Below are 54,878 nucleotides of genomic sequence, written 5' to 3' on the forward strand. Positions count from 1 at the left end.
CAAGCCCGGAACGTGGGCGAACCAGGCCTCCAGCGATTGGCAATGCTGCGCCGCCAGGCGGATGCCGGCGCCCTGGGGACCGCGGAAGACGATGGGGATGGTCGGCTTGCCGCCCATCATGAAGCGGGCCTTGGCCGCATGGTTGACGATCGAATCCATCATCAGGGAGACGAAATCGAAAAGCTGGATCTCGACGATCGGCCGCAGGCCCGACATGGCGGCGCCGACGCCGCAGCCCGAGATCACGCCCTCGGCGATCGGCGTGTCGCGCACCCGCTCCGGGCCGAAGGCCTCCAGCAAGCCGCGGGTCAGGCCGAAGATGCCGCCGATCTGGCCGACGTCCTCGCCGAGGACGATCACGCCTTCGTCGCGCGCCATTTCCTGGTGCATGGCCTCGGTGATGGCCTGGGCGTAGGTGATGGCGCGGCTTCCGGCCGGCGGCTCGGGCTCGAAGGCCTCGCGGCGCGGCGCGGTCACCAGGGCCTGAGCCGTCTCCAGCTCGGGCTCCGGCAGGGCCGAGGCCCAGTCGATGGCATCCTCCACCTCGCGCTCCGCCTGGGCCGCCAGCCCGCCATAGGCGCGCTCGTCGAGCAGGCCCGCCTCGGCCGTGCGGTCACGCAGGCGGAGGATGGGATCAACGTGGCGCCACTGCTCCTCTTCCTCCTCCGTCCGGTAGCGCGGCAGGTTGGCGCGCATGGAGTGGTCGTCCCAGCGGTAGGTCAGGGCCTCGATCAGGGTCGGCCCCTCGCCGGCCCGCGCCCGCAGCGCGGCGCGCAGCACCGTGTCGTGGACGGCCGCGGCGTCGTTGCCGTCGATCCGGTGGCCGGGCAGGTCGTAGGCGGCGGCGCGGCGGGCGATTCCGCCGCCGGCAATGACGCCCGCGCTGGGGGTGGTCAGGCCGTAGAGGTTGTTCTCGCAGAAGAAGATCAGCGGCAGCTTCCAGATCGCCGCCAGGTTCATGGCCTCGTGGAAGATGCCCTCGCTGGCCGCGCCGTCGCCGAAGAAAGCGATGCCGACCGCGCCCGAGCCGCGCAGCCGCTCGGCCAGGGCGGCTCCGGTGCCGAGGCCCATGCCGGCGCCGACGATGCCGTTGGCGCCGAGGATGCGACGTTCGAAGTCGGCGATGTGCATAGAGCCGCCAAGGCCGTAGCAGTAGCCTTCGGCCTTGCCCATCAGCTCGGCCATCATCCGGCTCAGCTCCGCACCCTTGGCGATGGTGTGCCCGTGGCCGCGGTGATGGGTCAGGATGAAGTCATCGGGCTCCAGCGCCTTGCAGGCGCCGGCGGCAATGGCCTCCTGGCCGATCGAGGAATGCGCCGTACCCTTGATCCGGCCATCGAGGAAGAGCTCCTTGGCGCGTTGCTCGAAGCGGCGGATGCGCAGCATGGTGGTCAGCATGGCGACCAGGTCCTCGCCCTCCAGCGCGTTGGAGGGCTGGACCGGGTCGACCGTCTTGAGGATCTCGATCGTCGTCATCGCTCTCATCCGTAGACCAGCGCCGGCAGCCAAAGCGCGATCTGGGGGAAGACCACGACCAGGGCGAGGCCGATCAGCTGCAGCCCGATGAAGGGCCATTGCGCCCGGAAAATGTCATTCAAGGTGACCTCCGGCGGCGCGGCGCCCTTGAGATAGAAGCAGGCCGGGCCGAAGGGCGGCGTCAGATAGGCGATCTGCATCGAGAGATTGAAGACGATGCCGAACCAGATCGGGTCGTAGCCCAGGGCCTGAAGCGTCGGCAGGAAGATCGGCATGGTCAGGAAGAGGATGCCGATCCAGTCGATAAAGAAGCCGAGCAGGATGAAGACGCCGATCATCACCAGGAGGATCACTGCAGGCTCGCTGGAGATGCCGGCCAGCAGGGTCTTGGCGAAGGCGATCCCGCCAAGGACATTGTAGACGCCGATCAGGGCGTTGGTGCCGAAGACCAGCCAGAAGACCATGCCGCAGGTCTTCAAGGCCTGCACCAAGGCGCCGCGGATCATCTCCAGGCTGAACTCGCGCCGGACCCAGGCGGCCAGGATCGCACCGGCGACGCCCACGGCCGCCGACTCCGTGATCGAAGCGAAGCCGGCGTAGATCGAGACCAGCACGGCCGCCGCGACCCCAAGGGGCAGCGCGACCCCCTTCAGCAGGGCGAGCTTCTCGGCCAGCGACATCTGCCGATCCGCCTCGTCGACCGGCGGCCCCAGTGCCGGGTTCAGGCGGCAGCGCAGCAGGATGTAGGCGATGTAGAGACCGGCGAGCAGCAGCCCCGGCATGACGGTCGCGAGGAAGAGGTGCGAGATCGAGACCTCGGCGGAGATTCCATAGAAGATCAGGATGATGCTCGGCGGGATCATCGTGCCCAGTGACCCGCCCGCGGTGATGGTGCCGATCGCCAGCTTCTTGTCGTAGCCGAGCTTGAGCATCTGCGGCAGGGCAATCAGGCCCAGCAGCACGATCTCGCCGCCGATGATGCCCGTGGTCGCGCCCAGGATCACCGCAACCACCGTGGTGATCACCGCAACCCCGCCGCTGGTGTTTCCGGCCCATACGTGGAAGGCGCGGTAGAGGTCCCGCGCCACCCCCGAGCGCTCCATGACCGAGGCCATCAGCACGAACATCGGCACCGCGACCAGGGCGAAGGAGCTGACGAACTCGGCCGTCCGGCTGCCGATGATGAAGAGCCCGCCGGTCCCGAAGTGCGCAAAGGCCAGCACGACCGCGATCGCGCCGGAGACGAAGGCCAGCGGCACGCCGAGCATCAGCAGCCCGGCCATCGCGACGACGATCAGCAGGGACAGGCTGGCGATGTCCATCAGGGCTCACGGTCCGGCGCCTCGAGCTCAAGGCGGCCGCGCAGCAACCGCCAGGCCTGCAGGACGATGACGGCGAGGAAGAGGGCCGCACCCAGAAAGAGCGCGAACTTCACGATCGCGGGCGACACCGTGTTCCAGGAGGTCCCGGAACGCTCCGGCAGCCAAATGCCTTCCGCCGAGAAGCGGAACAGCGACTTCTGCGAGATCGACCACATGGCGAGCGCAAGGCCGCCCAGATAGACCGCGCCGCAGAGCAGGCTCAGCGCTTCCGCCAGACGCCGCCAGCGCGGCTTGGCCCGGTCGACCAGCAGACCGATCCGCATGTGCGAGCGCTCGACCATGCAGGTCACGCCGCCGAAGATGAAGGCGGCAGCCGCCAGGACGCCGGCGATCTCGTGGGCCCAGAAGGTCGGCGCGTTGAAGGCGTAGCGGGCGGCAACCTCGTAGACCATCATCCCGACGATCGCCAGGAAGCCCCAGGACAGGCCCCGGCCGATCCAAAGAAGAGCCCGATCGATCTGGCCCATGCCTCACTCCAGGATGGGGACCGCAGACGCGGCTTCGCGCCCCGGTAATGACAGCCAGGTGTGTGGCAAACTGCTGGTCCTCGCCTACAACAGCCCGAGCGACTTCATGTAGGCCTTGTGGCTGTCGACGATGGCCTGCGCGTCGGGTCCCTTGGCGCCCCAGTCGGCCCAGACCTTCAGCAGCATCTCGCGGAACTGGGCCGCGTCGTCGGCGCCGAACTCGATGAAGGTGACGCCGAGCTCGCCCTTGGCTTTCTTGATGGCCTCCTCGTCCTGCTTGGTCAGCCGCTGCTTCAAGGTCGCCGAGAGGCCGAGGCAGGCCTCCTCGAACTTTCCTTTGGACTCGTCGGAGAGCTTGTTCCACTTCGCCTTCGAAACCGACATCTCGGTCACCGGCATGGAATGCCGGGCGAGGATCGAGTACTTCGCCTTGGTGTGCATGCCGAAGGCGACGTTGAGGCCGACGCTCGCCAGGTCGCTGGCGTCGAGCACGCCGGTCTCCAGGGCGTTGATCGCTTCGGCCGGCGTCAGGTTGACCAGCGAGGCGCCGGCCCGGGTGAGCAGGTCGGAGGGCAGGCCGCCCGGGGCCCGGATCTTGACGCCCTTGAAGTCGCTGATCGTGTTTATCGGCACCGTCGAGGGGATCTGCTCCTGGGGCCAGTAGACGTTGCAGATCATGTGCAGGTCGTACTTGGCGTAGAGCTTGCGGCCGAGCTCCAGCCCGCCGCCCTTGGTGAACCACTGGTCGCGCGTCGCAGTGTCGGGATAGGCGGAGAGGGTGTCGCCCAGGACCGCCATGGCCGGGTCCTTGCCGGCGAAGAAGGTCGGCCCGGTGTACTGGCCGTCCAGAAGCCCGCTCTCGATCGCGTCCATGGTCTCGCGCGGACCGACCACGGCGCCGCTCGGAAAGACCTGGATGTCGACCTCGCCCTCGGTGGCGGCCTTCAGGTCGGCGGCCATCTCCTCGAAAGCCTTGGTGGTCGCCGCGTTGGCGCCCAGAAAGGTCTGCATCTTGAAGCTTTCCGCCGCCGCCGGGACGGCGAAGCAGACGGCCAGAGCGCCGAGCGCGGCGCCCTTCAGCAAGGAATTGACGTGCATTTCGGTGTCCTCCCCGATGGATGCGGTTTCTTGTCGTTGATGGCGTCTCTTCGCCGTCTTCAGGCCGCGACCCGGACCTTCTCCATGGCCAGGATGTCTCGGGTCTCCTCGACCGTGGCCGGCTCGCGGCCCAGACCGCGCGCGATTTCAACGACCTTGGCGATGACCTCGGCGTTGGTCGGCTGGCCGAGTTCGGTGAAGGGGTAGTCGCCCAGGCCGATCGAGATGTGGCCGCCGGCCTTGATGATCTTCTCAGCCAGGAGCAGCAGGTTGCCCTTGTAGTTGACCACGGTCCAAACGATCCGGCGGTCCTTGGGCAGGAAGGTGACGTGGGCGTCGAGCCCTTCCGGCGTGCCCGGGTGACCGGCCAGCATGATGCCGTCGGTCAGGCAGAAGCAGACGTAGGCCGGCTCGGGGATCACGCCCATCTTCATGAAGGCCTCGATCTGGCGCGTGAAGCTGATGTTCCAGGAAACAAGGTACTGCTTCAGACCGTGATGCTTGATGCGCTCGGCGAAGTGCATCAGCGTCTCGGTGGAGTTCTTGTAGATCAGGTCCGTGGTGTCGAACTTGACCTCCACGGGGTTCCACCAGTCGACGTTGACGCTGCCGACGTCCATCGGCGCGAAGTCGGGCGCCGTCGTGGCATCCTTCATCATCTCCTCGACCGCTGCGAAGCGGCCCAGGGCATCGGCGTCGTTCGCCACATAGCCGAGGGTCGGGTGCAGCAGCATCGGGCAGAGCGCGCGCACCCCGGCGTTGGTCTCCAGGTAGAAGTCCGCGCCGTGCTCGGGCGCGCCCTCGGCCGTGCGGCCGTGGTAGTGCAGGATCGCCGCGCCCTCGTCGTAGCAGGCCTTGGCGTCCCGGACGATCTCCTGGGGCAGGAAGGGCACGTTGGGGTTCTCGTCCCGCGGGGCGAGCTCGTTGACCCGAGCCTCGATGATGATCTTGTCCATGGCGACCTCCCTCGGCATCTATATCTTTTTTGAGTTTGGATATACGAACAACCGAGAAAAGGGAAGAAAATTATAACTTTTGAAGAATCGTCTTGACGGAACGCCTGGAATACCATAACTAAAGTTATATGAGCCGCCTGACCCGACAGCCACCGCCGGAGCCCCGGCCGCGCGCCGCCTCGCCACCGCCGCCTTCGATCCGAGGTTTGCTCGATCTGGTCGGCGGACACTTCCCGGGTCACACCATGCAGCGGGTCCGGACGCCGGAGGGGCAGTATCGCTACACCTACGTCAGCCCCGGGGTGAAGGAGACTTTCGGCCTCGATCCCGAGCTGCTTCTGGCGCAGGATGCCGTGCAGCACGACTGGCTCCATGACGAGGACCGTGCGCGTTTCCTGGAGACGCTGGAGCACTCGGCCGCGACCCTGGAGACCTTCGACATCGAGGTTCGGGTCAAGGTGCCGGACGGCCGCTTCAAGTGGGTCCGCTCCATAGGCCATCCCCGGCGCCTGGCCGACGGCACGGTGATCTGGGACGGGGTTGCTCTGGACGTGACCGATCGCCGCGAGGCCCTGGAGGCCCTGGAGCGCTCCTTGAACGCGGCCCGCAATCAGGAGACCTCGATCTCCCGCTTCGCCGCCATCGCCGCCCAGGACATCTCCGTCCCCTTCCGCCGGCTTCAGGACGAAATGGAAGCGCTCCTTGCGGCGCCGGACGCCGGGTCTCGAGAGAAGGTCGGCCAAGCGCTGAGCGATTTGGAGCGGACGATGCAGACCGCCTTCGGGTTGCTCGGCGTCGCTTGGCCGGGCGGCGAAGCTGCCGCGCCGGACCCGGGCGATGCCTCTCCGAGCCCGGTGGAGAGCCTGACCCGCCGGCAGCGCGAAATCCTATCGCTGGTCGGCGCCGGCCTGTCAAACCGGGACATCGCCGCGCGCACCGGCCTGACGGAAGGCACGGTCAAGCTCCACGTCTCCAACATCCTGAAGCGTCTGGGCGCCAGGAACCGGACGGAGGCGGCCCGCCTGATCGGCGGGCCCTGAGAAACCGGGTCAGCCGCTCTGATCGGGATCGCGCACGGTGGCCAAGCAGACCGTCATGAGCTGCAGGTAGTAGCCCCGGTCCTTAGGACCGCTGTCCTTCTCGGCCTGGGCGATGCGTTCGAAGAGATAGGCGGCCAGCGCATGCTCGTTGGTCGGATAGACGCCGGCGCCCATCAGGTCGCCGACCATGCCGGCGGCTGCCTCCGCCGCCTTCGCGCCTACCTTGCCGATACCGCCGATCGCCATCTCCGCCTCCTCTTCGCTGCACCGCCTAGATGTTGGACCGTCCTAGCGACGGATCAAGGCGCCCGGCGGCTCAGCCCAGATAGCGGGCCTGGAGGTGGGCCTTGAAGACCGCCGGGTCGAGCGGGCGGCCGGTGACCTCCGCCAGCAGCCCGTCGGTGGAGAGGCGTGCCGCGGCGCCGTGCACCTTCTCGCGCAACCAGCCGATCAGGGGTGCGAAGTCGCCGCGGCTCAGGGCCTCGGGGATCTCCGGCAGGGCTCGCCTGGCGGCGTCGAAGAACTGGGCGGCGGCCAGGGCGCCCAGGGTATAGGTCGGGAAGTAGCCGAAGGCGCCGTCGTACCAGTGGATGTCCTGCAGGCAGCCCAGGCGGTCGTCCGGCGGGCGGGCGCCGAGCAGGTCCTCCATGGCGTCGTTCCAGGCGCCGGGCAGATCGGCCGGTGTCAGGTCGCCGGCGACCAGGGCGCGCTCCAGGCGGAAGCGCAGGATGACGTGCAAGGGATAGGTCACCTCGTCGGCGTCGACCCGGATCAGGCCGCGCTCGACCCTGTGGGTGTGGCGGACCAGGTTCTCGGCCTCCCAGGCATGCCCCGAGGCGCCGAAGGCCTCGCGCACCAGCGGCGCCATGAAGGCGATGAAGGCGGGGCTGCGGGCGGCCTGCATCTCGATCAGCAGGGACTGGCTCTCGTGCAGGGCCATACCGCCGGCCTCGCCGACCGGCTGCAGCCGCCATTGCGGCGGCAGGCCGCGCTCGTACAGGGCGTGGCCGGTCTCGTGCAGCACCGCCATGAGGCCGGAGAGGAAGTCCGCCTCGTCATAGCGCGTGGTGATGCGCACGTCCTCGGGCACCCCGCCGCAGAAGGGATGGAAGGAGACATCCAGGCGGCCGTGATCGAAGTCGAAGCCGACCGCCTGCATCATCCGGCGGCCCAGCGCCTCCTGCCGCGCCTTCGGGAAGGGCCCGTCCAGGGGCAGCGGCGCCGGGGCCGCCGCCTGGCCCGCCAGGACCTCGTCCAGAAAGCCGGGCAGGAAACCCGCTAGGTCGTCGAAGACCGCCTCGATCCGCGCGACCGAGCTGCCGGGCTCGTACTCGTCCAGCAGCGCCGCATAGGGCGCGAGCTCCAGGGCCTCGGCCTTGGCCTGGGCGACCTGGCGGACCAGCCGAAGGACCTCCTCTAGCGCCGGCCGCACCGCCGCGTAGTCGGACGCGGGCCGGGCGCCGCGCCACAGCATCTCGCAGTGCCGGCAGGCCCTGCTGAAGGCCTCGACCAGGTCGGCCGGCAAGGCCGTGGCGTGGCGCCAGCGCCGGCGCATCTCCTTGAGGTTGGCGGCCTGCCAGGGATCAAGGCCGTCGTCCTCGGCGGCCTCCGCCGCGTCCAGCAACTCGGCGACCTCGGGTCCAGTCAGGAGCTCGTGCTGGGTCACCGCCAGGGCGGCCAGCTGCTCGCTGCGCGCGCCGGCGCCGCCCTCGGGCATCATGGTCGACATGTCCCAGTGCAAGACGCCCTCCGCCTCGCCCAGGGCCGAAAGGCGGCGGAAACGGTCTTCGAGCTGCTGATAGGCGGTCATTCCTGCTCCTGAAGCCAGGTTGCATCGCGGCGGCCCTTAACGGTCTCCAAAGGCCGCGGCGCGATTTTAGGTGTCCTGACGCCTGGGTCAAAACCCGGAGTAGCGCGCATGAAAACGCCCACCATCGAGCACCATGAGTTCCGGCCAGCCAAGGACGTCGCCGAGGAGACGGATGCCAAGTCCCTCTACACCCTGGCGCTCACGGTGCTGCCGATGGCCTTGTCGGGCTTGTTCACGGGCGATTGGAGCTGGCGCGGCATCGGCATCGGGATGGGCGCCGTGCTGGCCATGGTGCTGCTGCTCTGGCTGCTGTCGCGCGGCGATTTGCTGCGCCATCCCGAGCGGCGGGCGCTCCTGCGGATCGGACCGCAGGGCATCCGCAGCTGGTCCAAGCTGAGCGCCTATATCCCCTGGCACAGGATCATCGATGTCGAGCCGCTGAACTCGGATCCTCGGGCCTATGCCGACTTTGCGATCACGATCGAGGGGCCGAACCACTACTCCTATTCGGCCTTGGCCCGCTTCTTCGACAACGCCGTCCTGCGACCCATCGGCGGCCAGCCCCGTTTCACGATCTCCTTCGAGAACCTGGAAGTCGATTCCGGCGAGGTCGCCGCCCTGGTCGGGCGGATCGTCGAAGCCACGAAGGCTTAGCCTTCCGCGCGGCGGCGGTGGTAGAGGACGAAGATCACCACCAGGATCGCGGCCAGGGCGAACCAGGTGATGGCGTACTCCAGGTGGTTGTTCGGGACGTCGAGGCCGGGCTGCCGGCCCCGGAACTCGGTCTCGGGCAGGGCGCCAGGCAGCGCGACGGCGTAGAGCTCGGCCACCCGGATCTCCAGGCCGGCGGCCGCGGCCATCTCCCGGGTGTCGACGTAGTGCCAGACGTTCTTGGCCGGATCGTTGGCGGGCTTGAGCCAGGCGCTGCCGCGCCAGCCGTCGCGCAGCAGGATCGCCTCGAAGCTCTGCCGACCCGCGGGCACGGCGGCGGCGTCGGCCGCCGGCTCGGGCAGCCAGCCGAGCTCGACCAGGATCGTTCGCCCGTCGGTCAGGACGAAAGGGGCGTAGAAGTAGAAGCCGAGCCGCTTGTTCAGGTTCCGCGGGGCCGAGCGCAACAAACCCTCTGGCAGGAAGCGGCCGGCCAGGCCGACCCGGCGGTACTGCAGCTCCTCGGACCGGAAGACCGGCGGCAGCTCGAGCGCCGGCGCCGCGGCGCGCGCCCGCAGATCGGCGATCAGCTCGGTCTTCCAGGCCAGGCGCTCGACCTGCCAGAAGCCGAGGCCGAGCAGGACGAGCAGCGCCGCGCCCGCGACCAGGCTGGTGATGAGCGTCGGCCGGAAGCCGCTGCGGCCGGACCCGGGCATCAGTCGTCGTAGCTTTCCTTGCCGCCTTCGCTGGCCTTGAGGTCGAACTGGTAGGCGATCATCACGCCCTTCATGGGCCGCAGCATGGCCAAAGCGCCGCCCAGGATCACCAGGGTCCAAAGGATGGCGTGCAGCCAGAGCGGCGGCGAGAAGGCGCTCTCGACCCAGAGCGCCAGCGGCACCACCGCGGCGCCCAGGATGAAGATCATGAAGACCGCCGGGCCGTCGCCGCTGTCGGCCTTGCCGAGGTCGAGGCCGCAGCGGCCGCAGCGCGACGCCACCGTCAGGAATCCGGAGTACAGGGCGCCCTGGCCGCAGCGCGGACACTTGCAGCGCAGACCCGCGCTGAGGGGGGAGACCCTGGGGTAGTAGTCCGGACCCGACACTCCCGTCCCTAGATGCTGGCGAAGTAGACGAAGGTGAAGAGGAACAGCCAGACCACGTCGACGAAATGCCAGTACCAGGCCGCCGCCTCGAAGCCGAAGTGATGGTCCGGCTTGAAGTGCCCCAGGTAGGCCCGGAAGAAGCAGACGATCAGAAACAGGGTGCCGATGATCACGTGGGCGCCGTGGAACCCTGTCGCCATGAAGAAGGTCGAGGAATAGATCCCGCCCTGGCCGGGCTCGTTGCCCTCCGCCCAGGCGAAGGAGAAGCCGGCGTGGGAGTACTCGAAGGCCTGCAGGGCGGTGAAGGCGGCGCCCAGCAGGATGGTCAGCGCCAGGCCGATCAGGGTGCCGCGGCGGTCGCCCTCGCGCAGGGCGTGGTGCGCCCAGGTGACGGTGCAGCCCGAGAGCAGCAGGACCAGGGTGTTGAGGAAGGGCAGGCCGAAGGGCTCGAAGACCTCGACCCCGATCGGCGGCCACTGGTAGCCGGTCGCCGCCTTGGGAAAGAGCCAGGCGTCGAAGTAGGCCCAGAACCAGGCGACGAAGAACATCACCTCCGAGGCGATGAAGAGCGCCATGCCGTAGCGCATGCCGATCTGAACGATCGGCGTGTGATGGCCCTGGAAGGTCGCCTCCTTGATCACGTCGCGCCACCAGACGACCATCACAAAGGCGATGGCGAGCATGCCGACCGGCAGCAGCCAGACACCCATGTCGTGCATGTAGAGCACCATGCCAAGCGCGGCCAGGCCGCCGGCGATGGAGCCGACCAGCGGCCAGGGGCTGGGATCGACCAGGTGGTAGGGATGCTTGTGGCCGTGGTCTTCTGCGTGAGCCTCGCTCATGCCGTTCCCCTTGGTGCAGAGCCGCGCCGTTCCGAGCGGCGCTTCAGTTGACCCGATCGGTGCCGGAGGCCGGCGCCGCGCTGGAAAGCTGTCCGTCCTCGGCCGACCCGCCCTCTTCGGGCAGATCGTCCAAGGACCTCAGGAAGGTGTAGGACAGGGTAATGGTCCGGACGTCGGCCAGGTTAGGGTCGTCCTCGATGGCCGGGTCGACGAAGAAGCTGACCCCCATCTCCATCTCCTCGCCGGGCTGCAGGGTCTGCTCCTCGAAGCAGAAGCACTGCACCTTGTTGAAGTAGACGCCGGCCTTCTGCGGCGTAACGTTGAAGGTCGAGACCCCGGTCGTGGGTTCCGCGGCCAGGTTGCGCGCCTTGTAGAAGGCCAGGCCCGACTCGCCGACCCTGAGTTCGACCGCGCGCTGTACCGGCTGGAAGGCCCAGGGCAGGTCCGGATGGACGTCGGAGTTGAAGCGGATGGTGACGACCCGCTCGCCGATCTGCGCCGGCAGCGCCTCGGCCACGCGGGTTGTGCCGCCGAAGCCGGTGACTTGGCAGAACAGGCGGTAGAGCGGCACCGAGGCGAAGGACAGGCCGATCATGCCGGCGACCAGGCCGACCAGGACCAAGGCCGTGCGGCCGTTGCGCGACTCGGGGCGCCGGGGCTGCGGGGCCGCCATCAGGAGCCTCCCATCCGGACCAGCGAGACGACATAGACCAGAACCACGAAACCGGCCAGGGCCGCCAGCAGAACCAAGTTCTTGCCGCGCTGGCGCTTGCGAAGCTCGCTGCCCTGCTCCCGGTCACCGGTCATGACGCCAGGCCCGGCAACCCCACGGTCCGGTCGACCACCAGGACCGTGAAGATCAGGAAGAGGTAGAGCACCGAATAGCCGAACATCTGCCGCGCCCGGCGGTCGTCGTTGTGCTGCCAAACCCTGAGCGCGCTGACGATGAACAGCAGGCTAAGCGCCGTCGCGGTGATTCCGTAGACCAGGCCCGCGGTGCCCAGCAGCGCCGGCAGCACCGCGACCGGCAGCAAAAGCAGGGTGTAGATCAGCATCTGCCGGCAGGTCCGGTCGCGCCCGGCGACCACCGGCAGCATCGGGATGCCGGCGCGGGCGTAATCGCCGTTGCGGTAGAGGGCGAGGGCCCAGAAGTGCGGCGGCGTCCAGAGGAAGATCAGCAGGAAGAGCACCAGGGCTTCGATCCCGACGTCGCCGGTGACCGCGGCCCAGCCGATCACCGGCGGGAAGGCCCCAGCCGCGCCGCCGATGACGATGTTCTGCGGCGTGCGGCGCTTCAGCCAGATGGTGTAGACGAAGACGTAGAAGCCGTTGGCCAGGGCCAGCAGGACCGCCGCGGTCCAGTTGACCGCCAGCCCCATCATCATGACCGACAGGATCGAGAGGGCGACGCCAAAGCCCAGCGCGTCCTCCGGCGCCATGCGGCCCTGCGGCAGGGGCCGGGCCGAGGTCCGGGCCATGAGCGCGTCGATGTCGCGCTCGTACCACATGTTGATGGCGCCCGCGGCACCGGCGTTGACCGCGATGCAGAGCACCGCGACCGCGGCGATCACCGGATGGATCGCCCCCGGCGCGATCAGGAGCCCGGCCAGTCCGGAGAAGACGACCAGCGACATCACCCGCGGCTTGAGCAGGTCGATGAAATCGCCCACCGCCGTGCCGGAGGCCGCGAGGCGCGGCTCCGTCACAAGGCCGCCCATTGCCGTCTGGTCCGTCATCTCACCGCCTCGCCCCGTCCGACCCCGGTCCTAGCTGACCCGGGGTAGCTCGTCGTAGGTGTGGAAGGGCGGCGGTGAGGGCAGGGTCCACTCCAGGGTCGTCGCCCCCTCGCCCCAGGGGTTTTCCGCCGCCTGGCGCCGGCTGAACCAGATCACGTAGACCAACATCACGACAAAGAACACCGACGAAGCGAAGGACAGGTAGGAGCCTATCGAGGACACCCAGTTCCAGCCCGCATAGGCGTCGGGGTAGTCGATGTAGCGCCGCGGCATGCCCGCCGCCCCCAGGAAGTGCTGCGGGAAGAAGGTCAGGTTGACGCCGATGAAGGTGGTCCAGAAATGCAGCTTGCCGGCCCATTCCGGATACTGGTGGCCGGTCATCTTGCCGAGCCAGTAGTAAATCCCGGCGAAGATGCCGAAGACCGCGCCTAGCGACAGCACGTAGTGGAAGTGCGCAACCACGTAGTAGGTATCGTGGAAGGCATTGTCGATGCCGCCGTTGGCCAGCACCACCCCGGTGACGCCGCCGATGGTGAACAGGAAGATGAAGCCGATCGCCCAAAGCATCGGCGTGTCGAAGCGGATTGACCCGCCCCACATGGTCGCGATCCAGCTGAAGATCTTGATGCCGGTCGGCACCGCGATGACCATGGTCGCGAAGGTGAAGTAGGCCTTGGTGTCGACGTCCAGGCCGACGGTGTACATGTGATGCGCCCAGACCACGAAGCCGACCGCTGCGATCGCGATCATCGCCCAGGCCATGCCGAGGTAGCCGAAGATCGGCTTCTTCGAGAAGGTCGCCACGATCTGGCTGATGATGCCGAAGGCCGGCAGGATCATGATGTAGACCTCGGGGTGCCCGAAGAACCAGAAGAGGTGCTGGAACAGGATCGGGTCTCCGCCGCCGGCGGCCTCGAAGAAGGTGGTGCCGAAGTTGCGGTCGGTCAGCAGCATGGTGATGGCGCCCGCCAGGACCGGCAGCGACAGCAGCAGCAGGAAGGCGGTGATCAGGATCGACCAGACGAAGAGCGGCATCTTGAAGAGGCTCATGCCCGGCGCGCGCATGTTGAAGATCGTGGTGATGAAGTTAATGGCGCCCAGGATTGAGGAGGCGCCGGCCAAGTGCAAGGCGAAGATCGCCATATCGACCGAGGGACCGGAATGCCCGATGGTCGAGGACAGCGGAGGATAGACGGTCCAGCCGGTTCCGGCGCCGGTGTCGACGATGGCCGAGCCGAGCAGCAGCAGGAAGGCCGGCACGATCAGCCAGAACGACATGTTGTTCATGCGCGGGAAGGCCATGTCCGGGGCGCCGATCATCAGCGGCACGAACCAGTTCCCGAAGCCGCCGATCAGCGCCGGCATGACCACGAAGAACACCATGATCAGGCCGTGCGCGGTGATGAGCACGTTCCAGAACTGTCCGGGATCGTCCGACATCGTATGGAGGAACTGGATCCCGGGATCCTGCAGCTCCATCCGCATCAGGATCGAAGCGAGGCCGCCGATCAGGCCGGCGATCACGGCAAAAACGAGATAGAGCGTGCCGATGTCCTTATGGTTCGTCGAAAAGAACCAGCGGACGAAGAAGCCGGGCTTGTGGTCGTGATGATCGTGCGCTGCCGCGTGGGCCATGGTCGTCTCTCCTTCCCAGCCACTCAGTCCGTGGTCTTGTCGTCGTTCGCGTCCGCCAGGCGCAGGGGCGCCTCCGGCTCCTCGACCCGGGCGAACTCCACCTTGGCCTCCTCGACCCACTTGCCGAAGTCGTCCTTGGACACCGCCTCGATCATGATCGGCATGTAGGCGTGCCCAGTGCCGCAGAGTTCCGAGCACTGGCCGTAATAGGTGCCTTCCTTGGTGATCCGCACCCAGGTCTCGTTGATCCGGCCCGGAACGCCGTCCATCTTCAGGCCCATCGAGGGCACCGCAAAGTTGTGCAGCACGGTGCTGGCGGTCACCAGGATCCGGATGTTGGTGTCGACCGGCAGCACCAGGGCGTTGTCGGTGGACAACAGGCGCCGCTGCCCGTCTTCCAGGTCCTCGTCGGCGACCATGTAGGCGTCGAAGGTGAAGTTCCCGTGATCGGGGAACTCGTAGGACCAGTACCACTGGTGCCCGATCGCCTTGATCGTCATCTCGATCTCGCCGTCGGGGTTGCGGTCGGTCAGGTAGAGCAGCCGGAAGGAGGGGATCGCGATGATCACCAGGATGATCACCGGCACCACCGTCCAGACCACCTCGATCAGGGTGTTGTGCGTGGTCTTCGACGGGTTCGGATTGCGCTTCTCGCTGAAGCGCCACATCACGTAGAGCAGAAGACCGAGCACGAAGACCACAATGGCGGATATGATCCAGAGCAGCAGGTTGTTGAAGCTGTGGATCTCTTCCATCACCGGCGAGGCCGCCGGCTGGAAGCCCATCTGCCAGGGCTGCGGCTCGGCAGCGCCGGCCGTGCCGGCTGCCAGCAGGCCGAGCGCCGCCAGGGTCGCGAGAGACAGGAACCGTATCGTACGCGCCATCACTGCTTGCTTCCCAAAATCCAGGTTTTCATGAGGTGCCGCCACTGCCGACATGTCGCACCAACGCCAGCCGCCAGGCTCTGCACCGAAGGTCGTCAACCCGGCCGGACGCGCGGAACCTAACCCAAGTCCCCGGTCCTCACAAGTCCGCGAGCGGCGCTTCAGGCAAGGCTCGGACCCTCATTGATTTCTACGCCTTGGGCCTCGGGAAGGATGATCCCGCGGCCGCCTTCCTGCGCGATCGGCGGTGGCGCAGATGTCGCAGGAACCGCGGCTCGAGACCGGTTTCAAGATCGACCGCGGATGACCGCAAGAGCGCGCCGGCGTCGCTCCCTCGAACCGACGGCGTCTGGCCGAAATCGGCGAACTTGCGCGTCGTCGAAGGCGTCTTCGAGAAAATTCTAGAAAACAAAGGGTTAGTGTGACCGCGTGGCCGTGGCGCAACAACGCTTCGGGGAGTTATCCGGGCGCTGCATATCAGGCTTGCGGTTTCATGTCTTGTTAAGTAACGCTGATTCAGACTTGTCTTGCGTCACCGATGCCGAGGCCCGGAACGACGGAGCCCGAACAGGCGCGGCAGGCAAGATCAGAAAGAGAGAAAAGAGGCGTCCCGCAATGCAGCAGTACTGGGTCGTCGGCGGGGAGTACTCGGACACCCGCTTCCATAATACGGTCGGTCGTGACGAAACCTGGATCGGCCCCTTCGACTCTTACGATGCGGCCATGGCCGAATGGTCCAAGCACGCTTGGCACACGGTCGACGACTGCCACACCCGCTACCGCATCGAGAGCATCGACAAGGACGCCCCGCCACCCTGCACCGACTGAGCGGCGACGCGCTTTGCCCTGGCCGCTCCCCGAAGCTCCCGAGGACCGTCTGGCGCTGGCCAAGAGCTATCCCTTCGAAGCGCCTGCCGCGTGCTATGTTTTCGCCGCTGGTGAAATTCGGCCCATCGAGGAGGCCGACTTTGCCGGGCGGCGTCCCGTGCTGGCACACGGCTCCAACCGGGCACCGGCGCAACTGGCCCGCAAGTTCGGTCATCTGGGCGACGAAGACGGGGCGGTGCCCGTCACCCGCGCCTGGCTGCACGACTACGACGTGGTCTACGCCGCCCACATCACCCGCTACGGGGCCGTGTCCTCGACCCTGCAGCACGCGCCGGACTGCGAGGCGGCCCTCGCCGTGACCTGGCTGACCGAGGTCCAGTTGCAACGCATGCACGAGACCGAGGGCGTCGGCAACTATGCCTTCGGGCAGCTCGCCGCGGTCGATATCAGGCTCGAGGCCGGACCCTCGACGCAGCTCCACGAGGTCGCGCTCTACCTCGGCCGCCACGGCTGCCTGGCGATCGAGGGCGCCGCGGTCGGGCTCGCCGCCGTGCCGAGCCGCAAGCGGCCGCATCGTGCGCTGGACCAGGAGGCAATCCAGGCCTGGCTGCGCGCGCGGCACCGGCCCGACCAGGACCTGGACGAAATGATCCTGCACCACATCGCCGACTCCGAAGCCCGGCAAGGGCTGGCCCGGCGCCTGCAGGCCGAGGCCCTGCCCTCCGCGACGCCCCACTTCCGGGCCGCGGCGCCGCGCTGACCCGCCGGCCCGGGACTCGGGCCGGTCCTTCCCCGACGTTTGATCTTTGCCGCCGCCGGCGCAACCCTGTCCTAGCCCGCTGGCCGGGCCTACCGCAGGATGGGGACAGGAGATGACCGCTCTCACCACGCCGCCGCCGTCCGTCTCGAGCCGAGGGGCGGCAAACCAGCCGATTCCAGACCGGGACCGGGTGGACCGGGCCATCGACAGGGAAGGCCGGGACGGCCTGCAGCTCGCCCTCAGAGGCCGCTTGCTCGCCCTTCTGGCGATCGCGGTCCTCCTGGTCTTCCTGACCTCCTTTCCAGGCGTTCTCTACTACCACGCCCTGCTCGCGGTCTTCGCGGCCAACGGTCTGCTGCAGGGCTGGCTCGAAAGGTCCGCTTATCACCGCAGCTGGCACGAGTACCTCTTCGTGGCCTTCGACTTCGCCCTCATGAGCTTCACCCTGATCTATCCGAACCCCTTCGCCCAGGTCGAGTACCCGGCCCCGATGACCTTCCGTTTCGGCAACTTCATCTACTTCTTCGTCTTGCTCAGCGGCCTGGCCTTCAGCTACCGGCCGATTGTCATGGTCTGGGGCGGCCTGGTCGGCGCCGTGACCTGGACTATCGGAGTGCTCTGGGTTTTGAACCAGCCGTCGACCATCATCGCGGTCCCCGAACCCTTCGACCCGGACACCCTGGCCGGCCTGCTGGGCGACCTCGGCTACGTCGACCTGGGCGTGCGCTATCAGGAGGTCACGGTCTTCCTCATCGTCGCGGGCCTGCTGGCGGCCGTCGTCCTGCGGACGCGGCGCCTGGTGCTGCGGCAGGTCCGCTCCGAGCGCGAGCGCGGCAACCTGGCGCGCTACTTCCCGCCCAACATCGTCGACCGCCTGGCCCGGACCGAGGCGCCGCTGTCCCAGGTCCGCGAGCAGGAGGTGGCGGTGCTCTTCGCCGACATCGTCGGCTTCACCCGCTGGTCGGAGAAGCGCGCGCCGAGCGAGGTGATCGGGCTGCTGCGCGACGTCCATGGCCGCCTCGAGACCCTGGTCTTCGACCACGGCGGCACCCTGGACAAGTTCATCGGCGACGGGGTCATGGCGACCTTCGGGACTCCCGAGACCTCGCCGCGCGACGCGGACAACGCCCTGGCCTGCGCCCGGGCGATCCTCGAGGCCTTCGAGGCCTGGAACGCCGAGCGCCGGGCGCGCGGGGAGGAGCCTGTCCGGCTCTCGCTCGGCCTGCACTACGGCGCGGTGGTGGTCGGCGACATCGGCTCGGAGCGCCGCCTGGAGTTCGCCGTGCTCGGCGACACAGTCAACGTCGCCAGCCGCCTGCAGGAGCTGACCCGAAGCCTGGACTGCCGCGCCGCGATCAGCGACGCCGCCCTGCAGGCGGTCCGCGCCGGCGCGCCGGAGGGCGAAGGCAGCGCCCTGGACGGCCTCGAGCGGCGCGGCGAGCTGCCGATTCGCGGCCGCGAGGAGCAGGTCGGCGTCTGGGTCATCTAACGGCAACCCGGAGTTTCGCAGGGCATCATCCGCTCGCCCGGCGGGCCGGCCAGAGCGCCAGGCAGAGACCGAGGAAGATCAGGGCCGCGCCGGCGACCTGAAGCCCCGTCAGGCGCTCGCCCAGGAACACCGCGGAAAGGCTCAGGCCGAAGACCGGGACCAGGAGGAAGAAGGGTGCCACCTTCACGGCGGCGTAGCTGGCCAGCAGCCGGCCCCAGATGGCGAAGACCAAGACCGTCGCCAGCACCGCCGAATAGGCGACCGCGCCGAGGGTGGTCCAGGAAATGCCTCGGAACAACGCTGCCGGCGTCCCCTCGGCCTCCAGGGCGAGAGAGAGCGCCAGCATCGGCAGCGGCACGGCCAGGCTCATCCAGACCGCGACTCCGAGCATGTCGACCTCGCCCAGCGACTTCAGGACGCTGTTGCCCGAGGCCCCGCAGAGCGCCGCCAGCAGGATCAGGGCAACGCCGAGGAGCGCCCCGGTCTCGGCGCGGTTCACGACCAGCAAGGCGAGCCCGGCCACAGCCAGTCCGATCGCGATCACCTGGCGGCCCCGCAACGGCTCGGCAAAGACCACCATGGCGATCAGGATCGTGAAAAAGGCCTGGGTGTGGACCAGGAGCGACGCCAGGCCCGCCGAGATCCCCTGGGTCATGGAGACGAACATGAAGCCGTACTGGCCGGCACCGAGCAGGAGCCCGACCAGCACCAACCTCCGCCAGGGCACTGCCGGCCGCGGGACCACCAGGACGAAAGCGGCCGCTCCGGCGAAGCGCAGGAAGGTGAAAAAGATCGGCGGCGTGTCCATCAGCGCCAGCGCCGAGATCGGAAACGTCGCCCCCCAGATCAGGGCGGCGAGCACGGCAAAGGCGACGTCGCGCGGCGTCATGGCCGGATTGAACCGGGCTCAGCGGGTCGCAACAGCGACCCCGGCGCCCATCAGGAGGCCGCCCGAGATCCTGTTGAGGCGCCTCAGGGCGCGCTCGGAGCGGAACAGGCGGCCGGCCCGCGCCGCCAGGGAGGCATAGCCGCCCAGCACCGCCAGCAGGACGCCCGCGACCACGCTGCAGAGCAGCGCGAGGTCCCAGGCCGAGAGCGCGGTCGGATCCACGAAGGTCGGCACGAAGGCGACGTAGAACAGGATCACCTTGGGGTTGCCGAGCGTGACGAAGAGTCCGAGGCCGAAGGACCGTCCCAGACCGCGGCGGTCGCGCGACGGCCGAGCCGACCCGGGATCCACCGGCGCGCGCCAGCACCTGACGCCCAGCCAGATCAGGTAGGCCGCGCCCAGGATCTTCACGACCAGGAAGAACTCGCCCATCAGGGTCGCCAGGGCGCTCAAGCCGAAGACCGCCAGCACGAGGTAAAGGAGGTCGCCCAGCACCAGCCCCAGGACCGCCGCCAGGCCCGACCGGAAGCCGCCGGCGAGCGCCCGGGCGATCACCATCGCGCAGCCCGGCCCCGGAGTCGCGGAGAGGACGATCATCGCGACGGTGAAGGCGACGAAGGTCTCAACGCCCATGGGGCAGGCTCTCTCGACTCGCTGTCGGCCTGTCGCGCACCCGCGGTCCCGCTACCGGCCCCAGGTCAGCGCCAGCGGCGCCTGCTCGCGGGCCAGCTCCAGCAGCTCGGCCCGGGTCGCCGGGTGCAGCGGGGCCAGTGGATGGCGGACGGTATCGGACTTGATGACGCCGCCCTCCATCATCACGGTCTTGCAGGCGCGCAGGCCGCACTGCCGGTTCTCGAAGTTGATCAGCGGCAGGATGCGGGCGTAGCGGGCGGCGGCTTCGTCGCGGCGGCCTTCGCGATGATGGACCAGCACGGGCCGGATCAGGTCGGGCAGCAGGGCGCTCGGCATGGTGCCGGTCGCGCCGGCGTCGAGGTCGGCCATCAAGGTGATCGACTCCTCGCCGTCGAAGGGCCCCTCGACGGCCGTGCCGCCGGCCTCAATCAGGGCGCGCAGCTTGGCGGCGGCCTGGGGAGTCTCGATCTTGAAGTAGCCGACCTCGCCGATCTCCCGCGCCAGGCGGGCCAGCAACGGCACCGACAGGTCGACGCCGCTGAGCGGCGCGTCCTGGACCATGACCGGGATCCGCGCGGCCTCCGCCACCGCCGCGAAGTGCTCGACGATACCCTCGTCGCCCGCCTTGAGCGCCGCGCCGTGGTAGGGCGGCATCAGCATCAGCATGGCCGCCCCCGCCTCGGCCGCCCGCTTGCCGCGGGCCGCGGCGATCCGGGTCGAGAAGTGGCTGCAGGTGACGATCACCGGCACCCGTCCGGCGACCTGGGCGAGGCAGAGCTCGAGCAGCACCTCCCGCTCCTCGTCGGAGAGCAGGAATTGCTCCGAATAGTTGGCGAGGATGCAGATCCCGTCGACCCCCTGGTCGACCATGCATTCGAGCACCCGCTTCTGGCCCTCGAGATCGAGCCCGCCCTGGTCGTCGAAGGGCGTCGGCGCGATCGGAAAGACCCCGCTGTAGGCTTCGGTCATCGGCCGGCTCCCCTCACGGCGCGATGTAGGCGGTCTTGACCGTGGTGTAGAACTCGGCGGCATAGCTGCCCTGCTCGCGCGGGCCGTAGCTGGAGCCCTTCCGGCCGCCGAAGGGCACGTGGTAGTCGACCCCGGCGGTCGGCAGGTTGACCATGACCATGCCGGCCTGGGACTTCTTCCGGAAGGCGGCGGCCTGCTTCAGGCTGGTCGTGCAGATGCCCGAGGACAGGCCGAACTCCGTGTCGTTGGCGACCGCCAGGGCCTCGTCGAAGTCGGCGACCTTGATGATCGAGGCGCAGGGCCCGAAGATCTCTTCGCGGCTGACCCGCATCCCGTTGTTCGCGCCCAGGAAGACCGCCGGCGCCTGGTAGAAGCCCTCGGTCGCCCGCTCCAGGCGCTCGCCGCCGATTACCTCGCAGCCCTCCTGACCGGCCAGCGCGACGTAGGAGAGGTTCTGGTCGAGCTGGCTCTGGTCGACCACCGGGCCGACCTGGGTCTCCGGGTCCAGGGCGTCGCCGACCTTGAGGCCGGCCGCCGCCGCGGTCAGCTTCTCGGCGAAGGCGTCGTGGATCTTCTCGGTCACGATCAGGCGCGAGGAGGCGGTGCAGCGCTGGCCGGTCGAGAAGAAGGCGCCGTTGACGCAGGCCGGCACCGCGACCCCGAGGTCGGCGTCGTCGAGCACCACCATGGGGTTCTTGCCGCCCATTTCCAGCTGCACCTTCTTGTGGGTCTCGGCGCACGTGACCGCGATGCCGCGGCCGGTGGCGACCGAGCCGGTGAAGGAGATGGCGTCCACGTCGGGATGCTCGACCAGGCGCGCCCCGACGGTGGAGCCGCGGCCGACCACCAGGCTGAGGACGCCCTTGGGCAGGCCGGCGTCGTCGAGGATCTTGGCCAGCTCCCAGGCGCAGCCCGGGGTCAGGTCGGCCGGCTTGAGCACCACGGCGTTGCCGAAGCTCAGCGCCGGCGCGATCTTCCAGGCCGGGATCGCGATCGGGAAGTTCCAGGGCGTGATCAGGCCGACCACCCCTAGGGCCTCGCGGGCGATCTCGACCTCCACGCCGGGGCGCACCGAGGCGACCTTCTCGCCGCGCAGCCGCAGGGCCTCGCCGGCGAAGAACTTGAAGATCTGGGCGGCGCGGATGGTCTCGCCGATGCCCTCGGCCAGGGTCTTGCCCTCCTCCCGGCTCAGTAGGCGCCCGAGCTCTTCCTTGCGCGCCATGATCGCCGCGCCGGCGGCCTCCAGCACGTCGTGGCGGACTTGCGGGCTGGCCTCGGCCCAGGCGGGCTGCGCGGTGCGAGCGGCGGCCACCGCGGCGTCGACGGCCTCGGTGCCGGCGCGGGTGTACTCGCCGACCACCTCGGCGGTGTTCGAGGGGTTGATGTTGGGCGCGACTTCCCCGTCCTCGACCCATTCCCCGGCGATCAGATTGGCGTGCAGCATGGCCTCCTCCCTTTGCGCTTTGGCCCCTGTTTTAGTGCGAAGCCGTCCGCCAGGCCACGGGTGATTTCTTCCGCCGGCCGGACACCAAACGGAACCGACCACAGCTCCGAAAAGTCAGACAAGGCTCAGAAAACCCTTAGAAGAAATAGGACTAAGCGATTTTTTATTTAGCTTCTAAACCGCTTTTTAAATCATAATTGGCATAAATCGCAAAGGTTCGCTGGCATTCAGGTGAATGGATCGTCCGCGACCCATTTTTTTGCCTGCTTTTTCTCTGGCCGCGGAAGAAGCGGTCAGACTCGGTACTTCGGCTCGAATCTGCAGGGGTAGAGGTCTCATGCTCAAGAAATCAGCAATCGTGATCGGCTGTCTTGTCGTCATCGGCATCGGCGTGCAGGTGACGGGGATCCATTCCGCCCGCGGCGTGATCGCGCCGGCGCGCGCGGCGGCGGGCGACGTCAACTTCAAGCACATCATCAACCTCGCAGGCCGCGAGCGCATGCTGTCGCAGAAGATGAGCAAGGAGTTTCTGCTGGTCGCGCTGGGCTACAACGAGCGGGAAAACCTGCGGAACCTGAAGTACAGCCGCGAGACCTTCGCCCGGGTGCTGAAAGGGCTGCGCTTCGGCGATGCCGACCTGGAGCTCCAGACCGTGGAGGACGGCACGATCAGCGCCCGGCTGTCCCGGGTCGAGGAGCTCTGGCCGGAGTTCGAAAGCCTGCTCCTGGCAAGCAAGTCCAAGGACAGCATAACGGTGGAAAGCGTGGCGCGCATCGCCGAGATCCGCCTGCCCCTGCTGAGCGCCATGCACGAGGCGGTCAACGCCTACGAAGAGCTCAGCAACAAGGACAAAAAGGCCTTCTCGCTTGCCGAGCGGCTGGTCAACATCGCCGGGCGGCAGCGCATGCTGACCCAGAAGATGTCCACCGAGTACCTCCTGATCGTCTATGGCCACGAGGTCCAGGAGAACCGCAAGAAGCTCGCCGAGACCATGGCCACTTTCGAGAAGTTCCTCACCGCCCTGCTCGTCGGTGATCCCAAGGAGCGGATCATCCCCGCGCCGACGCCGCGCATCCGCTCTCAGCTCCGCACGGTCGAGCGGGTCTGGCAGGAGTTCAAGCCGATGATGGAGGCCGCGCTCAAGGGCGGGAAGATCGACCAGAACGCCATCGCGGACGTGGCGAGCTTGAACGTCACGCTGCTCACCGAGATGGACAACGCGGTCGACATGTACGAGGCGAAGTAGGCGCGAGCGCGCTTTCCGCCAGCGTCCCTCGGGCCGGCGGACGTTGTCGAGGGGCCGGGAGCCGGATAGCCTCGCAGGCGATGCGACCCGCGCTGCTGCTGCTGCTACTACCACTGGCTCTCGCGCTCCCTCCCCATGGGGCGGCCGGGGCCGACGATGCGGCGCGCAGCTACGACTGCGAGCCGCTTCGACCGTTCTTCTGCCGGAACATCCATATCGCCTGCGCCGGCCGGACGAGGATCCCGACGTCCCCGTTCAGGGTTTCTGTCGCCGGCGATCTTGCGACGGTCGACTTCGAGGGCCCGGAGCCCTCGGTTCGGGCGCGCGTCGGCGGCAACGGCGACTTGGTGATCCGGCTCGAGAGCGGCCGGGCCTGGATCCGCATCCAGCCGGACGGCCGCTACAGCCACCGCATCTACTGGGGCGGCGGCACGGCCATGAGCCAGGGGACCTGCGAAGCAACGCCGAGCCCGTGACCGCCGCCCGGCGCCGTCACCTCTAATACTTTAGCAAGCTCCGCGCCGACAGGCTCCGCATCAGGCCCCCGGGGGCTGAAGGTCCGGCCGACCAGGTCGGTGATGGCGTAGCCAAGGCACGCCCCCAAAGACAAAGACCAGGCCGCTCGGCCCCGTCTCCCCTTGAGGCTCGGGAGGATGTCAGAACTGATCGCTCTCCGTGGAGTCGGCCATGGCCGTGGTCGAGGCGCGGCCGCCGCTGATCGCCATCGACACGGCATCGAAATAGCCGGTGCCGACCTCGCGCTGGTGCTTGGTGGCAGTGTAGCCCGCGGCCTCGGCGGCGAACTCCGCCTGCTGCAGCTCCGAGTAGGCCGCCATCTGGCGCGCCTTGTAGCCCCTGGCCAGCTCGAAGGTGGCCAGGTTCAGGCTGTGGAAGCCGGCCAAGGTGACGAACTGGAACTTGTAGCCCATGGCGCCGATCTCGCGCTGGAAGCGGGCAATGGTGTCGCGGTCGAGATTGGCCTCCCAGTTGAAGCTGGGCGAGCAGTTGTACGCCAGCATCTTGTCCGGGAATTCCTTGCGGATGGCCTCGGCGAAGGTGCGAGCCTGCTCCAGGTTCGGTTTCGAGGTCTCCATCCACAGCAGGTCGCAATAGGGCGCGAACGCCAGGCCGCGGGCGATGCAGTATTCCATCCGGCCGTCCGGCTTGATCGGGTGAAAGCCTTCGTCGCTGCGGGTCGTGCGGTCGATGAAGGGATGGTCGCGCGCGTCGATGTCGCTGGTGATCAGCTTGGCGCTTTCGGCGTCGATGCGGCCCATCAGCACCGTCGGCACGTCCATCACGTCGGCGGCCAGGCGGGCGGCATTGAGGGTGCGGATGAAGGTCTTCATGGGCACCAGCACCTTGCCGCCCAGATGGCCGCACTTCTTCTCCGAGGCCAGCTGGTCCTCGAAATGAACGCCGGCCGCGCCCGCCTCGATCATCGCCTTCATCAGCTCGAAGGCGTTCAGCGGCCCGCCGAAGCCGGCCTCGGCGTCGGCCACGATCGGCGCGAACCAGTAGTGCTTGACGCCACCTTCGGCGTGTTCGATCTGATCGGCGCGCTGCAGCGCCTGGTTGATGCGCTTGACCACGGCGGGCACGGAATTGGCCGGATAGAGGCTCTGGTCGGGATACATGTTGCCGGACAGATTGGCGTCCGCGGCCACCTGCCAGCCGGAGAGGTAGATCGCCTCGAGACCGCCCCGGACCATCTGGATCGCCTGGTTGCCCGTCGTGGCGCCCAGCGAGTTCACGAAGTCGCGGGCATGCATCAGTTCCCACAGCCGGCGCGCGCCGAGCCTCGCCAGGGTGTGTTCGATCCGGATCGAGCCGCGCAGCCGCTCGACGTCGGCGGAGGTGTAGTCGCGCAGGATCCCTTCGTAGCGGCGGGCGTGCAGGTCGTCCGAGCGGGCCGCGTCGCTGTAAACCGCAAGGTCGCTGTCCAACGGTGCCATCTTTCTGTCTCCGATCAGAGCTGGCCGCGCGAGGGTTGCCGACTTGCGGCATGACAATCCAGGGGGCGGCCGTTATTTCTTAAATATCACTTAGCAATAGTCGAGCTTTTACCACAGATCTCATAATATTTCTTGAATTGAAGGTTGCGAAAACCCAAACATGGGAGGATGACGCCTTGGTATTCGCAAGACGTCATTGGCGCAGCTCGACAGGCCGAGGCGTCGGATTGTGCGGAGGCCGCCGACGCGGCGGTCAGGCCCGGCTGAATTGACGCGGTGGCGCCGCCGCCCGGTTCATCCGCGCGAAAGCAGCCCCCGCGCCGCCAGGTTCCGCATCAGGGCCCCGGGGCCGAAGGTCCAGGGCGGGGCCTTGTCGCAGGTGGTGACCCGGTTGGTCAGGCCGCCCAGCTCCGGGCAGGAGATGGTGACCAGGTCGCCCAGCTTGTGGGTGAAGCCCTGGCCCGGCGCGTCGCGGTCCTCGATCGGCGCGAACATGGTCCCGGCGAAGAGGACGAAGCCGTCCGGGTACTGGTGGTTGGGGCCGAAGGTCTGGCCGACCAGGTCGGTGATATCGCGGCTGATCTCGGCCATCGAGCTGGTCCCGGTCAGCTCGAAGCCGTCCTCGCCGGCGACCCTGAGGCTGATCGTAGTCCGCCGCAAGTCGTCCAGGGTGAAGTCCTCGTCGAGCAGGCGGATGAAGGGCCCCAGGGCGGTCGAGGCGTTGTTGTCCTTGGTCTTGCCGAGCAGCAGGGCGCTCCGGCCCTCGAAGTCGCGCAGGTTGACGTCGTTGCCCAGGGTCGCACCCCGGATCCGCCCCTCGGGGTCGACCACGACGACCAGCTCCGGCTCCGGGTTGTTCCAGGTCGAATCGCCGCGGATGCCGATCTCCACACCCAGGCCGACCGCCGAAAGCACCGGCGCCTTCGTGAAGACCTCGGCGTCGGGACCGATGCCGACCTCCAGGTACTGCGACCAGGCGCCCTCCTCGATCAGGTGCGCCTTGAGGCGCCGGGCGGCCTCCGAGCCGGGCTCGATCTGGGAGAGGTCGCCGCCGAGGACCTCGGTGATCGTGGCTCGGATGGACTCGGCCTTGGCGGCGTCGCCGCGGGCGTTCTCCTCGATCACCCGCTCCAGCAGGCTGGTCGCGAAGGTCACGCCGCTGGCCTTGAGCACCTGCAGGTCGACCGGCGCCAGGAACCAGGGCAGCGCCGGGTCGCGCGCGTCCTGGGCGCTGTTCGCCAGGATCGTCTCGAGGTCGCCCAACCTCGGCCCCTCCGCGCGGGCGAGGGCCAGCGGGTCCGGGGCGGCCATGAGATCGGCCATGGTGGCCGCGACGCCCGAGAGGTCGATCACGCCGTCCTCCCGGATCGCCACCACGCTGGGCCCCGCCGGGCTCCCGGGCACCCAGGCCCGCCCGACCAGGGTTCCCGCCGTGCCGTCCGCCGGCAGCACCGCCTCAGGCGTCAGATGTTCCCGCATCCCCGTCTCCCCTCTGCACCGCGCGGCTCGGCGGCCCAAGATATCGGGACAGAATAGCAGGCGGACACCAACTTGCCGATTTCCAGAAGTCACCCCCACCCCGGCCCTCCCCCATCGAAGGGGGAGGGAGAAGGTTGCGGCCGCCGTCATCCCGCCTCGGTCGCCCAGGCGATCTCCTCCGTGACCTGCCAGACCACGGCGTTGCGCAGGTCGCTGTCCTCCAGCTCGCGGGTGGTCGGGACCGCGTAGCGGGCGAGGCGCGTCAGGCCCGCCTTGGGCAGGTAGCTGCGGCCGGGATCGCCCAGCAGCACCGTCACTCCCCCGCGCGCCAGGCCGCCCAGCCAGCGCGCTACCCTTTCGGCCATGGGCCGCTCGTAGCAGACGTCGCCCGCGAGGACGACCTCCCAGCCGGGATTGGGCAGCCCGACGACGTCCTCGTCGCGCAGCGCCAGGGCGACGCCGTTGGCCTCGGCGTTAAGCGCCAGGGCGGCCAGGGCGAAGCGGTCGATCTCGCTGGCCTCGACCCGGGCCGCGCCGGCCAGGGCGGCGGCGATCCCCTGCACCCCGGAGCCGGCCGCGAAATCAAGCACCCGCTTGCCGGCGACCCAGTCCGGCTCGTCCAGCAGGAAGCGCGCCAGCGCCTGGCCGCCGGCCCAGGCGAAGGCCCAGAAGGGCGGCGGAAGGCCGGTCTCGGCCAGGTCGGCCTCGGTCGCCTGCCACAGCGGCACGACCTCGCTGGCCAGGTGCAGGGCGATCTCGGGCACTAGGGCCGGCCGCTCGACCGCCGTGTTGTCGCGGACGAAGGCGGCAGGGTCCTCGATCATCCCGGGTCAGGCCAGGGCCGTCTCGGCGAGGCAGCCGGCGCAGAGCAGCCAGCCGGTCCAGCGGTTGGAGCGGAAGCGGTCGATGCAACTCTGCGGGTCGTCGATGTCGAGGGTGCGGACCTGCCAGGCGAGCTGGACCGCCACTGCGGCGCAGGCGACGAGGTAGGCCATGCCGAGCCCGGCGGCGAGGCCGGCCGCCGCCAGCAGCGCCACGGTCACGGCATAGAAGGCCACGATCCAGGGCTTGGAAGCGGCGCCGAACTTCAGCGCCGTCGACTTGACCCCGATCAGGGCGTCGTCCTCCTTGTCCTGGTGGGCATAGATGGTGTCGTAGCCCAGAGTCCAGGCGATGCCCGCGGCGTAGAGTAGGATCGCCGGCAGGGCCAGGCTGCCCTCCAGGACCGCCCAGCCCATCAGGGCGCCCCAGTTGAAGGTCAGTCCTAGCCAGGCCTGGGGCCAGTAGGTGATCCGCTTCATGAAGGGATAGGTGAAGACCAGGGCCAGCGAGGCCAGGCCGAGCAGGATCGAGAAGCCGTTGAACTGCAGGAGCACAGCCAGGCCGACCAGCATTTGCAGGCCCATGAAGACGACGGCCCGGCGCGGCGTCACCTCGCCGCTGGGGATCGGCCGGGTCGCGGTGCGCGCGACCTTGGCGTCGAAGTCCCGGTCGACCAGGTCGTTGTAGGTGCAGCCGGCGCCACGCATGACCAGGGCGCCGATCGCGAACAGCAGGACGTAGAGCCAGTTCGGCCAGGCGCCCGCCGCGGCCGCGGCCAGGCCGAGGCCCCACCAGCAAGGGAAGAGCAGCAGCCAGGTCCCGATCGGCCGGTCGAGCCGGGCCAGGCGCAGGTAGGGCCGCAGCGGCGCCGGCGACAGGCGCAGGGTCCAGTGGTCGCGGCGGATGTCGCTGGCCCCGGCCGCGGCCTGGGTCGTTGTCTGGGAGGGCGGCGTCATGCTGTTATCTTGCCCGGGCGGCCCGGCCCGCCTCAAGTCCCGGTTCAAGAGAAGGCCCGCCGCGGGGAAGCGTCATGACCGACGATCAGGCGCCAGGTGATCAAGGCTCCGGCGATCGCGCTTCGGGCCCACGCCCGGTCACCCGGCTCTGGACCGAGGCGGAGCTCGGCGCCGGCCTGACGCTGGGCCTGGACCACGCCCGCGCCCACTTCCTGCGCAGCGTGCTGCGCCTCGAGCGGGGCGCGCCCGTCGCCCTCTTCAACGGCCGCGACGGCGAATGGCTGGCCCGGATCGAGGGCCTGGGCAAGGGCTGGTGCTCGCTCGCCGTCGAGGCCCGGCGCCGACCCCAGGCGGGCGGGCCGGACCTCTGGCTGGTCTTCGCGCCGGTCAAGCGGGCCCGCCTCGACTTCCTGGTCGAGAAGGCGACCGAGCTGGGCTGCGCCGCGCTGCAGCCGATGATGACCCGGCACACCGCGGTCAGCCGGGTCAACCTGGAGCGCCTGCAGGCCAACGCCCGCGAGGCGGCGGAGCAGTGCGAGCGCCTGGACCTGCCCGAGGTCCGCCCGGTCGCCGACTTCGGCAAGCTGCTCGACGCCTGGCCCAAGGAGCGCCGGCTCCTGGTCTGCGCCGAGAGCGGCCGGGCCAGGCCGATCGCCGAGGCGCTGCTTCCGCTGCGCCGGGAGAGCCCCGAATTCGCCGCCGGACCCTGGGCGATCATGACCGGGCCGGAGGGTGGCTTCGCGCGATCCGAGCTTGACGCTCTCAGCGACTTGTCCTTTGCTATCAAGGTCGGACTCGGCCCGAGGGTGCTGCGCGCCGACACGGCGGCCCTGGCCGCCATCGCCGCCTGGCAGGCGATTCTGGGCGACGGCCGGTCGCGGCCGCCGCTGCGCGATGGAGACTGACGCGACCCTCGTTCCTTCTCTCCTTTTCCAGGTCAGCGATCGCCCATGTCCGCCCCGCCGCAAACCAAGGGTGCCCCGATCACCGATAGGGCCGACCTGGTCCGCTACTTCGAGGCGGGCTGCAAGCCGGTCCAGGACTGGCGCATCGGGACCGAGCACGAGAAGTTCGGGTTCTGCTGGGAGAGCCTGCGCCCGCTGCCCTATCACGGCGAGCGCAGCGTCCGGGCCCTGCTGGAAGGCCTCTCCGAGCTGGGCTGGCAGCCGGTCTTCGAGAACGACAACCCCATCGCCCTGCAGAAGGGCGCCTGCAACATCACCCTGGAGCCGGGCGGCCAGCTCGAGCTCTCCGGCGCGCCGCTGGAGACCATCCACCAGACCTGCGGCGAGGTCCACAGCCACCTGGACGAGGTCAAGCAGGTCGCCGAGCCCCTGGGCGTCGGCCTGATCGGCCTCGGCTTTTTGCCCAAGTGGGCGCGCGACGAGATCCCGATCATGCCCAAGGGCCGCTACGACATCATGCGCGCCTACATGCAGAAGCAGGGCGCGCTGGGGCTCGACATGATGCTCCGGACCTGCACCGTGCAGGTCAACCTGGACTTCGCCTCCGAGGCCGACATGGTGCAGAAGTTCCGGGTCGGACTGGCGCTGCAGCCCATCGCGACCGCGCTCTTCGCCAACTCGCCCTTCTCCGACGGCGCGCCCAACGGCTTCTTGAGTTACCGCAGCCACGTCTGGACCGACACCGACCCCGACCGCACCGGCATCCTGCCCTTCGTCTTCGAGGACGGCATGGGCTTCGAACGCTACGTCGACCACGTGCTCGACGTGCCCATGTACTTCGTCTACCGCGACGGCGCCTACCTCGACGCCAGCGGCCAGTCCTTCCGCGACTTCCTGGAGGGCCGGCTGCCGGCCCTGCCCGGCGAGCGGCCGACCATGAGCGACTGGGCCGACCACGTCACCACCCTGTTCCCCGAGGTCCGCCTCAAGCGCTATATCGAGATGCGCGGCGCCGACGGCGGGCCCTGGCGCTCGCTTTGCGGCCTGCCCGCGCTCTGGGTCGGCCTGCTCTACGACCAGGGGGCGCTGGACGCGGCCTGGGATATCGCCAAGGACTGGACCCCGGAGGAGCACGCCTACCTGCGCTCGGCGGTGCCGCGCCAGGGCCTGAAGACCCCCTTCCGCGGCCGGCCCCTGAACGACCTGGCCCGCGAGGTCCTGGACCTGGCCGCCGCCGGCCTGGCCGCCCGCAAGCGCGAGGACTGGCAGGGCCGCGACGAGAGCTGCTTCCTCAAGGTGCTCTACGAGACCGTCGAGACCGGGATCTGCCCGGCTCAGGGCCTGATCGACGCCTACCTCGAAGACGACCGGATCGACTTCCAGGCGCTCTACCGCGAGTGCGCCTACTGACCCGCTGGCGCCCGGCCGGCCCCTTCACGACCGTCCCCCTCACGACCGACCGCCACTAACCAAGTCGAAAGACTCTTGGTGCTAGACGAGCGGGACCGCCATGCTGAAGATCCACAACCCTGCCGGCCTCTCCGCCTCCAACCTGCGCCACCACCATGGCGTCGAGGTCCCCTATCCGGCCAACATCGTCTTCATCTCGGGACAGGTCGGCGTCAAGGCCGACGGGCGCCTGGCCGAGGGGCCGAAGCCGCAGATCGAGATGGCCTGGCGGAACCTGCTCTCGGTCCTCGACGCCGCGGGCATGGTGCCGGGCGACCTGGTCAAGGTCACCGCCTACCTGACCCGGATGCAGGACGTCGAAGTCTACCGTTCGGTCCGCGACGAGGTGCTGGGCGAGGTCACCACCGCCTCGACCGTGCTGATCGTCGCCGGCCTGTCGAACCCCAGCTTCCTGGTCGAGATCGAAGCCTACGCCGCGGTCCACATCCCCGAGGCCGCGAACGGCGGCGGCCGCAAGATGGGCCGCGCCGAGGCCGCCCTCGCCGACTTCGGCAAGAACTTCAGCGAAGAGGACTACCTCCCCGAAGAAGGGTGAGGGCGACTCGCCCGGCGAGTCTCAGTAGAGCAATGAAACACTGCTGTCATGCCCGGACTTGATCCGGGCATCCATGGTCGAAGCCGCGCTCGGCCCGACCATGGATCACCGGGTCAAGCCCGGTGATGACACCTTGTAGACGGCCGGCAGCTACGCCGCAGTGCCGCCGACGGTCAGGCCCTCCAGCAGCATGGTCGGCTGACCGACGCCGACCGGGACGCCCTGGCCGTCCTTGCCGCAGGTGCCGATGCCGCTGTCCAGCTTCATGTCGTTGCCGACCATGCGGACCCGGGTCATGGCGTCGGGGCCGTTGCCGATCAGGGTCGCGCCCTTGACCGCCGGGCCCAGCTTGCCGTCCTCGACGATGTAGGCCTCGGTGCAGGTGAAGACGAACTTGCCCGAGACGATGTCGACCTGGCCGCCGCCGAAGTTGACCGCGTAGAGCCCCTTGTCCACCGAGGCCAGGATCTCCGCCGGCTCGTGGGGGCCGGCCAGCATGTAGGTGTTGGTCATGCGCGGCATGGGGATGTGGCCATAGCTCTGGCGCCGGCCGTTGCCGGTCGGCTTCATGCCCATGAGGCGGGCGTTCTGCCGATCCTGCATGTAGCCGACCAGCACGCCGTCCTCGATCAGCACCGTGTACTCGCTGGGCGTGCCCTCGTCGTCGATGGTGAGCGAGCCGCGGCGGTCGCTGATCGTGCCGTCGTCGACCACGGTCACGCCCTTGGCGGCGACCTGCTCGCCGATCCGGCCCGAGAAGGTCGAGGTCTTCTTGCGGTTGAAGTCGCCCTCCAGGCCGTGGCCGACCGCCTCGTGGAGCATGACCCCGGGCCAGCCCGGCCCGAGGACCACCGGCATCTCGCCGGCCGGCGCCGGCACCGACTCCAGGTTCACCAGGGCCTGGCGCAGGGCCTCGTCGACCGCGGCGCGCCAGTAGTCCGGCTCGACCAGGGTGGTGAAGGCGATCCGTCCGCCGCCGCCGTAGCTGCCGCTCTCCATGCGCTCGCCCTCGCCGACCACGACGTTGACGTTGAGCCGGACCAGCGGCCGCACGTCGGCCAGGCGCTGGCCGCCCGGCCGCAGGATCTGCACCGCCTGCCATTCGCCGGCGAGCGAGGCCATGACCTGCTTGACCCGCGGGTCCTTGCCGCGGGCGTAGGCGTCCAGGTCGGTCAGCAGCTTGACCTTGGCCTCGTGGCCGAGGTCGCCGAGCGGGTTGTCGTCGGCGTAGAGCAGGCGGTTGGTGCCCTGCGGCCCGCCGTCCAGGCTGCCGCTGCGCCCGGCGTGGACCGCGCGCACCGTCTCGGCGGCGCGGCGCACCGCCGCCTCGGAGAGCTCGCTGGCGTGGGCGTAGCCCGCCGCCTCCCCGGCGATGGCCCGCAGGCCGAAGCCCTGCATGGTGTCGAAGCTGGCCGACTTGATCCGCCCGTCGTCCAGCGACAGGGCCTCGGACTGCCGGTATTCGAGAAAGAGCTCGCCGTCGTCGGCGCCGGCCAGAGCCTCGTCGACGATGGACTCCAGGCGGGCGCGGTCGAGGCCGGCGCGGGTGAAGAAGAGGTCGTCGGTGGTGGCGATGTGACTCATCGGGGGCCCTTCTCGGAGTAAAGGCGGGCGCCAGGCTCGGCGCCAGGAAAATCCAGCCGGTTGCAGATCCCGGTCGATATAGTTCTACATATGGGCGCGGCCTGAGGCAAAGCCAGCCGGCCGCAGGCGGATGGGTGATCACCCTAGGCCGTCAAACGAGATCGCGGAGCCAGGAGGGGGAAAGGGCCGCGTGCCATGAAAGACCACCCGCTGCGACAGAGCCTGAACGACGAACTCCACGCCCGGCCCTACGCCAAGCTGGCGGCGCCGCTGCGCGCGCTGCACCTGGCCCTGCTCACCGGCGAAGGCGGCGGGGCCGAGGATCGTGCGCACCTGGCCCGGCTCTGCGCCCACTTCGGCGTCTCGCTCCCCCAGGATCACCACATTCACCTGCTGCTCGATTTCGGTGCCTTCAGCCTGAAGTGGGAGCGCCACACCGAGTTCTCCACCTACACCTTCTACGCCACCGAGGATCCCGAGGCCGCACCCTTCACCCGGCTTGCGACCGAGCAGGTCCCTCAGTCCTGGCTGGACGATCTGCCGGGCGAGGTGATGGCGGCGACCCGGGTCGAGATCCTGGGACCGAAGGCACCGGAGCCGTCCTACGAAGAGCTGCTCGCCTTCTTCGGAAACGACGCCTTCTGCGGCGCCGCGGCGGTCGGCGGCGCGGCGGCGGCCTGGATGGACTTCACCGTCGGGCCGAACGGCTTCGGCCGCTTGCTGATCAAGGACCGGGACCTGCGGCCCCGGCAGACCGGCCGCCTGCTGCAGCGCCTGCTGGAGATCGACACCTACCGGATGATGGCCCTGCTCGCCTTGCCGGTGGCACGCCGCCTCGGCCCGCAGCTCACCGAGGCCGGCCGCCGCCTGCTCGAGGTCACCCGACTGATGCCCGAGGTCGGCGAGCTGGAGCAGCAACGCAAGCTGCTCGGCGACCTTACGGCGCTTTCCGCCGAGATCGAGCAGACCGCCACGGTCAGCGGCTATCGCTTCGCCGCGGCCAAGGCCTACCATGCCCTGGTCCTGCGGCGGATCGAGGAGCTGCGCGAGACGCGTCTCGAAGGCCTGCAGACCTTCGGCGAGTTCATGGACCGCCGGCTCAGCCCGGCCATGCGCACCTGCGAGGCGACCGGCGACCGCATCGACCGCCTGTCCCGGCGCCTGACCCGGGCCGGCCAGCTGCTGCGCACCCGGGTCGAGATCGAGCTGGAGGCCCAGAACCAGGACGTCCTGGCGCGCATGGACCGCCGCGCCAAGCTGCAGCTGCGCCTGCAGGAGACGGTCGAGGGACTCTCGGTGGCGGCGATCACCTACTACGTCGTCGGCCTGGTCGCCTATGCCGCCAAGGCCCTCAAGGTCTCGGGCCTGCCGCTGGACGCCGACGTCGCCCCGGGGATCGCGATCCCCGTCGTCGCCGGCCTCGCCTGGTACGGGGTCCGGCGCGTCCGCCGCTACGTGACCCGGCAGAGCGACCGCCAGGGCTGACCCGAGGGCCGCGTTGACGCTTAGGAAATCCTTAGCCTCTCACCTATAGTAACGGCAGGAATCCGTTAACCATCCGAGGGCTGCGATTCCGCCCTCACGTCCCGGAGATCCCAGACATGGACTTCGCCATCGATGCCTTCAGCATCCTCGCCATCGTCATCGTCCTCCTGGCCGTCGTCATCGTCGCCATGGGCGTCAAGTCGGTGGCCCAGGGCTACGAGTACACCGTCGAGCGCTTCGGCCGCTACACCCGGACGCTCAGGCCCGGGCTGCACCTGATCGTGCCGGTCGTCGACCGGATCGGCGCCAAGATGAACATGATGGAGACGGTCCTCGACGTCCCCTCCCAGGAGGTCATCTCCAAGGACAACGCCGTGGTCCAGGTCGACGGGGTGGTCTTCTTCCAGGTGCTGGACGCGGCCAAGGCCGCCTATGAGGTCCGCAACCTGGAGCGGGCGATCCTCAACCTCGCGATCACCAACATCCGTACCGTCATGGGCTCCATGGACCTGGACGAGCTGCTGTCAGAGCGCGACCAGATCAACGCCCGCCTGCTGTCCATCGTCGACGACGCGACCGAGCCCTGGGGCATCAAGGTGACCCGGATCGAGATCAAGGACATCACCCCGCCGACCGACCTGGTCGACGCCATGGCCCGGCAGATGAAGGCGGAGCGCGACAAGCGCGCCGACATCCTCCAGGCCGAAGGCCATCGGCAGGCCGAGATCTTGCGCGCCGAGGGCGAGAAGCAGGCTCAGATCCTGGCCGCTGAAGGCCGCCGCGAGGCGGCGTTCCGCGACGCCGAGGCCCGCGAACGCGAGGCCGAGGCCGAGGCCAAGGCGACGACCATGGTCTCGGAGGCCATAGGCCGCGGCGACGTCCAGGCAATCAACTACTTCGTCGCCCAGCGCTACGTCGACGCCCTGGCCCAGTTCGCCACCTCGCCCAACCAGAAGACCTTCTTCCTGCCGATGGAAGCGGCGGGCGTGATCGGCGCCATCGGCGGCATTGCCGATATCGCCCGCGACGCCTTCAACAGCGGCAGCGGTGGTGGCGGCGGCAACGGCACCCGGCCGCCGAGCCCGCGAAGCCCGGTGCCGCCGGCCGGCGGCAGCGTGCCGCCGAGCGGAAGCGCTGCGCCATGAGCCCGCTGGAGCAGATCGAGTTCTGGCACTGGTGGATCGCCGGCGTCGCTCTGGTCATCATCGAGGTCTTCGCGCCGGGCGCCATCTTCATGTGGATGGGCATCTCGGCCGGGATCGTCGGTGCGATGCTGCTTGCGGTGCCGGACATCTCCTGGCAGGTGCAGTTCCTGGTCTTCGCTGTCCTTTCGGTCGGCTCGATCGCGGGCTGGCGGGTCTATCACAAGCGTAATCCGACCGAGAGCGACCAGCCGAGCCTGAACCGCCGGGGCGAGCAGTACGTCGGCCGGGTCTTCACCCTCCAGGACGGCATCACCAACGGCACCGGCGTGGTCCGGGTCGACGACAGCCGCTGGAAGATCGAGGGCGAGGACCTGCCGGCCGGGACCAAGGTCCGGGTCACCGGGGTCGAGGGCACGGTCCTCAAGGTCGAGCGCGAGGCCGCCGCCGTCCAGGGCTGAGCGCGCGGTTGTCGTCGCGCATCGCAACGCCGGGCAAGACGGATCGGGGCCGTGCCACCTGCCATTAGGCGCCACGTCGGTGGCACATCGAAAAGTTGTATGTCATGCTCTCGCGGCCGGGCGGCTCCCGGTCGAGACGTCCGGTTCATCGCGAATGGCGCAACGTACGCGAAACGGAGAAAGAGCATGGCAGTCGCCAGGTTGCTTGCGACCTTCCTGGTCGTATCCCTGATCCTTCACACCACGGCGCGTGCCGACGAAGAGCCGGATGCGACCCTCACGTTCCAATCGACGAACGTCGGCGTGGGGGTCGGCGTTCAATGGGGCAGCGGTGTGCTCACGCTGAAGGACGGCACCGAGCTTCCCTTCAAGGTCACCGGTGGCAAGCTGGTGACGGCCGGCTTCACCAAGGTCAGCGGCAAAGGCGAGGTCTTCGGGCTCACGAATGTCGAGGACTTCAACGGCAAGTATGGCAAGCTCGGCGCCGGCGGGGCCTTCGTCGTCGGCAAGTCGATCTCGGTCCTGGAGAACGAGGACACCAAGGTCAAGATACATCTGAGCGCGGACCAGGAGGGGGTCGAGATCGACCTGAGCGCCGGCGGCCTCGGCTTCGAGCTCAGGGAGTGAGCGGCACCCCAATCTAGGCGGTAACACGGTCACGGCACGGGCGCCGGTGACGACGGGCCAGGCCCGCCGTTCGGCGGCCTGACCTCGCTTCCGGCGCCGGCCGCTCTCCGGGCCTGCGCTGAAGGCGGCTGGACTCCCAGCGCAGGGCTCGGCCGCGACCCCTGATCGCCCGGGCGGCGGCCGGTGTGGCGCGGTCGCGCCCACTTGCGCGAAAGCGGCGGCGCGCCATGTTGGCCGAGCCCCCGGTGCCGAGGTCGCTGCAAGGGGAACCCGACGCCGTCGCGGCGCCGGTTAAGGCTTTGCCAATCTCGCTCCACTAGGACCTTGGTCAGGCATCAGCTGACGAGGCCACGCCATGCAGACCCTGACCGTCTCGGCGGTGCCCGGCATCCTGGGCGCATACCTCCGGCGTGCGCTGCGCGTCCATGTCTGGTTCATCACGGCGGTCTTCGTCTACGCCCTCTTCGGCCAGGTCGTACCCCGGCTGTTCGGCCTCGGGGACTACGCCCGGCTGTCGCTCTACAACGACGCGCTGCCGCTCCTCCTGGCCTGCTTCCTTCTGGCCTTCGCGATCGGCCACGCGCTTCATGTCATGTTGGTCAAGCGGCCGGCCCGGCTGATCGCCCATCTCCTGAAGGACTACCGGGAGCGCTTCCTCGACCCCGAACGCCTGGCCAACGCCGCGGTCCTGCTCCTGATCCTGCCGATCTTCTTCTCGGTCTTCACCTCCTTCAAGGTGATGATCCCGCTGATCGAGCCCTTTTCCTGGGATCCGGCCTTCGCGCGATGGGACGAGGCCCTGCACGGCGGCCAAGCGCCTTGGGAGCTGCTGCACCCGGTTCTCGGCTTTCCACCCGTCACCACGGCGATCAACTTCGTCTATCACCTCTGGTTCTTCGTGCTCTACGCCGTGATGTTCTGGCAGGGCTTCACCCTCGCCGACCCGCACCTCCGGATGCAGTACCTCTTGTCGACGGTCCTGATCTGGAGCCTGCTGGGCTCCCTGGCCGCCACGCTGCTGTCCTCGGCGGGGCCCTGCTACTACGGCGCAGTGACCGGAAAGGCCGATCCCTTCTCGCCCCTGATGGCCTATCTGCGCGCGGCCGCGGAGAGCCACTACGTTCCGGCGGTCGCCGTCCAGGACATGCTCTGGGCCGATTACCAGGCGGGCCGGCTGATCGGGGCGGGCGGCATCTCCGCCATGCCCTCGCTGCACGTCGCCTCCTCCTTCCTCTTCGTGCTCCTGGGCTGGCGGACCAACCGGATCCTCGGCTGGGCGACGACGGTCTTCTTCCTTTTCATCCTGATCGGTTCGGTCCACCTCGGTTGGCACTACGCGATCGACGGCTACCTCGCCGTGGCCCTGGCCTGGCCGCTCTGGCTCCTGGCCGGCCGCCTGCTCGACCTCGATCCCCTGTTCCGCCGCAGCGGCGCGCGGCCGCGCCCCGCCGCGGCTTGACTCCGGCGCGCCGCTCCGGCATGCGCTGATCTGGGATCCGACGCGCTGGGAGGGCGGACATGACGGATGAGCGCGCGCTATCGCCGAGATCGATCCTGGCGCAGATCGACCACTACCTCGACCCGGCGACCGGTGCCGTCAGCCCGCCGATCCAGCCGGCTACGACCTTCGCCCGGGGCACCGACCACGAGCCGCTCGGCGCCTACCGCTACGCACGAACCCGCAGCCCGAGCGACGACCTCGCCGAGCGCGTCTTCGCGGAGCTGGACGGCGGCGCCGAGGCCCGGCTCTTCGGCTCGGGCATGGCCGCGGTCACCAGCCTCTTCGAGACGGTCGACGGCGGCCGCCACGTCGTGGCGCCGCGGGTCATGTACCACGCCGCCCAGGATTGGCTGCGCCGCATCTCGCAGCGCCGCGGCATCGGCCTGACCCTTTTCGACGCCTCCGACCCGGCCGCCCTCGCCGGGGCGATCCGGCCCGGGGAGACCGACATCGTCTGGATCGAGTCGGCCACAAACCCGAACTGGCAGGTCATAGACATCGCCGCCGCCGCCGAGGCGGCGCACGCAGCCGGCGCGCTGCTCGGCGTCGACTCGACCGTGGCGCCGCCGGTCACCACCCGGCCCATCGAGCTCGGCGCCGATTTCGTCTTCCACTCGGCGACCAAGTACCTCAACGGCCACAGCGACGTGACCGCCGGCGTGCTGGTCGCGGCCAAGGCCGACGAACGCTGGGAGGAGGTCAAGCTGGTGCGCAACCTGACCGGCGGCATGCTGGGGGCCTTCGAGGCCTGGCTGCTGCTGCGCGGCCTGCGCACCCTGGCCATCCGCTTCGACCAGGCTTCCCGCAACGCGCTGGCGCTGGCCCGCCACTTCGAGGGCCATGCCAAGCTGGAGGCCGTGCTCTACCCCGGCCTGGAAAGCCATCCCGGCCACGACGTCGCCAGGCGGCAGATGACCGGCGGCTTCGGCGGCATGCTCTCGATCATGGTCAGGGGCGGCACGGCCGAGGCCAAGGCCGTGGCGACCGGGACCCGGCTCTTTGTTACCGCGACCTCGCTCGGCGGCGTCGAGAGCCTGATCGAGCACCGCGCCACCATCGAGGGTCCGCACTCGGCGGTCGCCGATAACCTGCTGCGCCTCTCCGTCGGCATCGAGGACACCGACGACCTCATCGCCGACCTCGAGCAGGCGCTGGCGCGGATCTGAGGCGCGCAGAAGCGGCCGTCGCCCCAGCGCGCCCTCTCTGCTACCCGTCTGCTGTCATCACCGGGCTTGACCCGGTGATCCATGGCAATGGCCGAGCGGCGGCATGGATCCCCGGATCAAGTCCGGGGATGACATTGAAAAGGCAGGGGCCGTGCGGATAGCGATCTCAGCGCCTAAGCCCGCTCCACCTTGCAGAGGAAGCAGCCGTAGAGGGCGGTGCGGATCTGCAGGTAGGCGTTCTTCGGGTCTTCCAGGAAGCGGCGGATCACCGGCTCGGCGTCCTCGCCCTCGACGATCTCCGAGGCCTCGTAGTTGATCCGCTCCTCGGCCGTGTAGCCGCGCACGACGACCCTCCGGCCCTGGAGGACCGGCGGCAGGCGGTTCTCCGCCGCGAAGGGCGCGCAGGCCTCGTTGCACACGAAGATCGGACCGACCTCGCTGTAGGGCCCGGGCACCGGCGCGGGCCGATAGGACAGGAGCAGGACCTCCTGCTCCAGGCCGATGCTGTCCAGACAATGGCGGCAGGGCTTGCGCGGATCGTCAGTGGGAAAGACCTCGACGGGCTCGCCGAAGGCGTCCCGGCGCTGCTCCCGGACCTGGCGGGCGAAGTTGCTGTCGAGGCCGACGACACGATAACCGGACATGACGAGCTCCCTTGCTGCAAGAGGTAAAGGATGCCGCCTTGTATCTCCGGGCCCGAGGTGCCGCTATCCGGAGCTTGCGCGGGGCCGCTTGACGCGCCGACTCGGCCCCGGCCTTATGGGGCCAGCGAGATCTGCGAGCCGCTTCCATGCCTTACGCCTCCCTCCGCGACTTCATCGAACGACTGGAACGCGACGGCCGCCTGGTCCGGGTCACGGCGCCGGTCTCGCCGGTGCTGGAGATGACCGAGATCCAGACCCGGCTGCTGGCCGAGGGCGGCCCGGCGGTGCTCTTCGAGACCGTCGTGGAAGAGGGCGGCAAGGCCTACGACATGCCGGTCCTGGCCAACCTCTTCGGCACGGTCGAGCGGGTCGCCTGGGGCATGGACCGGGAGCCGGCGCAGCTCCGCGAGGTCGGCGAGACCCTGGCCTTCCTGCGCCAGCCCGAGCCGCCGGGCGGCCTGCGCGAGGCCTGGGAGAAGTGGCCGCTCCTGAAGCAGGTCCTGGCTATGCGGCCCAAGACCGTCTCGCGGGCGCCCTGCCAGGAGGTCGTCCTCCAGGGCGACGACATCGACCTTTCGGCCCTGCCGGTCCAGACCTGCTGGCCGGACGAGCCGGCGCCCCTGATCACCTGGCCGCTGATCGTGACCCGGGGCCCCGACCCCGAGGGCGACAAGGCCGATTCCTTCAACCTCGGCATCTACCGGATGCAGGTGATCGGGCGCGACCGGACCCTGATGCGCTGGCTGAAGCACCGCGGCGGCGCCCAGCACCACGCCCGCTGGAAGCAGTCCCGGCCGGAGCCCCTGCCCGCCGCCGCCGTCATCGGCGCCGATCCCGGCACCATCATCGCCGCCGTGACCCCGGTCCCCGATACCCTGTCCGAGTACCACTTCGCCGGCCTGCTGCGCGGCCAGAAGGTCGAGCTGGTCGACTGCAAGACCGTGCCCCTCAAGGTCCCGGCGGCCGCCGAGATCGTCCTGGAGGGCGAGGTCAGCCTCCAGGACTATCGCGACGAGGGCCCCTACGGCGACCACACCGGCTACTACAACGCGGTCGAGCCCTTTCCGGTCTTCACCGTCAAGGCGATCACCCGGCGCCGGGCGCCGATCTACCTCTCGACCTTCACCGGCCGGCCGCCGGACGAGCCCTCGGTCCTGGGCGAGGCCCTGAACGAGGTCTTCGTCCCCCTGCTGCAGCAGCAGTTCCCCGAGATCCGAGATTTCTGGCTGCCGCCCGAGGGCTGCAGCTACCGGGTCGCGGTGGTCTCGATGAAGAAGGCCTATCCCGGACACGCCAAGCGGGTCATGCTCGGCGTCTGGTCCTACCTGCGCCAGTTCATGTACACCAAGTGGGTCATCGTGGTGGACGACGACATCGACGCCCGCGACTGGAAGGACGTGATCTGGGCGGTCTCGACCCGCATGGACCCGGCCCGCGACATCACCCTGATCGAGAACACGCCGATCGACTATCTGGACTTCGCCTCGCCGGAGAGCGGCCTGGGCTCCAAGATCGGCCTGGACGCCACCGACAAGTGGCCGCCCGAGACCAAGCGCGAATGGGGCCGCAAGATCCGCATGACCGACGCCGTGGTCGAGAAGGTCGACCGGATGTGGGCGGACCTTGGCCTGCCCGGCAGCGGCAAGGCGATCTGGAAGTAGGGACCCGAAAAAGTCCGCTTTCCCGTCCAAATGGGTGAGGACGCTGGCGCGCCGCCGAACTAGGATCGGGCGGCTTGACCACGACGGCAGGGTGCCCCCGCCCTGCCGAAGCCTCGCAGCCCCCCGTACTGATCGTCCGCAAACGAAGGAGGCAGAATGCCGCCGTTCTCGGAGTCCGTCCTATGCCGCCTGAGGCTGGCCGTGATCGCCGGCCTCCTGGTCGGCGGCCTGACCTCGACCGCCGCCTATCCACAAGAGGGGTTTTGGCCGCACGCCTGCGACCTGCTGGTCGAGGCCGGGGCCGACAGCCGCCTGGGCGGCAGCACCGAAGTCACCGCACGCCTGGAGTTCGAGCGCGAAGGCGCCCAGGTCACGACCTGTTCGCTCGCCAATGGCACCAAGGTCGCGACCCTCATGGTGCTGCGAAACCTGGGAGGGCCGGCCGAGGGCGGGCCTGCCGACCTGCTGAAGGCCCACGCCGCCTCGGTGAACGCGGCGCTCTCCGGAGCGCAGAGGCTCGCCTTCGAGCCCCTGCCGGCCCTGGGCGCCGGTGCCGCCTGGAGCCCGGGACTGAACCAGATCACCCTGTTCAAGGAGGACGGCAGCCTCCTGACCCTTGGGCTCTCCGGGCCCGCGGCGCGAAAGACCGCGGTCGAGCTGCTCAAGAACGTGCTGGAACGGCTGAATCTGGCGGATCTCGGGCGGAAGTCCGGGTGACCGCGACCTCCCGGCGCAGGCCCGAGGACTGCGGTCCTAATCGTTCCATTTAAACAATATTGAAGGATTCTCTGCGATCCTGAGCGGCGCGGCAGTACACCACCGGCGGGGGCGGCCATCGGGCCGGGCTTGCGCCAGACTTACGAAAGACCCGAAAGCTCGTGATACCACCGGAAATCGAAGGCCTGCTCGGAGATCTTCAGCTCCACCCGCCGGCAAAACCGGCGGCGCTGGACGCAATCGAGCGCGCGCTGACCTTCCCGCTGCCCGGGCAGTACAAGGCCTTCATGATGTACTCCAACGGCGCCGAAGGCAGCATTTCGACCAACCACTTGCATCTTTGGCGCCTGGAAGACCTGATCGACTGGAACCAGAAGTACCAGTTGGAGGAGAAGGCGCCGGGCCTCTTCGCCTTCGGCGGCAACGGCGGCGCCGAGGCCTATGCCTTCGACACCATCACGCTGGGCCTGCCGATCGTCATGGTGCCCTTCATCGGCATGTCCCGGAAGGCCGCCATCTTCGTGGCGCCCGGCTTCAACAGCTTCCTGAAGATGCAGGCCAAGGCCGACTTCGTCGAACGGATCTACGGCGGCTGAGCCCCTCCCGGCCGGCCAGGCCGGCGGAGCAAGCCCCCGCGCGCGGGGGGCTGGACAGGGCCGCGCCGACGGCCAAGAATTCCCGAAAGCCAGAAACGCCGAAACCGGGAGGACGCCGATGGGCTGCTGCCACTACTATGCGCCGAGCGAAGGGGGCGACGAGGCCTTCTCGGTCGACATGTCGGCGATCACCTTCGGCCGCGGCGTCCTGAAGGAGGCCGGCGACCACGCCGCGGCGCTCGGCATCTCGCGCATCGCCCTGATGACCGACGCCCGCCTGGCAGAGCTCGAGCACACGGCCATCGTCAAGGATGCGCTGCAGTCCGCCGGCCTGGACGTGGTGCTCTACGACGAGGTCCAGGTCGAGCCGACCGACGGGTCCTTCCAGGCGGCCAGCCGCTTCGCCGGCGAGTCCGGGGTCGACGGCTTCCTCTCCCTGGGCGGCGGCTCGGTGATCGACACCACCAAGGCGGCCAACCTCTATTCCAGCCACCCGGCCGAGTTCCTGACCTACGTCAACGCGCCGATCGGCGGCGGCCAGGCGATCCCCGGGCCGCTCAAGCCGCACATCGCGTGCCCGACGACCAGCGGCACCGGCAGCGAATGCACCGGGATCGCGGTCTTCGATCTCTTGGCCATGAAGGCCAAGACCGGGATCGTCTCGCGCCGGCTGCGGCCCGCCATGGCGCTGATCGACCCGGAGACGACGCGCAGCCTGCCCAAGAACGTGGTCGCCGCCAGCGCCTTCGACGTCCTGAGCCACGCCCTGGAGTCCTACACCGCCCAGCCCTACTCTCAGCGCGCCGCCCCGGCCAAGCCGTCGCTGCGCCCGATGAGCCAGGGCGCCAATCCTTGGAGCGACCTGGGCTGCCGCGAGGCGGTGCGGATCCTAGGCGAATACATGGTCCGGGCGGTCGACGACGCCGAGGACGATGAGGCCCGGGGGCAGCTGATGTGGGCGGCGACCCTGGCCGGGATCGCCTTCGGCAACGCCGGCTGCCACGCGCCCCACGGCATGTCCTATTCGGTCTCGGGCCTGGTCCGCGACTTCCGCCCTGAAGGCTATCCGGCGGCGCTGCCGATCGTGCCCCACGGCATGTCGGTCATCGTCAACGCGCCCTCGGTCTTCCGCTTCACCGCCGAGGCCTGCCCCGAGCGCCACCTCGAGGGCGCCCGGCTGCTGGGCGCCGAGACCCGGGGCGCGACCCCGGCGGACGCCGGCGAGGTCCTGGCCGGCGAGATCATCGGCCTGATGCGCAAGACCGAGATGCCCAACGGCCTGAGCGGGGTCGGCTACGGCGAGGCCGACGTGGCGGCCCTGACCGAGGGTTCCTTCCCCCAGAAGCGCCTGCTGGACAACGCACCCCGGGAAATCAGCAAGCCGGTGCTCTCGGATCTCTACGTCTCCGCCCTCGCCTACTGGTAGGAAATCCCGCCTTTCCCCGGAGGCGCCGATCCCGCGGCGGCCGCCCCCGGCCGCCGCGTTAAGGATTCCTTCACAGCTGGTCACCGAAATGTCACAGGTCTCATCGGACTTCGGTGCCTAAATATGGCCCACTGCAAGAGCTTAGGGTGGCCACTTATAAGCTCCTGAATCAGAACGGTGATCAGTCGTCGCCTTAACCGACTGTTATTCACTTCACAAAGAAGATGGCCGCCGCTGACCGCGACGTGCCCCCTCGATCGAATAAGCACCGGCGCTTCCGCCGGGCCTTGATCCGCTGAGGAGCAGCAGGAGGCGAATATGCGTTTCACGGAGACCCTGAGCCTTATGCCCGATTCCTTTCTTTTCTGGTTGATGATCGCCCTGGTCGCGACCCTCGCGCTCTATTTCACGCGCGAACCCGGCCACCGCGCGATCCTTCATCTCGGCAGGGCGCTGAACTACGTCTGCCGCCTCGGCGCGGCCTCGATGATCCGCGCCGAAAAGCACCTGCAGCTGCGCAACCGCGAGGTTCTCCTGGCCGCCGGCCGCGAAGAGGCCGAGCGCCACATCGAGCGGGAGTTCGAGCGCCTGGAGGCCGCGGTCCACCGGGACCTGGCCCAGTGCCCGAGCCTGCACCGCAAGATCCAGGAGCAGGTCACCCAGATCGAGGAGGACCTGCAGGCCAGCGTCGAGGTGCCGCCGGCGCCCCCGGGCTGGGTCAAGGCGGTCCAGGCGGTGGCGCAGATTCCGGATTCCGGCGACGGCATGGTCTCCAAGATCCTGGAGAACATCCACCAGTCGCTGGTCAAGGCCCAGGAGCAGGCGCTGGACGAGTACCGCGGCGCCACCCAGGAACGCCACGCCCACCTCAAGAGCATGATGCCGCACTGGCGCAAGCTGATTGACCTGGTCGGCCAGGCCGACAAGCGGGCCAACAAGATCATGGACCACGCCAAGGTCCTCGACCGCCACATGGACGAATACGAGCAGATTCTCAAGCGGGACGACCGGGCGGTCCGCAAGCTGTCGTCGTCCTCGCTGGTCGACTTCCTGATTGCGGTCTTCGTTCTGACCATCGCGATCGGCGGCGCGGTGATCAACTTCCACCTGATCGCCCGGCCGATGGCCGAGATGGTCGGCGGCAACACCCTAATCGGCGCCTTCAAGACCGCCGACGTCGCCGCCCTGGTGATCATCCTGCTCGAGATCACCATGGGCCTCTTCCTGATGGACTGCCTGCGCATCACCCGGCTCTTCCCGGTGGTCGGCGCGCTCTCCGACAGGCTGCGCAAGATCATGATGCTGTCCGCCTTCAGCCTCCTATTCTTCCTGGCAAGCATCGAGGCCGGCCTGGCCTACATGCGCGAGATCCTGGTCCAGGACGAGCTGGCGACCAGCGCCCTGCTGCGCGGCGAGGCCGCCGGCAGCGTCGCGGTCAGTTTCCAGTGGATCACCACCCTGGCGCAGATGGGCATGGGCTTCATCCTGCCCTTCGCGCTTACCTTCGTGGCGATTCCCTTGGAGACCTTCTTCAAGTCCCTGCGCACCGTCTCCGGCCTGGTGACCGGCGGTGTGCTCAAGGGCATCGCGGTGGCCCTGCGGCTGACCGGCGGCTTCTTCAAGTACATCTCGGAGCTGCTGATCGACCTCTACGACCTCTTCATCTTCTTCCCGCTGTGGGTCGAGCGCCAGTTCAGGCACGGCGACCCGCAGCGCAAGGCCAAGACGGCCCACGTGCAAGAGAGGTACTGAGCATGAAACGCGTCGTATCCCTGGCAGCCCTGGCCTTGGCGGTCGTGCTGGGCTCCTGCTCCGGCGAGGCCCAGAAGCCCGGCAAGGGCGTCTACATGCTGCTGGACACCTCCGGCACCTATACCCTGGAAATGAAGAAGGCGCAGCAGATCATCAACGTGATCCTGGCGCGCCTGGACCCGGGCGATTCCTTCGCGGTCGCCCGGATCGACACCGGCAGCTTCTCGGAGAAGGATATCGTCGCCAAGGTGACCTTCGACGAGCGGCCCTCCATGGCCAACCAGCAGAAGCTGAAGTTCAAGGAGAACATCGACAAGTTCGTGAAGTCTCTGAAGCCGGCCTCCTATACCGACATCACCGGCGGCATCCTGCAGGCGACCGAGTTCCTGGAGGAGAAGGACCACGGCGAGAAGATCATCATCATCTTCTCGGACATGGCCGAGGACCTGAAGAAGGGCTACAAACGCGACCAGGCCTTCACCCTGGACGGCTTCCGGGTCGTGGCGCTCAACGTCACCAAGCTCAAGAGCGACAACTTCGATCCGGACGAATACCGTAGCCGTCTGGACGCCTGGGAGGCCCGCGTCGTCAACGGCGGCGGCGAGTGGCGCAAGATCAACGACCTCGACACCCTGGACCGGATCTTCGGCTAGAGCACGATGATATGAGGTTGAACCAAACTCATATCTGAATCGTGCTCTAACCTGTTGAAATAGAGCGGGATTCAGATTTGAAGTCGATTGGACTTCAAATCATCGCGCTCTAGGGCCCTATCCGCGAGGACCAAACACCCCAAGACCGAACACCCCAACGATCATAGGCACCTCCTCGAAACCGCCGGGCGTCCCAGAAAAGGGACGCCCGGTTTTCGTTTGACCGCGGCTTTTCCTCGGTCTCGAAATGGCGGAGACTCCGGTAATGCGATGGTTCTCATCCTGGCGGCGGCGGCGCGCGGCGAAGCGCTACGCGCAGTGCCTCGGTCCGTGCCTGCTCAGGCACTTCGGCAATTCGCAGACCTATACCCGCGCCCAGATCCAGCGCTGCGTGACGAAGGCCGGGCTGACCCCGCGCTACATCGCCCTTGGCTATGCATCCTTCCTGGAGGAAAGCGATTTCGAGGCCCTGGTGCCGGGCCTGCCGATCCGGATCGGCTACGAAGAGGCCCGCGCGCTGGTCGCGCGGTATCGTCCGTATCGAGGCGAGTATGTCCCTCAGACCGCGATGAACGCCCACGCCGGACAGAAGACCTATCTCGACTAGACAAGGCCGCGATTCTTCGAACCGGGACGGACCGAAGCGAGGACACGCGAATGTTCTTGAAAGGAAGGTTCGCGGTCGCGCCCAGCGCGACCGACACCGGCATGCTGCGGGCCGTGCTGACCGAAGGGGCGGAGCAGCAGATCCGGGAGAAGACGCTCCTCGGCGGCCGCCTCGGCGGGCCGGACGACATCGCGGCGGTGGTCGCCTTCCTCGCCGGTCCCGAGGCTGCCTGGATCGCCGGCTAGCGCACTTCCCGATCAGACGCGTTCGCGTCTGGCCGGGAGTAGTGCGCTATCGCTCTGAAGTTAGGGCATTACATCCGGCCAGATGGATCGCGAAGCGATTCCATCTGATCGGATAATGCCTTAGATCATCAACGCTTCCGGCGGCCGGCAGATCTGATACGGCCCTGCCCGCCCGGACCCGCAAGGGCGACCGCGGCCTTTTCTGGGTGATAGACCGCATGGCCAGTCCGGGCGCGGCGGGCTATACAGGGACGCGAGCCCACGTCCCGCCGGAGTTTCCATGCCCGCCGACCAGAACGACCTCGACCTGCTGACCGATCTGCTCGCCCGCGCCAAGGCCGCGGGCGCCGACGCGGCCGACGCCGTGATGGTCCATGCGACCTCGCTGTCCCACGCCCGCCGCCTGGGCGAGCTGGAGCGCCTGGAGCGGGCCGAGAGCAGCGACCTGGGCCTGCGGGTGCTGGTCGGGCGCCAGCAGGCGGTGGTCTCCTCGACCGACGTCACGCCGCCCGCCCTGGCGCAGCTGGTCGAGCAGGCCGTGGCCATGGCCCGCAGCGTGCCGGAGGATCCCTATTGCGGCCTGGCCGATCCGGAGGACATCGCCCGCGAGGTCCCCGAGCTCGAGACCTGCGATCCGGAGGAGCCGGCCACCGAGATCCTGATCGAGCGCGCCAAGGCCTGCGAGGATGCCGCCCGCGCGGTGCCCGGCGTGACCAATTCCGAGGGCGCGGAGGCCGGCTGGTCGATGAGCCGGGTCACCCTGGCGGCGAGCAACGGCTTCGCCGGCGGCTACGCCGGCTCCTCCCACTCGATCGGGGTCGCCGTCCTGGCCGGCGAGGGCCAGGGCATGGAGCGCGACTACGACTACTCCTCGGTGGTTTACGGCGCCGACCTCGAGGACCCGGCCGAGGTCGGGCGGCGCGCCGGCGAACGCACGGTCCGCCGCCTGGGCCCGCGCAAGCCGGACACCGGCAAGTATCCCGTGGTCTTCGACCCGCGGGTCGGCAACGGCCTGCTGCGGCACCTCTCCGGGGCGATCAACGGCACCGCGATCGCCCGCGGCACCTCCTTCCTGAAGGACGCCATGGAGACCCCGGTCTTCGCCGCGGGCATCACCATCGTCGACGACCCGCACCGCCCGCGCGGCCTGCGCTCCAAGCCCTTCGACGGCGAGGGCCTGGCCAACCGGCGGCGCGAGATCGTCGAAGCCGGGGTGCTGAAGACCTGGATCCTCGACCTGCGCTCGGCCCGGCAGCTCGGACTGACCTCGACCGGCCACGCCGCGCGCGGTACCTCCGCGCCGCCCTCCCCGGCGGCGACCAACCTCTACATGAAGGCCGGGCCTGAGAGCCCGGAGGCGCTGATCGGCGAGATCGACCAGGGCCTTTACGTCACCGAGATGATGGGCATGGGCATCAACATGGTGACCGGCGACTACAGCCGGGGCGCCGCTGGCAACTGGATCGAGAAGGGCGAGCTGACCCATCCGGTCAGCGAGCTGACCGTGGCCGGCAACCTGAAGGACATGTTCGCCAAACTCACCCCGGCCAGCGACCTGGTGTTCCGCTACGGCGTCAACGCTCCAACCCTGCGCATCGACGGCATGACCCTGGCCGGAGCCTGAGGCCGCCCACCCGACCGGCGAGTTCACCCCTCACCCGGCCGCTGCGCGGCCACCCTCTCCCGGCGGGAGAGGGATGCGAAGGCTTGGCGAGGCCAAGGGCCGAGCCCTAGCCGGAGCTGGGTGAGGGGTCGTCCGCTCCGGCAGCTTCCAGGATCACCGTCAGCACGCCTTCGGGGTTCTCCGCGACCTCGTTGTTCCAGAACCGGATGACCCGGTAGCCCTCAGCCTCCAGCCACCGGGTCCGGCGCGCATCCTGTGCTCTGCCGTCAGGAGCGCCATGCTGACCTCCATCCACCTCGACGACCAAAGACGCGCTCAAACAGAAGAAGTCGACGACGTAGGGCCCCAGGGGCACCTGCCGGCGGAACTTGAGCCCCGCAGCCTGCCGATTGCGCAGGGCAGACCAGAGCTTCGCTTCGGCCCTGGTCTGGTTGCGGCGCAGCTCTCTGGCACGTGAGGTCGACATCGATCAGAGTTCACCATGGCGAGGTCCGGGGCGCCACCCCTCACCCGGCCGCTGCGCGGCCACCCTCTCCTCGGGGAGAGGGATGCGAAGGCTTGGCGAGGCCAGGGGTCGAGCCTTAGCCGGAGCTGGGTGAGGGGAGCCCGCGCTCAGCCGGCCATGCTCTCGAAGAGCTCGAGCTGCCAGGTCATCTCGTCTTCGCTCAGGGGATAGCCGCCGCCGCGCGGGCGCAGCAGGTCGCCCGGCGCGATGCCGCCCAGGCGGGCCTGGAGCTGGACCGCGAACTCGGCCGAAAGCCCGGCCTTCCAGGCCAGGGAGACCACGCCCTTGGCGCTGCGGGCGTCCAGGACCTTGGAGATCCCGGCCTCGGGCAGGCCGGACTTCTCGGCCAGGGCCGCCTTGACTAAGCCGCGGTCGCCGCCGCCCAGGGCCTTGGCGATCGCCGCCTCGGTCAGCTCGCCTTTGGCCTCCAGGGCCTTGACCCGCTCCGCCGGCGGCACCTCGCCCTCGGCCGCCGCCTCGCGGGCCTCAAGGCGCTTCTTGACCTCCTTGGCCAGGGACTTGGCGGTCTTGGCGTCCAGGTCACGGCGCGCCTCCAGCTCCTCCAGCAGGCGGTCGGCGACGAAGCCGGCCAGCTTGCGCACCGCGGCCATGGAGAGCTTGGGCCGGGCGACCAGGGGTTCCTGCCAGGCCACGACCTTGCGCGCCCGCTCGACCAGCAGGTCCAGGGTCTCCTCGCGAATCTGCGCGCTGTCGTTGGCCAGCAGGGCGGCGGTCGCCGGCTCGCTGTCGACCGCGACCACGGCGTCGGCGACCGGCGCGCCCAGGCCGCGGCGCCGCGAGATCGCTTCGAGCTGGCCCTCGGCGCAGCCGGCCTGGATGATCTCGATGAGGTCTTCGTCGGAGAGCAGCGGAGAGAACTCCAGGACCGGCGCCGCGACCGCAGCCGCGGCGTCGCGCGCCAGGCGCTGCACCACCTCGCCCGGGACCTCGGCCAGGTCCTTGACCGCTTCGGCCAGGACCCGGCGGACCCGGACCGCCTCGTCCCGGGCCAGGGTCACCAGGACCTTCTCGACGTAGGCCTCGGCGCGCTTGTGCTCGGCCGGGCCAAGGTCGGGCAGGACCCGCGCGACCTTGGCCGCCAGGCCGGCGCGCACCGCCTCGTCGCGGTCCTCGGAAAGCAGGATGTCGGCTTGGTAGGGCGTCGAGGCGTTGGCCGCCACCTCGGCCCGCACCGCGGCCTCGGCGTCCTCGGCCAGGTAGTAGAGCATCTCGGGCCGCAGGTCGGCGCGCCCGGCGAGCTCGGCCCGGACCCGCGGGTCGGCGCTCTGGAGGTAGACCTTGGCCTCCTCGTAGGGCAGACCGCCGACGCCGCCGTCGCTCACGCCGCGTCCTCCTCCCGGCAGCTGGGGGCGATGGCGAGGCCGCTCTTGCCGCCGTGCTTGACCTCGTACATGGCCTTGTCGGCGCGCTTCATCAGGGCGGCCAGGGTCTCGCGCCGGTTCGGATCGGTCACCGCCAGGCCGACCGAGAAGCCCAGGGACGGCCCGCCGGGCGGCGAGAAGGGCTTCAGCTGGCTGGCGGCGCGCACCAGGGTGCGGGCCTTGCGCCGGGCCGCTTCCAGGGGGATGTCGACCAGGAAGAGCGCGAACTCGTCACCGCCCAGGCGCGCCGCCAGGTCCTGGCGTCGGGTAAAGCGGTTGAGGATGCCCGCGACCGCGACCAGGGCCGCATCGCCGCGGTCGTGGCCGAAGCAATCGTTGACCTGCTTGAAGTTGTCGAGGTCGACGTAGAACAGGACCCCGTCCCGCCAGGCGCCGGGCGCCTGCTTCAGGCGCTCTTCCAGGCTGCGCTCGAAGCTGCGGCGGTTGAGGAGGCCGGTCAGGGGGTCGATGGCGGAGTCCTTCTCCAGCGCCTCCTTCCGGCGCAGCTGCTCGATCGCCAGGCCGAGCTGGACGCTGAGCTCCTCGACCAGGCCGCGATCCTCCTCCGCCCAGGCCCCCTCGGCCGGCTCGCGCCAGAGGCAGATCGCGCCGTTGACCCGGCCGTCGTGGGCCGTCGTGTGGAGCATCAGCAGGCCGTCGTCGGTCTCCAGGTCGACGGTCATTTCCTCACCGTCCAGCTCTTCCAGGGCCTCCTCGAGGACCTCCTCCGGAATCAGGACGCCGGTCTCGACCGCCCGATGCGGCACGCCCTCGCCGTCCTCGGCCAGGCGGTAGACCGCGACGCCCGCCGTCGGCAGGGCCGGCATCAGGGCGGCGGCCGCCGCCTCGAGCATCCGTCCGGGCTCCAGCTCGCTGCGGATCAGTCCCAGGATGTAGCTTAGGAGGCGCTCCTGGTTCCGGCTGCGGGCCCGTTCGCTCTCCTGCTGGTGGCGTTCGGTGACGTCGCTGGCGACGCCGCGCGCGCCCCGCCAGGTGCCGTCCGGGCCGAGCAGGGGCGTGGCGTCGAGCAGCAGGCAGGCCGGCTCGTCGTCGGCCCGGGTGACCCAGACCTCGACGTTCTCCCGCGGCGCCTCGGTGGAAAAGGGTCCCGGCGCCGGCTCGTCCTCGACCAGAAGCTCCTCGGCCCTGCGGCCGATCAGCTCCTTGGCGCCGTAGCCCAGCGCGCCGCGCGGCGAGACGAAGGTGAAGCAGCCCTTGGCGTCGGTCTCCCAGACGAACTCGTGCGAGGCCTCGATCAGGTCCTTGTAGCGCTGGCGGGACTCGATCAGCGCCTCGCGCAGGTTGCGCTCCAGGGTCACGTCGCGCCCGAGAATCAGGACCGCCGTGCCCTGGCCCCAGGGCATGACCGCGAGGTCCAGGGCCTGGCTGTCGCCCTCCGCGCTCAGCAGCCCGGCCTCGATCACCAGCGGCGAGATCTGGGCGCTGCGGCCGTTCAGGGCGTCGTCGATCGCGGCGCGCAGCTCGCGCTTGCCGCCGCGGGTCAGCATCTCGACCAGCGGCCGGGCCTTGGCATTAGCGGCCAGCACCACGGCGTTGCCGCCGACCACCAGGGCCGGGCCGGGATAGTGCCAGAGCGGCCCGTCTTCGGTGAACAGGCTGAACTCGCCGCCCGGCTCCGGCGCAGCCGGGCCGTCCGCGTCCCGATCCTTGGCCCGATCCCCGGCCCCGTCTTTCGGATGCTCCTGATCGCTCATTGGGTGCCCGCCCTCTCCGACTGACTCGAGTGGTCAGCAGGGAGATTGCCTGCCCCCGCCTAACAGCCTGTTAACCGCCAAATACCAAGGTGCGTTGATAATGACCTATTTGACGGCGCCCGTCGGTGTAGGAGTCGGCTCCGAAAAACACAGCATCTCGGCCTTAATACATGAGAACGAAAGATTTAGCCTGCGGCGTTTTCTTAACCTTCTCTTAACCATGGGCGTTTATCTTCCTTAACATGACGGTGGACTGGCCTTATGCCGAAGGGCGTGGCCGACCAGCCAGTCGCAGGGGTGCGGGGGCGACCCCCCTGGTCCTGGTCGTCGAAGACCACACGCTCATATCGGTCCTGATGCGCGACACCCTCCAGAGCTACGGCTACAGGGTGCTGATCGCGCACGACGCGCCGGAGGGCATCCGGCTCGCCTGGGCCCTGCGGCCCGACGTGATCCTGATGGATATCTGCCTGCCCGGCATGTCGGGGCTGGACGCCACCCGCGTGATCAAGGACAACCCGGCCCTGCGCCACATCCCCATCGTGGCCGTCACCGCCCACGCGATGTCCGGCGACCAGGAGAAGATCCTGGAGGGCGGCTGCGAGGGCTATCTCTCCAAGCCTTTCCGCATGGCCGACCTCGAGCAGGCCGTCGACGAAGCCTTGAAGAAGCGGCCCGGACCGCGGCTCCTGCCGCCGGCGATCGAGGACCTGCCGCAGGCCTCCTGACACCGCCCCTCGACAGATCGTCCCCGATCGGACGGCCCCCAGGACGGCCGGCCAGGAAAAATTTCCCCTGGCCGCCGGGAAATCCGCCGCGTTAACCCTGCGTAAAGCCGATTCCTTGATCCTTTGGGCTACCCCAAAGCGATAGGGCGACGCGGCGGCCCGGCCGAATCGCGTCAGCCCAGGCGGACCACTGCGGCGCAAGCGGGCGCAGCGGACCAGCCGCCGAGACCAAGGTGCGGAGAATCCGAGGCATGTCCTACGCCGAGAGCAGTCTCTCCCAGGTGCGCGCACTGGGATCGGCGGCGGATCTGGGCGCGAGATCCGCACCGGCGGCGGCCGAGGCCCCGCAGTCGGATGGCGCCACGGCGGCCGACTGGCACCTGCTTCGGACCACGCCGGCGATCATACACTCGATCGACACCGAAGGCCGCCTCGTGGAGGTCAGCAACCGCTGGCTGGAGTTCATGGGCTACCGACGCGAAGAGGTGATCGGCCGCCGCTCCTCCGATTTCCTGACCGCGGAGTCGCGGCGCAAGGCCGTCGAGGAGATCCTGCCCGCCTTCATGGCGGCCGGCCGCTGCGACAACGTCGCCTACGAGGTCGTCACCAAGAGCGGCGAGGTCCGCAACGTGCTGCTGTCGGCGACCGCCGAGACCGACGCCGAGGGCCGGGTTCTCCGCTCGCTGGCGGTGCTGACCGACGTGACCGACCAGGTCCGCGCGGAGCGGGCCCTGGCGAAGAGCCGGACCCGTCTGCGCACCATCCTGCAGGACCAGGCCGAGCTGATCTGCCGCTACGAGGCGGACACGACCCTGACCTTCGTCAACGAGGCCTTCTGCCACCACTTCGGCAAGCCCGAGACGCTGCTGCTCGGAACCGCCTTCGCCGATCTCTTCCCCGAGGGCGGACGCGACGCCCTGCTGTCCCACATCTCCCGCCTCCATCCGGGCCAGCCGGTCACCTACGAGCAGCAGAGCCTCACCCTCGACGGCCAGCTTGCCTGGCACGAGTGGACCGATCGCGCGATCGCCGGGCCGGACGGCGGAATCGTCGAGTACCAGTCGGTTGCCCGGGACATCACCCGGTCGCGGCGCCAGCAGCTCGCCCTGCGCCGGCTGCTCGATATCACCGCCAGCCAGCACCACAGCTTGGCCGAGAAGATCGACGAGGTGATCCTTCTCGGTCTGGACCACTTCGGCCT

55 protein-coding genes (1 of these 55 running past the window's edge) are annotated in these 54,878 nt (G+C 68.9%); 27 read left to right on the forward strand and 28 right to left on the reverse strand.

The window, feature by feature from the left end; translation table 11 throughout:
- The 5 genes from QNJ30_09700 to QNJ30_09720 all read right to left on the reverse strand — a co-directional run.
- On the reverse strand, positions 1-1,476 hold a 1,476-nt coding region (locus QNJ30_09700), incomplete at its 3' end, for a thiamine pyrophosphate-dependent enzyme (GenBank protein ID MDJ0943729.1).
- A 5-nt stretch (positions 1,477-1,481) separates the two neighbouring features.
- Positions 1,482-2,798 carry a TRAP transporter large permease subunit gene (locus QNJ30_09705; protein ID MDJ0943730.1) on the reverse strand — a complete coding sequence of 439 codons (1,317 nt, stop codon included), beginning with the start codon at positions 2,796-2,798 and terminating at the stop codon, positions 1,482-1,484.
- Complete coding sequence (locus QNJ30_09710; GenBank protein MDJ0943731.1) at positions 2,798-3,325, reverse strand: TRAP transporter small permease; 528 nt, start codon at positions 3,323-3,325, stop codon at positions 2,798-2,800. Before QNJ30_09710 ends, QNJ30_09705 begins: the two co-directional genes overlap by 1 nt.
- Positions 3,326-3,409: 84 nt before the next feature.
- Positions 3,410-4,423 (reverse strand): TRAP transporter substrate-binding protein DctP, encoded by a 1,014-nt coding sequence (gene dctP / locus QNJ30_09715; GenBank protein MDJ0943732.1) that lies wholly within the window; start codon positions 4,421-4,423, stop codon positions 3,410-3,412.
- Positions 4,424-4,482: 59 nt separating this feature from the next.
- Positions 4,483-5,379, reverse strand: a complete 897-nt coding sequence (locus tag QNJ30_09720) for a 3-keto-5-aminohexanoate cleavage protein (GenBank protein ID MDJ0943733.1) — start codon at positions 5,377-5,379, stop codon at positions 4,483-4,485.
- A 206-nt stretch (positions 5,380-5,585) separates the two neighbouring features.
- Between QNJ30_09720 and QNJ30_09725 the strand changes: the two genes are divergently transcribed.
- Entirely contained in the window at positions 5,586-6,419 is an 834-nt protein-coding gene (locus QNJ30_09725; protein MDJ0943734.1) for a LuxR C-terminal-related transcriptional regulator, read from the forward strand.
- Positions 6,420-6,428: 9 nt separating this feature from the next.
- Here the strand turns inward: QNJ30_09725 and QNJ30_09730 are convergent, their stop codons facing one another.
- Positions 6,429-6,665 carry a hypothetical protein gene (locus QNJ30_09730; protein ID MDJ0943735.1) on the reverse strand — a complete coding sequence of 79 codons (237 nt, stop codon included), beginning with the start codon at positions 6,663-6,665 and terminating at the stop codon, positions 6,429-6,431.
- A 70-nt stretch (positions 6,666-6,735) separates the two neighbouring features.
- On the reverse strand, positions 6,736-8,229 hold the full coding sequence (locus QNJ30_09735; GenBank protein ID MDJ0943736.1) for a carboxypeptidase M32: 1,494 nt from the start codon (positions 8,227-8,229) through the stop codon (positions 6,736-6,738).
- Positions 8,230-8,337: 108 nt separating this feature from the next.
- Between QNJ30_09735 and QNJ30_09740 the strand changes: the two genes are divergently transcribed.
- A complete protein-coding gene (locus tag QNJ30_09740; GenBank protein MDJ0943737.1) occupies positions 8,338-8,883 on the forward strand; it encodes a hypothetical protein in 546 nt (181 codons plus the stop codon).
- On the opposite strand, the gene QNJ30_09745 is transcribed toward QNJ30_09740, so the two are convergent.
- The 8 genes from QNJ30_09745 to coxB are packed head-to-tail and all read right to left on the reverse strand — an operon-like array spanning position 8,880 to position 15,076.
- Positions 8,880-9,593: an SURF1 family protein gene (locus QNJ30_09745; protein ID MDJ0943738.1), complete on the reverse strand. Its 714-nt coding sequence runs from the start codon at positions 9,591-9,593 to the stop codon at positions 8,880-8,882. The two genes, QNJ30_09740 and QNJ30_09745, sit on opposite strands and share 4 nt — an antisense overlap.
- Positions 9,593-9,979, reverse strand: coding sequence for a DUF983 domain-containing protein (locus tag QNJ30_09750; protein MDJ0943739.1), 387 nt, complete (start codon positions 9,977-9,979; stop codon positions 9,593-9,595). The genes QNJ30_09745 and QNJ30_09750 overlap by 1 nt, the downstream gene beginning before the upstream one ends.
- An 8-nt stretch (positions 9,980-9,987) precedes the next feature.
- A complete protein-coding gene (locus QNJ30_09755; protein MDJ0943740.1) occupies positions 9,988-10,821 on the reverse strand; it encodes a cytochrome c oxidase subunit 3 in 834 nt (277 codons plus the stop codon).
- 43 nt (positions 10,822-10,864) lie between these two features.
- Positions 10,865-11,494, reverse strand: coding sequence for a cytochrome c oxidase assembly protein (locus tag QNJ30_09760; protein MDJ0943741.1), 630 nt, complete (start codon positions 11,492-11,494; stop codon positions 10,865-10,867).
- On the reverse strand, positions 11,494-11,628 hold the full coding sequence (locus tag QNJ30_09765) for a hypothetical protein (protein MDJ0943742.1): 135 nt from the start codon (positions 11,626-11,628) through the stop codon (positions 11,494-11,496). The genes QNJ30_09760 and QNJ30_09765 overlap by 1 nt, the downstream gene beginning before the upstream one ends.
- A complete protein-coding gene (gene cyoE / locus QNJ30_09770) occupies positions 11,625-12,539 on the reverse strand; it encodes a heme o synthase (protein ID MDJ0943743.1) in 915 nt (304 codons plus the stop codon). The genes QNJ30_09765 and cyoE overlap by 4 nt, the downstream gene beginning before the upstream one ends.
- A gap of 48 nt (positions 12,540-12,587) precedes the next feature.
- Entirely contained in the window at positions 12,588-14,192 is a 1,605-nt protein-coding gene (gene ctaD, locus QNJ30_09775) for a cytochrome c oxidase subunit I (protein ID MDJ0943744.1), read from the reverse strand.
- 23 nt (positions 14,193-14,215) lie between these two features.
- On the reverse strand, positions 14,216-15,076 hold the full coding sequence (gene coxB, locus QNJ30_09780) for a cytochrome c oxidase subunit II (GenBank protein MDJ0943745.1): 861 nt from the start codon (positions 15,074-15,076) through the stop codon (positions 14,216-14,218).
- 615 nt (positions 15,077-15,691) lie between these two features.
- On the opposite strand from coxB, the gene QNJ30_09785 reads away from it, so the two are divergent.
- From QNJ30_09785 to QNJ30_09795, 3 genes are all read left to right on the forward strand, one after another.
- On the forward strand, positions 15,692-15,904 hold the full coding sequence (locus tag QNJ30_09785; GenBank protein MDJ0943746.1) for a DUF4170 domain-containing protein: 213 nt from the start codon (positions 15,692-15,694) through the stop codon (positions 15,902-15,904).
- A 13-nt stretch (positions 15,905-15,917) separates the two neighbouring features.
- Positions 15,918-16,664: a hypothetical protein gene (locus tag QNJ30_09790; protein ID MDJ0943747.1), complete on the forward strand. Its 747-nt coding sequence runs from the start codon at positions 15,918-15,920 to the stop codon at positions 16,662-16,664.
- Positions 16,665-16,776: 112 nt separating this feature from the next.
- Positions 16,777-18,153 carry an adenylate/guanylate cyclase domain-containing protein gene (locus QNJ30_09795; GenBank protein MDJ0943748.1) on the forward strand — a complete coding sequence of 459 codons (1,377 nt, stop codon included), beginning with the start codon at positions 16,777-16,779 and terminating at the stop codon, positions 18,151-18,153.
- A gap of 25 nt (positions 18,154-18,178) precedes the next feature.
- On the opposite strand, the gene QNJ30_09800 is transcribed toward QNJ30_09795, so the two are convergent.
- From QNJ30_09800 to QNJ30_09815, 4 genes are read right to left on the reverse strand one after another with little or no spacing between them, the layout of a single operon-like run.
- Entirely contained in the window at positions 18,179-19,042 is an 864-nt protein-coding gene (locus QNJ30_09800) for an EamA family transporter (protein MDJ0943749.1), read from the reverse strand.
- Positions 19,043-19,060: 18 nt separating this feature from the next.
- Positions 19,061-19,675 (reverse strand): LysE family translocator, encoded by a 615-nt coding sequence (locus QNJ30_09805; GenBank protein ID MDJ0943750.1) that lies wholly within the window; start codon positions 19,673-19,675, stop codon positions 19,061-19,063.
- Positions 19,676-19,726: 51 nt separating this feature from the next.
- On the reverse strand, positions 19,727-20,644 hold the full coding sequence (locus QNJ30_09810; protein ID MDJ0943751.1) for a dihydrodipicolinate synthase family protein: 918 nt from the start codon (positions 20,642-20,644) through the stop codon (positions 19,727-19,729).
- 13 nt (positions 20,645-20,657) lie between these two features.
- On the reverse strand, positions 20,658-22,088 hold the full coding sequence (locus QNJ30_09815) for an aldehyde dehydrogenase family protein (GenBank protein MDJ0943752.1): 1,431 nt from the start codon (positions 22,086-22,088) through the stop codon (positions 20,658-20,660).
- Positions 22,089-22,425: 337 nt separating this feature from the next.
- On the opposite strand from QNJ30_09815, the gene QNJ30_09820 reads away from it, so the two are divergent.
- Positions 22,426-23,334, forward strand: a complete 909-nt coding sequence (locus tag QNJ30_09820) for a type IV pili methyl-accepting chemotaxis transducer N-terminal domain-containing protein (GenBank protein MDJ0943753.1) — start codon at positions 22,426-22,428, stop codon at positions 23,332-23,334.
- A gap of 80 nt (positions 23,335-23,414) precedes the next feature.
- Positions 23,415-23,810: a hypothetical protein gene (locus QNJ30_09825; protein ID MDJ0943754.1), complete on the forward strand. Its 396-nt coding sequence runs from the start codon at positions 23,415-23,417 to the stop codon at positions 23,808-23,810.
- Between the two features lie 180 nt (positions 23,811-23,990).
- Here the strand turns inward: QNJ30_09825 and aceA are convergent, their stop codons facing one another.
- From aceA to ubiA, 4 genes are all read right to left on the reverse strand, one after another.
- Positions 23,991-25,289 (reverse strand): isocitrate lyase, encoded by a 1,299-nt coding sequence (gene aceA / locus QNJ30_09830; protein ID MDJ0943755.1) that lies wholly within the window; start codon positions 25,287-25,289, stop codon positions 23,991-23,993.
- A gap of 294 nt (positions 25,290-25,583) precedes the next feature.
- Positions 25,584-26,768 carry a fumarylacetoacetate hydrolase family protein gene (locus QNJ30_09835; protein MDJ0943756.1) on the reverse strand — a complete coding sequence of 395 codons (1,185 nt, stop codon included), beginning with the start codon at positions 26,766-26,768 and terminating at the stop codon, positions 25,584-25,586.
- A 146-nt stretch (positions 26,769-26,914) separates the two neighbouring features.
- Positions 26,915-27,592 (reverse strand): 50S ribosomal protein L11 methyltransferase, encoded by a 678-nt coding sequence (locus tag QNJ30_09840; GenBank protein ID MDJ0943757.1) that lies wholly within the window; start codon positions 27,590-27,592, stop codon positions 26,915-26,917.
- Positions 27,593-27,598: 6 nt separating this feature from the next.
- Positions 27,599-28,546: a 4-hydroxybenzoate octaprenyltransferase gene (ubiA, locus tag QNJ30_09845; protein ID MDJ0943758.1), complete on the reverse strand. Its 948-nt coding sequence runs from the start codon at positions 28,544-28,546 to the stop codon at positions 27,599-27,601.
- Between the two features lie 74 nt (positions 28,547-28,620).
- Between ubiA and QNJ30_09850 the strand changes: the two genes are divergently transcribed.
- The 3 genes from QNJ30_09850 to QNJ30_09860 all read left to right on the forward strand — a co-directional run bounded on the left by QNJ30_09850 (position 28,621) and on the right by QNJ30_09860 (position 31,456).
- Positions 28,621-29,451: a 16S rRNA (uracil(1498)-N(3))-methyltransferase gene (locus QNJ30_09850; protein MDJ0943759.1), complete on the forward strand. Its 831-nt coding sequence runs from the start codon at positions 28,621-28,623 to the stop codon at positions 29,449-29,451.
- 45 nt (positions 29,452-29,496) lie between these two features.
- On the forward strand, positions 29,497-30,861 hold the full coding sequence (locus QNJ30_09855; protein ID MDJ0943760.1) for a glutamate--cysteine ligase: 1,365 nt from the start codon (positions 29,497-29,499) through the stop codon (positions 30,859-30,861).
- A 100-nt stretch (positions 30,862-30,961) separates the two neighbouring features.
- Entirely contained in the window at positions 30,962-31,456 is a 495-nt protein-coding gene (locus tag QNJ30_09860; protein ID MDJ0943761.1) for a RidA family protein, read from the forward strand.
- Positions 31,457-31,606: 150 nt separating this feature from the next.
- On the opposite strand, the gene tldD is transcribed toward QNJ30_09860, so the two are convergent.
- Entirely contained in the window at positions 31,607-33,040 is a 1,434-nt protein-coding gene (gene tldD / locus QNJ30_09865) for a metalloprotease TldD (protein MDJ0943762.1), read from the reverse strand.
- A 195-nt stretch (positions 33,041-33,235) separates the two neighbouring features.
- Between tldD and QNJ30_09870 the strand changes: the two genes are divergently transcribed.
- From QNJ30_09870 to QNJ30_09895, 6 genes are all read left to right on the forward strand, one after another.
- Entirely contained in the window at positions 33,236-34,525 is a 1,290-nt protein-coding gene (locus QNJ30_09870; GenBank protein MDJ0943763.1) for a DUF3422 domain-containing protein, read from the forward strand.
- A gap of 116 nt (positions 34,526-34,641) precedes the next feature.
- Entirely contained in the window at positions 34,642-35,670 is a 1,029-nt protein-coding gene (locus tag QNJ30_09875) for an SPFH domain-containing protein (protein MDJ0943764.1), read from the forward strand.
- Entirely contained in the window at positions 35,667-36,128 is a 462-nt protein-coding gene (locus QNJ30_09880; protein ID MDJ0943765.1) for an NfeD family protein, read from the forward strand. The genes QNJ30_09875 and QNJ30_09880 overlap by 4 nt, the downstream gene beginning before the upstream one ends.
- Positions 36,129-36,314: 186 nt before the next feature.
- Complete coding sequence (locus tag QNJ30_09885) at positions 36,315-36,755, forward strand: hypothetical protein (protein ID MDJ0943766.1); 441 nt, start codon at positions 36,315-36,317, stop codon at positions 36,753-36,755.
- A 355-nt stretch (positions 36,756-37,110) separates the two neighbouring features.
- Positions 37,111-38,214 (forward strand): phosphatase PAP2 family protein, encoded by a 1,104-nt coding sequence (locus tag QNJ30_09890; GenBank protein ID MDJ0943767.1) that lies wholly within the window; start codon positions 37,111-37,113, stop codon positions 38,212-38,214.
- 59 nt (positions 38,215-38,273) lie between these two features.
- A complete protein-coding gene (locus QNJ30_09895) occupies positions 38,274-39,422 on the forward strand; it encodes a PLP-dependent aspartate aminotransferase family protein (protein ID MDJ0943768.1) in 1,149 nt (382 codons plus the stop codon).
- A 173-nt stretch (positions 39,423-39,595) separates the two neighbouring features.
- Here the strand turns inward: QNJ30_09895 and QNJ30_09900 are convergent, their stop codons facing one another.
- Entirely contained in the window at positions 39,596-40,066 is a 471-nt protein-coding gene (locus tag QNJ30_09900; GenBank protein MDJ0943769.1) for a DUF1203 domain-containing protein, read from the reverse strand.
- Between the two features lie 146 nt (positions 40,067-40,212).
- On the opposite strand from QNJ30_09900, the gene QNJ30_09905 reads away from it, so the two are divergent.
- The 9 genes from QNJ30_09905 to QNJ30_09945 all read left to right on the forward strand — a co-directional run bounded on the left by QNJ30_09905 (position 40,213) and on the right by QNJ30_09945 (position 49,347).
- On the forward strand, positions 40,213-41,727 hold the full coding sequence (locus tag QNJ30_09905) for a UbiD family decarboxylase (protein MDJ0943770.1): 1,515 nt from the start codon (positions 40,213-40,215) through the stop codon (positions 41,725-41,727).
- A gap of 156 nt (positions 41,728-41,883) precedes the next feature.
- Positions 41,884-42,444, forward strand: coding sequence for a hypothetical protein (locus QNJ30_09910; GenBank protein MDJ0943771.1), 561 nt, complete (start codon positions 41,884-41,886; stop codon positions 42,442-42,444).
- Positions 42,445-42,605: 161 nt separating this feature from the next.
- Positions 42,606-43,040, forward strand: a complete 435-nt coding sequence (locus QNJ30_09915) for an SMI1/KNR4 family protein (GenBank protein ID MDJ0943772.1) — start codon at positions 42,606-42,608, stop codon at positions 43,038-43,040.
- 118 nt (positions 43,041-43,158) lie between these two features.
- On the forward strand, positions 43,159-44,466 hold the full coding sequence (locus tag QNJ30_09920; protein MDJ0943773.1) for a hydroxyacid-oxoacid transhydrogenase: 1,308 nt from the start codon (positions 43,159-43,161) through the stop codon (positions 44,464-44,466).
- 318 nt (positions 44,467-44,784) lie between these two features.
- Complete coding sequence (locus QNJ30_09925; GenBank protein ID MDJ0943774.1) at positions 44,785-46,218, forward strand: hypothetical protein; 1,434 nt, start codon at positions 44,785-44,787, stop codon at positions 46,216-46,218.
- A gap of 2 nt (positions 46,219-46,220) precedes the next feature.
- Positions 46,221-46,871 carry a hypothetical protein gene (locus QNJ30_09930; protein ID MDJ0943775.1) on the forward strand — a complete coding sequence of 217 codons (651 nt, stop codon included), beginning with the start codon at positions 46,221-46,223 and terminating at the stop codon, positions 46,869-46,871.
- Positions 46,872-47,136: 265 nt separating this feature from the next.
- Positions 47,137-47,478, forward strand: coding sequence for a hypothetical protein (locus QNJ30_09935; GenBank protein ID MDJ0943776.1), 342 nt, complete (start codon positions 47,137-47,139; stop codon positions 47,476-47,478).
- 50 nt (positions 47,479-47,528) lie between these two features.
- Positions 47,529-47,723 carry an SDR family oxidoreductase gene (locus QNJ30_09940; protein MDJ0943777.1) on the forward strand — a complete coding sequence of 65 codons (195 nt, stop codon included), beginning with the start codon at positions 47,529-47,531 and terminating at the stop codon, positions 47,721-47,723.
- A gap of 280 nt (positions 47,724-48,003) precedes the next feature.
- Positions 48,004-49,347: a metallopeptidase TldD-related protein gene (locus tag QNJ30_09945; GenBank protein MDJ0943778.1), complete on the forward strand. Its 1,344-nt coding sequence runs from the start codon at positions 48,004-48,006 to the stop codon at positions 49,345-49,347.
- A gap of 106 nt (positions 49,348-49,453) precedes the next feature.
- Here QNJ30_09945 and QNJ30_09950 read toward each other — a convergent pair whose 3' ends face one another.
- The 3 genes from QNJ30_09950 to QNJ30_09960 all read right to left on the reverse strand — a co-directional run bounded on the left by QNJ30_09950 (position 49,454) and on the right by QNJ30_09960 (position 52,949).
- Positions 49,454-49,813 (reverse strand): endonuclease domain-containing protein, encoded by a 360-nt coding sequence (locus QNJ30_09950; protein ID MDJ0943779.1) that lies wholly within the window; start codon positions 49,811-49,813, stop codon positions 49,454-49,456.
- Between the two features lie 146 nt (positions 49,814-49,959).
- Complete coding sequence (locus QNJ30_09955) at positions 49,960-51,195, reverse strand: DUF2336 domain-containing protein (protein MDJ0943780.1); 1,236 nt, start codon at positions 51,193-51,195, stop codon at positions 49,960-49,962.
- On the reverse strand, positions 51,192-52,949 hold the full coding sequence (locus tag QNJ30_09960) for a diguanylate cyclase (GenBank protein ID MDJ0943781.1): 1,758 nt from the start codon (positions 52,947-52,949) through the stop codon (positions 51,192-51,194). The genes QNJ30_09955 and QNJ30_09960 overlap by 4 nt, the downstream gene beginning before the upstream one ends.
- Before the next feature lie 314 nt (positions 52,950-53,263).
- Between QNJ30_09960 and QNJ30_09965 the strand changes: the two genes are divergently transcribed.
- Together QNJ30_09965 and QNJ30_09970 are read left to right on the forward strand one after the other, a co-directional pair.
- Positions 53,264-53,677 (forward strand): response regulator, encoded by a 414-nt coding sequence (locus tag QNJ30_09965; GenBank protein MDJ0943782.1) that lies wholly within the window; start codon positions 53,264-53,266, stop codon positions 53,675-53,677.
- A 251-nt stretch (positions 53,678-53,928) separates the two neighbouring features.
- Positions 53,929-54,878, forward strand: partial view of a PAS domain S-box protein gene (locus tag QNJ30_09970; GenBank protein MDJ0943783.1) — the 5' portion only. Its footprint extends 1,063 nt past the window's final position; the window shows 950 of its 2,013 coding nt (coding positions 1-950); the start codon lies at positions 53,929-53,931; its stop codon lies off the right edge, out of view.

This window comes from Kiloniellales bacterium (assembly GCA_030066685.1).
Taxonomy (GTDB): domain Bacteria; phylum Pseudomonadota; class Alphaproteobacteria; order Kiloniellales; family JAKSBE01; genus JAKSBE01.

Coding starts and splice junctions, on each gene's coding strand:
- QNJ30_09730 (MDJ0943735.1), bottom strand. CDS start 6,665: ATGGCGATCGGCGGTATCGGCAAGGTAGGCGCGAAGGCGGCGGAGGCA.
- QNJ30_09855 (MDJ0943760.1), top strand. CDS start 29,497: ATGTCCGCCCCGCCGCAAACCAAGGGTGCCCCGATCACCGATAGGGCC.
- coxB (MDJ0943745.1), bottom strand. CDS start 15,076: ATGGCGCGTACGATACGGTTCCTGTCTCTCGCGACCCTGGCGGCGCTC.
- QNJ30_09835 (MDJ0943756.1), bottom strand. CDS start 26,768: ATGCGGGAACATCTGACGCCTGAGGCGGTGCTGCCGGCGGACGGCACG.
- QNJ30_09805 (MDJ0943750.1), bottom strand. CDS start 19,675: ATGGGCGTTGAGACCTTCGTCGCCTTCACCGTCGCGATGATCGTCCTC.
- QNJ30_09795 (MDJ0943748.1), top strand. CDS start 16,777: ATGACCGCTCTCACCACGCCGCCGCCGTCCGTCTCGAGCCGAGGGGCG.
- QNJ30_09940 (MDJ0943777.1), top strand. CDS start 47,529: ATGTTCTTGAAAGGAAGGTTCGCGGTCGCGCCCAGCGCGACCGACACC.
- tldD (MDJ0943762.1), bottom strand. CDS start 33,040: ATGAGTCACATCGCCACCACCGACGACCTCTTCTTCACCCGCGCCGGC.
- QNJ30_09905 (MDJ0943770.1), top strand. CDS start 40,213: ATGCCTTACGCCTCCCTCCGCGACTTCATCGAACGACTGGAACGCGAC.
- QNJ30_09930 (MDJ0943775.1), top strand. CDS start 46,221: ATGAAACGCGTCGTATCCCTGGCAGCCCTGGCCTTGGCGGTCGTGCTG.
- QNJ30_09880 (MDJ0943765.1), top strand. CDS start 35,667: ATGAGCCCGCTGGAGCAGATCGAGTTCTGGCACTGGTGGATCGCCGGC.
- QNJ30_09705 (MDJ0943730.1), bottom strand. CDS start 2,798: ATGGACATCGCCAGCCTGTCCCTGCTGATCGTCGTCGCGATGGCCGGG.
- dctP (MDJ0943732.1), bottom strand. CDS start 4,423: ATGCACGTCAATTCCTTGCTGAAGGGCGCCGCGCTCGGCGCTCTGGCC.
- QNJ30_09735 (MDJ0943736.1), bottom strand. CDS start 8,229: ATGACCGCCTATCAGCAGCTCGAAGACCGTTTCCGCCGCCTTTCGGCC.
- QNJ30_09825 (MDJ0943754.1), top strand. CDS start 23,415: ATGCGACCCGCGCTGCTGCTGCTGCTACTACCACTGGCTCTCGCGCTC.
- QNJ30_09820 (MDJ0943753.1), top strand. CDS start 22,426: ATGCTCAAGAAATCAGCAATCGTGATCGGCTGTCTTGTCGTCATCGGC.
- QNJ30_09850 (MDJ0943759.1), top strand. CDS start 28,621: ATGACCGACGATCAGGCGCCAGGTGATCAAGGCTCCGGCGATCGCGCT.
- ubiA (MDJ0943758.1), bottom strand. CDS start 28,546: ATGACGCCGCCCTCCCAGACAACGACCCAGGCCGCGGCCGGGGCCAGC.
- QNJ30_09785 (MDJ0943746.1), top strand. CDS start 15,692: ATGCAGCAGTACTGGGTCGTCGGCGGGGAGTACTCGGACACCCGCTTC.
- QNJ30_09815 (MDJ0943752.1), bottom strand. CDS start 22,088: ATGCTGCACGCCAATCTGATCGCCGGGGAATGGGTCGAGGACGGGGAA.
- QNJ30_09810 (MDJ0943751.1), bottom strand. CDS start 20,644: ATGACCGAAGCCTACAGCGGGGTCTTTCCGATCGCGCCGACGCCCTTC.
- QNJ30_09745 (MDJ0943738.1), bottom strand. CDS start 9,593: ATGCCCGGGTCCGGCCGCAGCGGCTTCCGGCCGACGCTCATCACCAGC.
- QNJ30_09895 (MDJ0943768.1), top strand. CDS start 38,274: ATGACGGATGAGCGCGCGCTATCGCCGAGATCGATCCTGGCGCAGATC.
- QNJ30_09960 (MDJ0943781.1), bottom strand. CDS start 52,949: ATGAGCGATCAGGAGCATCCGAAAGACGGGGCCGGGGATCGGGCCAAG.
- QNJ30_09920 (MDJ0943773.1), top strand. CDS start 43,159: ATGGGCTGCTGCCACTACTATGCGCCGAGCGAAGGGGGCGACGAGGCC.
- QNJ30_09710 (MDJ0943731.1), bottom strand. CDS start 3,325: ATGGGCCAGATCGATCGGGCTCTTCTTTGGATCGGCCGGGGCCTGTCC.
- QNJ30_09950 (MDJ0943779.1), bottom strand. CDS start 49,813: ATGTCGACCTCACGTGCCAGAGAGCTGCGCCGCAACCAGACCAGGGCC.
- QNJ30_09925 (MDJ0943774.1), top strand. CDS start 44,785: ATGCGTTTCACGGAGACCCTGAGCCTTATGCCCGATTCCTTTCTTTTC.
- QNJ30_09800 (MDJ0943749.1), bottom strand. CDS start 19,042: ATGACGCCGCGCGACGTCGCCTTTGCCGTGCTCGCCGCCCTGATCTGG.
- QNJ30_09900 (MDJ0943769.1), bottom strand. CDS start 40,066: ATGTCCGGTTATCGTGTCGTCGGCCTCGACAGCAACTTCGCCCGCCAG.
- ctaD (MDJ0943744.1), bottom strand. CDS start 14,192: ATGGCCCACGCGGCAGCGCACGATCATCACGACCACAAGCCCGGCTTC.
- QNJ30_09860 (MDJ0943761.1), top strand. CDS start 30,962: ATGCTGAAGATCCACAACCCTGCCGGCCTCTCCGCCTCCAACCTGCGC.
- QNJ30_09875 (MDJ0943764.1), top strand. CDS start 34,642: ATGGACTTCGCCATCGATGCCTTCAGCATCCTCGCCATCGTCATCGTC.
- QNJ30_09840 (MDJ0943757.1), bottom strand. CDS start 27,592: ATGATCGAGGACCCTGCCGCCTTCGTCCGCGACAACACGGCGGTCGAG.
- QNJ30_09945 (MDJ0943778.1), top strand. CDS start 48,004: ATGCCCGCCGACCAGAACGACCTCGACCTGCTGACCGATCTGCTCGCC.
- QNJ30_09765 (MDJ0943742.1), bottom strand. CDS start 11,628: ATGACCGGTGACCGGGAGCAGGGCAGCGAGCTTCGCAAGCGCCAGCGC.
- QNJ30_09720 (MDJ0943733.1), bottom strand. CDS start 5,379: ATGGACAAGATCATCATCGAGGCTCGGGTCAACGAGCTCGCCCCGCGG.
- QNJ30_09910 (MDJ0943771.1), top strand. CDS start 41,884: ATGCCGCCGTTCTCGGAGTCCGTCCTATGCCGCCTGAGGCTGGCCGTG.
- QNJ30_09760 (MDJ0943741.1), bottom strand. CDS start 11,494: ATGGCGGCCCCGCAGCCCCGGCGCCCCGAGTCGCGCAACGGCCGCACG.
- aceA (MDJ0943755.1), bottom strand. CDS start 25,289: ATGGCACCGTTGGACAGCGACCTTGCGGTTTACAGCGACGCGGCCCGC.
- cyoE (MDJ0943743.1), bottom strand. CDS start 12,539: ATGGGCGGCCTTGTGACGGAGCCGCGCCTCGCGGCCTCCGGCACGGCG.
- QNJ30_09885 (MDJ0943766.1), top strand. CDS start 36,315: ATGGCAGTCGCCAGGTTGCTTGCGACCTTCCTGGTCGTATCCCTGATC.
- QNJ30_09755 (MDJ0943740.1), bottom strand. CDS start 10,821: ATGAGCGAGGCTCACGCAGAAGACCACGGCCACAAGCATCCCTACCAC.
- QNJ30_09890 (MDJ0943767.1), top strand. CDS start 37,111: ATGCAGACCCTGACCGTCTCGGCGGTGCCCGGCATCCTGGGCGCATAC.
- QNJ30_09870 (MDJ0943763.1), top strand. CDS start 33,236: ATGAAAGACCACCCGCTGCGACAGAGCCTGAACGACGAACTCCACGCC.
- QNJ30_09935 (MDJ0943776.1), top strand. CDS start 47,137: ATGCGATGGTTCTCATCCTGGCGGCGGCGGCGCGCGGCGAAGCGCTAC.
- QNJ30_09740 (MDJ0943737.1), top strand. CDS start 8,338: ATGAAAACGCCCACCATCGAGCACCATGAGTTCCGGCCAGCCAAGGAC.